Raw genomic sequence first — 56,671 nt, 5'->3', positions numbered from 1 at the left:
GCCTGCGGATCCGCCGGCACAACGAGACCGCGCTCGACCTGGCCGGCCGGCTCGCCGCCCATCCGGCGGTCGCCGCCGTGCACCACCCGGGCCTGCCCGGCCACCCCGACCACGAGCTGGCCCGCCGGCTGCTGCCGGACGGCCAGGGCGGGGTGTTCGCCGTCGACCTGGCCGGCGGGCGGGAGGCCGCCCGCACCTTCGTCGGCGCGGTCCGCCTCGCCTCGCTCGCGCCCTCGCTGGGCGGCGTGCACACCCTGGTCCTGCACCCGGCCAGCACCTCCCACCGCCAGTTGTCCGACGAGGAGTTGACCGCCGCCGGCATCGGCCCGGGCACCGTCCGGATCGCCGCGGGCATCGAGCACCCCGAGGACATCCGGGCCGACCTGGAGCAGGCCCTGGCCGGGCTCTGAGCCCCGGCGGACGGCGGCGGGCGACGAGGGTGACGGCGGGTCCGCGGCCGGTACCCCACCATCGGCGGTGCGGTCCGCCGGATCGCCGCCCGGTCGACACGGAGGACGGTGCGGACGCCATGGGGCACGGCGGAAACGTGATCGCGGAACCGACGGCCGACCACCGCGAGGTGGCGGAACTGTTGGACGAGCTGCGGGACCTGCCCCCGGGCGAGGACCGCCGCCGCAAGGTCGTGGACGAGTTCACGATCGAGCTGGTGCGCCACTCCGTCGCGGAGGAGCAGTACCTCTCCCCGGCCGTCCGTGCGCACGTGCCCGGCGGCGCGACGCCCCCCGACCGGGAGCCCGCCGACCACGCCGCGGTGGAGCGCCTGCTCAAGAGCGCACACGACCGGAGCGTCCGGTCCGAGCTGACCGGGGTGAAGGGTCGGCCGGCCCGGCTGCTCGAACTGACCGGCACCACCGCGCTCTGCACCGACGGTGGGGGCGGAGGGTCAGGCCCCCCTGACCGCTACGACCGGTGCCGTGGCCGGGCCGCCAGGACGGCGATGTCGTCCTCGGACGGGCAGCCGACGCCCGGGCCGACGCCGTGCAGGGCGGCGTCCAGCAGGTCGTCCAGCGCTCCGGCGGCGGGCAGGCGCAGGGCGGCGAGGCGGGCGAGCGAGGCGTCGATGTCCTCGCCGCGCCGCTCCACCAGGCCGTCCGTGTACAGCAGCAGGGTCTCGTCCGGCCGCAGCTCGCGGTCGCACTGCTGGTAGCCGCCGAGACCGGTGCCGAGCGGCGGCCCGGTCGGGACCCGCAGCAGCTCGGTGGGCCGGCCGGGTGCGATCAGCGCGGGCGGGAGGTGGCCCGCGCTGGAGAAGGTCCACCGGCCCCGGCCCGGGTCGGCGAGGGCGAGCAGACAGGTGGCGGGCCGGGCGGACTCGTTGGCCGCGATGACGGTGTCCAGCTGGCGCAGGATCCGGTGCGGCGGCAGGTCCGTCTCGGCGACGTCGCGCAGGGTCGCACGGTAGCTGCTCATGTCGACGGCCGCCTCGACGCCGTGGCCCATCACATCGCCCATCACCAGCAGCGTCCGCCCGAACGGCAGTCGGACGGTCTCGTACCAGTCGCCGCCGACCACCGAGCTGCTGCCGGACGGCAGGTAGCGGGAGGCGAGTTCGAGGTTCTGGTGCGGGTGGCCCGGCTCGCTGAGCAGGGCGCGCTGGAGGTCGAGCGCGATGCCCTGGGAACGGCTGTAGCGGCGCGCGTTGTCGATGCCGGTGGCGGCCCGTGCGGCGAGGTCGCCGACCAGCACCGCGTCGTCCGGGCCGAAGCCGGGGGAGGCAGCGGTGCGGGCCAGCGTCAGCAGTCCGATCATCCGACCGCGCGCGGTCAGCGGGACCACCAGCAGCGAGGTCACCCCGGCGGCCCGGTAGGCGACCGCCGACGCCGGGTCGGGCGCCGCCCCGGTCAGCTCCGCGGCGGTGCCCGGCGCGACCAGCACGGCGACCCCGGAGGCCAGCGCGCGGGCGGCGACCGAACCCTCCCGGTGGCGCACCGACTCGCCCGGGCGGGGCAGCCGGTCCACGGCCGCGCGCAGCCCGTCGGCGCAGACGAGCGCGGCCCGGTGGAAGCGCCGCCCCGGGGTGCGGCCGGTGCGGGCGTCGGCGTCCGGCGGCAGCACGTCGACGGTGGCCAGCTCGGCCAGCCGGGGGACGGCGAACGCGGCCAGCTCGGCGCAGGTGGTGTCGACGTCCAGCGTGGTGCCGATCCGCTCGGCGGCGGTCTCCAGGAGGGCGAGGCGCGTCCGGGCCTGGGCGAGTTCGCGCCGCAGCTCCTGGACGGGGTCGGGGTCGTCCAGCAGCACGACCACCACACCGGTGACCCGGCCCTCGGCGGTCAGCGGCCGGTAGCGCACCCGCAGGCCCGGCGGCACGGGTGCGCCCGGACCGTCCGGGCCGCCCGCGACCTGCTCCCGGTCCCGCCCGTCGTCCATGACCCGGCGCAGCGTGCCGACGGCGTCCGCGAACGCCGTCGTCCCGGTCGGCCGGCCCAGCAGGTCGGCCCGGCGCAGGCCGGTGACCGTGGTGAACGCCGCGTTCAGGTACACCCAGCGCAGTTCCGCGTCGAGCAGCGCAACCCCGGCCGGCAGCGCGCCGAGCAGCTCACCCGGCAGATCCGGGCCGTCGCTGTCGGTAGTCCCGTCGGCCCGCGCGGAGAGCGCGGCGGCCGCCGCCGCGAGCGCCGTGTCCTCCGCGCCCGCCGGGGTGCCGCCCTCTCCTCCTCCGCCCTGCCGGAACCGCATTGGTACATGATCACTCGCCCGGGCGCGGCACGCCCACGGGATATCGCGTGCTTGACCGGTCGGCGGGTTTCGGATAGCGGGCCGGAGGGAGAGTCCGCCGGCCCGCTCGAAGGGCTCAGGCGAGGGCGGCGTCCTGTCGTTCCAGCCAGCCCAGGATCATCCGGGTGGTCTCCTCGGGCTTCTCCTGCTGGATCCAGTGGCCGCAGTCCAGGCTGGCCACTTCCACAGCCGGAACGAAGTCCGCCAGTCTCTCGGACCTCTGGACGACGTCCCGGTCACCGTGGATCATGAGCGCGGGCTGCCGGACGATCGGATCCACGTCCGCCAGCAAGCGCCAGTTGCGGTCGAGGTTCCGGTACCAGTTGATACTGCCGGTGAATCCCGTCGACTCGAAGGCGGAGACGAGAACGGCCAGTTCGCCGTCGCTCATGACGGGCTCGCCGAGCGGTGTCTCCGCCCTGGCGAGATCGATCAGTGCCATGCCCGGCCCCGGCTGCTTGGGAGGCTCGTTCTTCCGGTACAGGTTGCGAAGGAACCGGAACGTGTTCTCCTCGAAGACGGCATCCGCGACGCCCGGTTGCCGATTGAAGTGGACGAAGTAGTAGTCGCCGCCGAGGACGTCCTCCATGAACTCGATCCAGGGCCTCTCCCCGCGCTCGGGGTAGGGCAGGCTCAGGTTTATCAGCCTGTTCACGCGCTTCGGGTGCAGCAGGGTCAGTCCCCAGACGACGAATGCGCCCCAGTCGTGGCCGACGAAGGTGGCGTCCTCGTATCCGTAGTGGTCGAGGAGCGCGACGAGATCACCCGCGAGGTGCTCGATGTCGTAGTCCGTCACTTCGGCCGGACGGGACGAGTTGCCGTAGCCGCGCTGGTTCGGGGCGATGACGTGGTAGCCCGCTGCGGCGAGGGCGGGAATCTGGTGGCGCCAGGAGAAGGCGTGCTCGGGCCACCCGTGACAGAGTACGACGGGCCTTCCGGCATTCTGCCGGCCCGCTTCGAAGACTTCGAGTTCCACACCGTTGACCGGAACCGTGGTGGGTTCGGGAAAGTCCGCTGGATCGAACATCGTGTTTCCGCTCCGTCCTTTCGTCGGCGCGCCCCCGGTGGGCCGAGGACCGGCACTGCCGTGCGCAGTGGGGCTCGCCGGTGAGGTGATGGCGCCATCGTGCCCGGCGAAACCGGTCACCCCATGACCGGTTTCGCGTGAAAGTCTTTCCGGCATGCGAACCGACCGGCTGGTGGCCGTCCTTCTCCTGCTGCAACGGCGCGAGCAGGTGACGGCGGCGGAGGTCGCCCGGGAGCTGGAGGTCTCCGAGCGCACCGCCCGCCGTGACCTCGACGCCCTGGCGATGGCGGGGGTGCCCGTGTACGCCACGCAGGGCCGGGGCGGTGGCTGGCGCCTGGTGGGCGGCGCCCGCACCGACCTGTCGGGGTTGACCGCCGACGAGGCCCGCGCCCTGTTCCTGGTCGCCGGCCCCGCCTCGGCTGCGGTGCCGGCCGTGAAGGCGGCGCTGCGCAAACTCGTCCGGGCCCTGCCGGAGCCCTTCCGCGTGCAGGCCGAGGCAGCGGCCTCGTCGTTGGTGACGGACCCGCAGCGATGGGGATCGGGATCGAGCCGGGCCGAGCACCGGCCGGCACCTCGTTTCCTGGACGAACTCCAGGACGCGGTGATCCGCGGCGTCCAGTTGCGGCTCGGCTACGTCGACCGCGACGGCGCCGGAACCGGGAGAACCGTCCACCCGCTGGGCATCGTCGCCAAGGGCCCGTGGTGGTACCTCGTCGCCGACACCGAGGTCGGCCGGCGGACCTTCCGGATCGACCGGGTGTCGTCCGCCGACCCGACAGGCGACCCGGTGCACCGGCCCGAGGGCTTCGACCTCGCCGAGAGCTGGCGCGAGATCGCCGACGAGGTCGACCGCAGACGGACGCCCCTGGAGATCCAGGCGGTGTGCGCGCCCGACGGCATGGGCCTGCTCCGCATGATGCTCGGCGCCCGGCTCGACGTGGGAGGTGCCGCGGATGACGGCCGCATCGAGGTCGTCATCCGCGGCTACAACGAGTACGCGCTCGCCGGCGAACTCGCCGGGCTGGTCGAATGGCTGGAGGTGACCGGCCCCCCGGGCGTGCGGGACCACCTGGCCTCGATCGGCACCGCCCTCGTCGAGCGCTACGGGCTCAGCCCCGACCGCCGGTGAGCACGACGAGTTGACGGGTCGCCCGGGTCATCGCGACGTAGCGGTCGACCGCGCCCGCGACGCCCTCGCCGAAGGACGCCGGGTCGACGAGCACGACCAGGTCGAACTCCAGCCCCTTCGCCAGCTCCGGCGTGAGCGCCCGGATCCGGGACGTCCCGCGGAACTCCGCGCGGCACGTCGCCTCGAACTCCGCCGCGAACGCCGCGTCGCCGACCACGCACGCCGTGCCCTCGGCGTGCGCGTCCAGCCAGGCGCCGAGCACGCCGTCCAGCTCCGCGACCGTCCCGCGGCCGACCGGCACCCCGCTGCGGCGCACCGACGTGGGCACGTTGGCGTCCGGCAGGGCGGCCCGGATGACCGGCTCGGCCTCCGCCATGACCTCCTCCGGCGTACGGTAGTTGACGCTCAGCGAGGCGACCTCGGTGCGGTCCAGGCCGATCCGTGCCAGGCGCTCCTGCCAGGACTCGGCGAAGCCGTCCCTGGCCTGGGCGCGGTCCCCGACGATGGTGAAGCTGCGGGACGGGCAGCGCTGCAGCAGCATCCGCCACTCGGCGTCGGTCAGCTCCTGCGCCTCGTCCACCACGATGTGGGCGAACGGGCCGGCCAGCCGGTCCGGGTCGTCGGCGGGCAGCGAGCTCCCGTCGACCAGGGTGTCCTTCAGGTCCTGGCCGCGCAGCATGGTGACCGCGCCCTCGCCGTCGTCGTCGGCCGCGAGGATGTCCGAGATGACGTCGGCCATCCGGTCGCGCTCGGCGGCGAGCGCGACCTCCTGGCGGCGCCTGCGGCGGGCGGCCTCCGGGTCGCCGAGCCGGTGCCGGGCGGCGTCCAGGACCGGCAGGTCGGACACCGTCCAGGCCTGCGCCTCGGTGCGTTGCAGCCGGCGCACCTCCTCCGGGGCCAGCCACGGGGCGCACAGCCGCAGGTAGGCGGGAACCGTCCAGAGGTCGCCGACCACGTCGGCGGCCTCCAGCAGCGGCCAGGCGCGGTGCAGGGCGGCGACCAGCTCCTCGTCCCGCCGCAGCGAGCGCAGGAAGGTCTCGACCGGGATGTCCTCGCCGCCGTCCAGCTTGGCCAGCAGCAGCTCGGCCAGCTCCGCCCAGACCTGCTCGCGCGCCTCGTTGTGCGGGGTGCCCGGATCGGGCGCCTCGAAGGCCTCGGCCCAGTCGTCGGCGCTCAGCCAGAGGTCCTCCCAGTCCGTCGCGACGGTCATCCCCCCGGTCGGCGGCTCCTCGTAGATCCGCACGGCCTTCTCCACCGCCCGCACCATCTCCGCGGAGGACTTCAGCCGCGCCACCTCCGGGTCGCTCTCGACGGCCGCGACCGCGCCCTCGGCGACCAGGTCGCGCACCGTGCAGGTCCGCACGCCCTCCTCGCCGAGGCTGGGCAGCACGTCGGACACGTAGTCCAGGTAGGGCTGGTGCGGGCCGACGAACAGCAGGCCGCCGCGGCGGTGGCCGAGCCGCGGGTCGGAGTAGAGCAGGTAGGCGGCGCGGTGCAGGGCGACCACCGTCTTGCCGGTGCCGGGACCGCCGTCGACGACCAGCGCGCCGCGCGAGCCCGCCCGGACGATGGCGTCCTGGTCCGCCTGGATGGTGGCCAGCACGTCCCGCATCCGCGCCGAACGGTTGCCGCCGAGCGTGGCGATGAACGCCGACTGGTCGTCGAGGGCGGCGTGCCCCTCCAGGCCCTCGGCGGCGAACACCTCGTCCCAGTAGTCGGTGATCCGGCCGTCCGTCCAGCGGTAGCGGCGGCGGCTGGCCAGGCCCATCGGGTCGGCGTGCGTCGCGGCGAAGAACGGCTCGGCGGCGGGCGAGCGCCAGTCGAGCAGCAGCCGGCGGCCCTCGCTGTCCGTCAGGCCGAGGCGGCCGACGTAGACCGGCCCGCCGCCGTCCGCCGGGACGATCCGCCCCAGGCACAGGTCCAGGCCGAAGCGGCGCAGCGCGCGCAGACGGCCCGTCAGGCGGTGGACCTCCAGGTCCCGGTCCATCGCGGCCCGGCCCGCACCGCCCGGCGCCCGCCGGGCGGCGTCGAGACGGTCGGAGACTTCGGCGATCGCCCGCTCCAGGCTCTGTGCGACGGCGGCGAAGTGCCGCTCGTCCTGGGCGACCAACGCCGGGTCGGCCTTGGCGGCGAGGCGGTCGGGGAGGTCGAACGCGCTGGTGGTGAGGGCGGTCATGGCAGCGGCTCCGATCCGGGTTTCCGACACATGCTGATGCACTGCGCAAAACTCCCAAGTGGGCTCGATCCGGCTTCAGGTCGACGATTGTGCGCCAGAACGGGGGCCTTGCGGCAAGACCCCCCGTGCGCTATACGTTGAGAGTGGCAAGGGGAGCCGCAGGTCAGGAGGGGTCCTCCCGGCAGGCTCGGGAGCGGGCCGACCGTTCAGCACTCCGCCCGCCCGTCGGCCGTGACCGTTCCGCCTGTCCGCCGTGTGGGGGACCCGTCCTTTTCGGGCCGGCAGGTCCAGGCGGGTCCGTTCCCGCTGCCGAGCCAGGTATGCGGTGAGCCCGCGGACATCGTGACGGACGGGCGATCGGTGGCGCGCGGCGACCGACTCACGGAATTGTTGGGCCATGCGGAAACTGATCTACGGCATGAATCTCACCCTGGACGGCTTCATCGCCGCGCCCGGCGACGACATCGGCTGGAGCGTGCCGAGCGACGAGCTGTTCCAGTTCTGGTCCGACCGGTTGCAGGCGACCGAGCTGACACTGTACGGGCGCAGGCTGTGGCAGACGATGAGCTCCTACTGGCCGACCGGCGACCAGCAGCCCGACGCCACCCCGGCGGAGATCGAGTACGCGCGCCGCTGGCGGGACATGGCGAAGGTGGTGTTCTCCTCGACGATCGACGAGGTCGACTGGAACTCCCGCCTGGTCACCGGCGACGCGGTCGCCGAGATCACCCGGCTCAAGGCCGAGGACGGCGGCCCGATGGACATCGGCGGCGCGACGCTCGCCGGGGCGGCCATGCGGGCCGGGCTGATCGACGAGTACGTGCTGGCCACCGCGCCGGTCCTGGTGGGCGGCGGCACGCCGTTCTTCACCGCGCTGGACAACTGGGTGAACCTGAACCTGGTGGAGACGCGGACGCTTCCCTGCGGCGTGATCCTGACCAGGTACGAGACGAGGCGCTGAGCACCTGTCACGCGGCGCGGCCGGCTGCCGGGCCCGCGCGGGCGTGAACGCCCGTCACCGGGTGCGGCTCGGCCAGGGACCGGGGGGCGACGGCGGTTGACGTCCCGGTGGTGGGCGGGGGCGGCGGGACACCATCTGGTGGAACTGGTGGAACGGTGGAACACCTCTCCGCTCCGATCATCGGATCGCGCGTGGGAACCCCCCGGTGAGCGTTGTGACGACCGGTCATACTGGCTGGTGCCCCGGGCCCGGGCACGTCGACCGGCGTGCCACGGGACCGCGCCCGGGGCCCGCCCGAGACCGTGCCCGAGACCGGAGGACCCGATGAGCCGCGACCTGCCGACCGCCGTTCCGCCGGGCCCCGCGCCGGCGCAGCCGTGGAACCGGCAGCGGTTGCGCAGCAACAACGAGTGGCTGCTGCTCGAACGGCTGCGCCTCGGCGGTCCGTCCTCCCGTGCCCAACTCGCCCGCGACACCGGCCTGTCCAAGCCCACCGTCTCCGCCGCCCTGGCCGCCCTCGAACACGCCGGCCTGGCCCGCGAGGCCGGGCGGTTCGTACCCGAGCGCGGGCGCGCCGCCGTCCTCTACGAGCCCGACCCGCTCGCCGGACACGTGCTCGGGGTCGACATCGGCCGGGCCCGGCTGCGGGTCGCCGTCGCCGACCTCGCCGGGGACATCGTGGCCCGCCGCGACATCCCCAACAAGGGGCGGACGGCGAACGCGGTCGCCGATGCGGTGGTGGCCGCCGCCCACGGGGCCACCGCCGAGGCAGGCCTGACGGCGGCGGACATCGTGCACGCGGTGGTCGGCACGCCCGGGGTCTGGGACGAGCAGCGGCGCGGCGTGCGGTACGCCACCAGCCTGCCCGGCTGGGGCAGACCCGGGCTGTTCGACCGGATAGCGGACGGACTGGCCACCACGATCACCGTCGGCAACGACGCGAACCTCGCCGCGCACGGCGAGTACACGCTCGGCGCCGGCCGGGGGAGCGGCAGCCGGATGTTCGCCTATGTTCTCGTCGGCACCGGCCTGGGCGTGGGGGTGGTCAAGGACGGCGAGCCGCTGGTCGGCGCCTACGGCGCGCTGGGCGAGGTGGGCCTCGTCCCGCTCCCGCCGCGCCCCGACGGCGCGCCGGGCGGCACCATCGAGCAGGCCGCGGCGGCCGACGCCGTCGTCCGCACCGCCCTCGACCTCGGCATGACCGGCCCGCTGACGGCCAAGGAGGTCTTCGACGCGGCCCGCTCCGGCGACCCGCTGGCCGCCACCGCCGTCCATCGTGCCGCCGGCCAACTCGCCTACGCCGTGGCCGTGCTGTCGGCCGTCCTCGACCCGGACCTGATCGTCCTCGGCGGCGGCATCGGCGCCAGCGCCGACCTGCTGCTCGACCCCCTGGGCCAGGCCCTGCACCACCTCAGCCCGATGCGCCCCGCGCTCGCCCCGAGCCGGCTCGGTGAGGAGGCCGTGCTCCTGGGCGCCGTTGCCACGGCCCTGGACCGGGCCCGCGTCGAGGTCTTCGAACGGCGTACGGCACTGGGGGCCGAGGTGTGACGCCAAGGCGATGCCATCGTGATGCCATTCGATGCCAAAATCACTTGCGATGGCGTCGGCATGGCGTCACTATGGCTCATGCGGGCGCTCCACGGGGGTGGCCGGCCGGGTGGCCGACCAGCCCGTGAGGGGCGCGTGTGGTGGGCGATGGTGCCATGTCTGGCGCCATTGGCGCCACATCGCGCCCCTGCCCTGCCCGCATCACGCCGCACGTCGCTCCCCTCTGGAGGACTCCATGCCGCACGACCCGTCGACATCGACCGCCTCGCCGGTGACGATCCCCACGCAGCGCGCCGCCGGCTGCCCCTTCGACCCGCCCGCCGGGCTGGCGGAACTGCGCGAGCGCGACCCACTGGCCCGGATGGCCTACCCGGACGGCCACGTCGGCTGGCTGGCCACCGGCCACTCCGCGGTCCGCGCGATCCTGGCGGACCCCCGGTTCAGCTCCCGGTACGAGCTGATGCACTATCCGTTCCCCGGCGGCCCCGAGGCTCCGTTGCCGCCCGCCCCCGTCGGCGACATGACCGGGATGGACGCCCCCGAGCACACCCGCTTCCGGCGGCTCCTGGCAGGCCGCTTCACCGTCCGCCGGATGCGCCTGCTGACCGAACGGGTCGAGGAGGTCACCGCGGAGCGCCTGGACGCGATGGAACGCGGCGGACCGGGCGCCGACCTGGTCGAGGTGTTCGCCCGGCCCGTCCCCGCACTGATGATCTGCGAACTGCTCGGCGTGCCCTATGCCGACCGCGAGCGCTTCCAGGACCACGCCGAAACCCTGATGACCGCGGACGCGTCGCCGGAGGAGCGCTACGCCGCGATGACCGGGCTGGAGGAGTACATGGCGGAACTGGTCGCGGCCAAGCGCGCGGAACCCGCCGACGACCTGCTCGGCGACCTCGCCCGCGACTCCGACCTCACCGACGAGGAACTCGTCGGCCTCGGCGGGTTCCTGCTCGCCGCCGGTCTCGACACCACCGCCAACATGATCGCCCACGGCACGTTCGCGCTGCTCCGCAACCCGGCCCAGGCCGAGGCGCTGCGCAGGGACCCGGCCCTGGCGCCGCAGGCCGTGGAGGAGCTGATGCGCTACCTGACGATCGCCCACACCAGCATCAGGACCGCGCTGGAGGACGTCGAGGTGGAGGGGCGGCTGATCAGGGCGGGCGAGAGCGTCACCCTCTCGCTGGAGGCGGCCAACCGCGACCCGGAGCGCTTCCCCGGCCCCGACTCCCTCGACCTGGGCCGCAAGGCCGTGGGGCACCTGGGATTCGGCCACGGCATGCACCAGTGCCTGGGCCAGCAACTCGCCCGCGTCGAACTGACGGTCGCCCTGCCCGCCCTGTTCGACCGCTTCCCGACGCTCAGGCTCGCCGTCCCGGCCGACGAGGTGCCGCTGCGCACCAACATGAACATCTACGGCGTACACCGCCTGCCCGTCACCTGGGACGGGAGCTGACCGACATGGAGGTGCACGCAGACCGCACCCGCTGCATCGGCGCCGGCATGTGCGCCCTGACCGTCCCGGAGGTGTTCGACCAGGACGAGGACGACGGCCTCGTCACCCTGCTGGACCCCCACCCGCCGCGGGCCACCCACCCGGCCGTCCGCCTCGCCATCGCCACCTGCCCGGCAGGCGCCCTCACCTCCGCCTGAGAGCTGTCCCGCAACGGACCGGCATCATCCGCGCAGCGCGACGACGAGTTCGTGGAATGTGAATCCGAGTCCCGCGCAGGCCGTGCCGAGACCGATGAGTGCTATCAGGGCCATCATGAACTGCATGTAGCGAGACAGCCGGGCGATGGCGCGGCTGGGGTTGCGCGGGTCGTAGCTGAGCTCCAACTGCTCTCCTCCGGCGGCTTCCCGGTAGTAGTGGAGGTCGCCGTTGAGGTCCGCGTACCGGTACACCTTGGTGTTGTGGGTGTAGTGGTCGAGTTCGGCCAGCACCGTGATGCCGTGCCTGGGCAGGCGTCGGCCGTTGTACAGGCCCCGTCCCATGACCGTCAGCACGAACACCCCGAAAGCCGCGAAGAGCTGGGCAGGTGGCAGTACGCCCGCGTTCCCCCACCCGTCGAGTACGCCCACGGTCACATCGATCGCTGCGCAGACGGCGATTGCGGCAGCCGTGGCGCGTACGGGCCGCGTGGTCGGCCGGCTTGTCCGTGCAGGAACGGTGATGACCAGGTCCTCACCGTCTGCTCGTGGCCGGTCGAGGGCCCGTGCGGGAAGGTGCGCCCGGACGGCGGCACTGAAGGCGGCCACGGCGGTGGCGCCGGCGTCCTGCAACGTGTACGTGGCAGCCGGACGGCCGGCCTGCGCGGTGGTCAGGATGACCTCGACGGTGCGGTCCAGGCCGCGGACTTCCTCGACGGCCTCCAGCGGGATCCGGACGCTACGTCCGTCCTGTTCCCACTGCACGTGGTCCGAGCCGTTCTCGAAGCGGGCCGTGGCATTGCGGCCGCGCAGTACGAGTGAGGGCAGTGAAGGCGTCGTTGTCACGCTCGTACGACAGCTGCGAGCAGCGAACGGTTGCACGTGGTCGCGAGCGACTCGGGTGGATGGCAGGGCGCCAGGTGCGAGCCGTCGAGCGAAGGTCGCTGCCGGACGTCCTTCCGGACACCGCGCACCACTTGCGTGTCCATCGGACCGTCACGGGGTGACGGCGGCTCACCGTCTCCAGAGGAAGACCTCGGTGCTGGGCAGGCGCTCGGCGAACAGGCCGGTGGGCGAGGTGTCGTGCAGGAGGCGCCGGAGGTCCGTCTCGAAGGCCGCGAGGTGTGGCCCGAACAGGTGCGGTGCGGAAGAGGAGAGGGAGAGGACGCCGGCGACGACCTCGTCGGTCGTCCGGGTGAGGGGGTGGCCGCCGGGGACGACGAGGCGTTGGGGGCCGGTGAATCCCGCTGCGGTGAGGACCGCCGCCTCGTTGCCGGGGGTGCCGTGGGGGAGGAAGCCCTGGCCGGCGCGGCGGATCGGGCCGAGGCGGGACCGCACCAGGTCGGCGATGGCGGATTGCGGGACCGGGGGGTGGGGGAGCCCTTCGGTGGGGCGGGGCTCCGACTTGAGGTCGGAGAGGTGGACGAGTGCTCCGCCCGGACGCAGCAGGGTGCGCATGACGGTTGCCACCAGCGGGCGGTCCATCCAGTGGAAGGACTGTCCGAAGACGGTGACGGTGAACGCGCCGAGGTCGTCCGGCAGCTGCTCGGCGCGTGCTCGGACCCACCGGGACCTACCGGTCGACTCCAGTTCGGTGGTGCGGCGCTCTGCCTCGGCGATCATCCCGGCATCCGGGTCGACGCCCACCACCTCCGCGAAGTGCTCCGCCAGTTCGAGGGCCAGTGTGCCGGGTCCGCAGCCGACGTCGAGGAGCCGGCCCCGGCCGTCGAGGTGCAGTGCCTCGGCGAGTGCGGTCACCAGGCCCGGGGCGTAGGGCAGTCGGCCCTGCCGGTAGTACGTGGCGGTGCCCTCGAACAGCGTTTCGTCCCATTGCCAGTCGGCGGTCAGGGCGGTTCACCACCTTTCGTCCGGTCAGCGCGGGGTGCGCGCTTCGATGCCGTCGAGGAGGAAGTCGAGGCCGGTCCGGAAGGCCTCGTCGGGGTCCGGGTGGGGGCCGTCGCGTACGACGGCGGCCAGTGCGGGGTACCGGCCGGTCGCGAAGGTGCGCATCAGGTAGGGACCGTAGGCGGCCTGCCACTGCTCCTTGTCCATCCCGGTGGTCCGCTCGGCGCGGCGCTCGGTGATCTCCCGGCGCACGGCGCCGACCACGTAGGCGTTGACGGCGGCGATCGCCGGCACGGCGAGGTCCAGGCCGACGCCGTCCAGCCCGGCTGCCACGGCCTCGCCGCCGGCGAGCGTGTGCGGTCCGAGGTGCGGCCGTCCACCGATCAGGTCGGCGAACCACTCGTGGCGGTGGGCGGCGCGGCGGGTGGCGTCGGCGAGGGAGCGCAGCACCTCCCGCCAGCCGTCGCCGGACGGCCGGATCTCGGCGTGGACCGCGTCGACCATCAGGTCGAGCAACTCCTCCTTGGTGGCGAGGTAGCCGTACAGCCGCATCGGCCCGACGCCCAGCACGGCCGCGACCTTGCGCAGCGACACCGCCTCCAGGCCGTCCTCGTCGGCCAGCCGGATCGCCGCTCCCACGATCCGGTCCCGGCTCAGCGGGGCCGGCGTCGGCCGGTCGGGCGGTTCCGGTCTCTCCCACACCAACATGCCGCCACGATACAGTGCTTGGGCGATACAGTGTATCGATCGATACAGCGAATCGTCCGGGGGGAAGCCATGACCATCGCCATCGTCGGAGCCGGTCTGGGCGGTCTGCTCCTGGCCCGCGTGCTCCACGTGAACGGCATCGAGGCCGTCGTCCACGAGCGCGAACCCGGGCGCGGGGCGCGCGGCCAGGGCGGCATGCTCGACGTGCACGCCGGGACCGGCCAGCGGGCGCTGCGCACGGCCGGACTGATCGACGGGTTCCACGCGATCGCCCGTGGCGCGGGCCAGGACCTGCGGCTGCTCGAACCGGACGGCACCCTGCTGCTCCAGGAGGACACGCCCGACGACGCCCCGCTCGAACGGCCGGAGGTCGACCGCGCGGATCTGCGCGACCTCCTGCTGGACTCGCTCCCCGCCGATGCGGTGTGCTGGGGGCACGAGTTCGAGTCCGCCGGCGACGGCCGGCTGCACTTCGCCGACGGAAGCAGTGCCGCGTACGACCTGCTGGTGGGCGCCGACGGCGCGAACTCCCGGGTCCGCGCCCTGCTCACCGACGCGCGCCCGGTGCACACCGGTCAGAGCGTCGTCGAGCTGGGGATTCCCGACGCCGACCGCACCCACCCCGGTCTCGCGGCGATGGTCGGGCGCGGCAACTACTGGGTTCTCGGCGACGGCCGGTCCCTGGCGGCGCAGCGGAACGGCGACGGCCGGGTCCGCGTCTACCTGGGCTTCTACGACACCGCCGAGGACTGGCTCGCCACCAGCGGGATCCCGTTCGACGATCCGGCGGCCGCCCGGGCGCGGCTGGCCGAGCTGTTCAGCGGCTGGCACCCGCGGTGCGCCGAGCTGATCGGGGCCTGCGACGACACGGTCCTGCCGCGGGCGATCACCACGCTCCCGGTCGGCCTGACCTGGCCGTCGAGGCCGGGCGTCACGCTGCTCGGCGATGCGGCGCACCTGATGCCGCCGGTCGGACAGGGCGCCAACATGGCCCTGCTCGACGGCGCCCTGCTCGGCCTCGCGCTGGCCGGAAGGCGGGACGACCCTTGCGCCGCCGTCGAGGAGTACGAACGCGAGATGTTCGAACGCACCGGCGCCGCGGGCCGGCAGTCCGCGCAGATCCAGGAGATGCTGGCCGCCCCGGACGCCGGCCGGAAGATGCTCGCCTTCTTCCAACCGGGCTGAATTTCACCGAACATGACGAGGCGCGGTGCCTGATGCGGCACCGGAGTTCTGGAGGTCATGTGTCCCCGCGTCCCGTGCTCACCGCGGCCACCGCCGCGGCGCTGCTGCTCGCCCCCGCCGCCGGTCCCGCGCTCGCGACGCCCACCGCTCGGACCGCGGACGTGGACGTGTCCACCGCCGCCCAACTGAAGGCCGCGCTGGCGGCGGCCGTGCCCGGACAGACGATCCGGCTCGCACCCGGCGAGTACCACGGCTCCTTCACCGCCCAGCGCGCCGGGACGGCCGCGCAGCCCGTCACGCTCACCGGCCCGCGCACCGCCGTGCTCGTCAACGACGGACCGTCCGGCTCCGCGCCGTCCTGCCCGGCGCCGACCTCCGGGTGGGACTCCGGGTACGGGCTCTGGCTCCACGACGCGCCCTACTGGAACCTCACCGGGTTCACCGTCAAGGACTCCAAGAAGGGCGTGGTGCTGGACGCTTCGCCCCACGCGGTGATCGACGGCCTGTACGTGCACCACGTGGAGGAGGAGGGCGTGCACTTCCGCCGGTCCTCCGCCGACGGGGTGCTGCGCAACTCGGTCGTGGAGTACACGGGCCGGGTCCAGCCGGGCTACGGGGAGGGGGTCTACCTCGGCTCGGCGAACTCCAACTGGGGCTGCCACGGCAACAGCGGCGGCGCCGACCGCTCGGACCGGGTGCTGGTCGAGAACAACCGGATCGGCCCGTACGTCACCGCCGAGGGGATCGACGTGAAGGAGGGCACCTCGGGCGGCGTGATCCGGGGCAACACCTTCGACGGCCGCGGCATCAGCGGCGAGAACTCCGCCGACTCCTGGGTGGACGTCAAGGGCAGCGGCTACCTGGTCGAGGACAACCGGGGCGCGTTCGCCGCACCCGGCACCTTCGCCAACGGCTACGAGACCCACCACCCGGCCACCACCCCGTCCTTCCCCAACGGCTGCGGGAACACCTGGCGCGGCAACTCCTCGGACCTCGGCGGCGTCGGCGCCTACGCGATCAGGATCACCTCGGTCTCGGCCTGCACGGGCCGGCCCAACGTGGTGCACGCCTCCAACACCGTCACCCGGGCGACGGCCGGCCTGACCAACGTCCCCGTCACGCCGTGAAGCGGCTCGACGATCCCGAGGAGCTGAGGGCCTGCTGCCGGGGCGACGCGCTGTGCGTCTGGGCGGCGCAGGGTCTGGACGGGCGCAGCCGGGCGTGGGCGAGTGACGACCGGCGCGCGGTGGTCGTCGCCGGGGTGAACCTGCTGGCGCGGGAGCGCGCGGTCGTGTGGGGCGCCCCCGACGCAGCCGTCCCCTTGCTGCGTCAGGTGGTGGCCGAGGTGGGTCCGGCCTACCGGGCGCTCGGTGGCCGGACGCTGATCGAGGCGGTCGTCCGGGAGGTCCCGGGGCTCACGGCGATCGGCGGCTTCGGCTGGATGGACCGGTGCGACGCACCGGGTGACGGCTCGCCGGGCGACGCCGCGCCGGTGGGCGGTGAGGCCGTGTGGCTTCCGGCGGGCGCGGGGGAGGAGGTCGGGCGATTCGTCGACATGAGCTTCCCGGACTCCTATGCCAAGCCGGGCGTACCCGGCGTCGAGCGGTGGGCGGGCGTACGGGACTCCGCCGGCCGGCTGGCGGCGGTCGGCGCGCACGCCTGGTGCGCGCCCACGGTCGGGTTCCTGTCCGGCGTCGCCGTGCACCCGGGCGCGCGCCGACGCGGACTCGGGCGGCAGGTCGGCGGTTTCCTCATCGCCGAGGCGCTGAGCACCCACGGGACGGTGGCGCTGATGGTGGACGACTGGAACCAGGCCGCCATCCGGCTCTACGAAGGGATGGGACTGCGGTACCGGCCCCTCGGCGCGGTCGCGGTCAAGGGGTAGCGGGAGCCTGGTCGAAGCCCGAAGCCGCTGGTCGGCTACGGTTGCGGCATGACCCACGGCCTGCCCGAGGACGTGGCCGCCGTGCTCGACCTCGTCCTGAGCGCGGACGAGCCCGTTCACGTCGCCCTCCGGCGGCAGGTGCCCCGGCTCGGCGTGCAGTCCCGCTGCAGGTGCGGGTGCGGCACCGCCTACTTCGCACTCGACACCGACCGGGTGGAGCCCGCGCCGACCGGTCCCGGCACCGTCGTGGCTGCCGACGTGCAGCTCCTCACCGAGACCGGCGAGTGTCCCGGCGAGGTCCTGGTGTTCGCGCAAGGCGGCTACCTCTCGTGGCTGGAGGTCTGCTCCTGGAGCAATGACGTCGAGGTGAATCTCGCCTCGGTGCGGCGCTGGCTTCAGCTGCCTCGTGATTTCGCCGACAGGGGCTGACGAACGGCTCGGGCGTGACCGGATTTGGCGGTAGGTGATCGAACTCGTCCGCTGATCGACGCTCCGTGATTGCCAGATCTCGATCTGCTTACAAGTGCTTGAACTATGGACAGATCGTGTGGCCGGTCTGGTTGACTCGCGAACCTCTTCCAAACGGAACGGAGCGTTCACGTTCATGCCTTCACGGATGCGCGGCGGTCGTCGCGGCCTGGCCGCCGTCGCCGGACTCGTCTTCACGGTCGCCCTCGCGCTGACCGGGTGTGACCCCACGACGGGTGACACCGCGACCACCGCGGCCTCCTCGCCCGCCGTCGTCGCTGCGGTGACCACGCCGCCGGCGCCGCCTGCCCCCACGCCGGAGGTGACCACCCCGCCGGTGGCGCCGCCCGTCGAGACGCCGCCCCCGGCGCCGGCACCGGAGCCGCCCGCCGCCGCGCCCGCGCCCGCCGTACCGCCCGCCGCCCCGTCGGCTGCGCCGCCGAAGGCGCAGCCCACCAAGACCGCGGCCCCCGCCAACACCCCCAAGCCGCAGCCGACGCCCACCAAGGCCGAGCCGCAGCCTAAGGTCACCACCGCCCAGCCGCCGAAGGACCCCGACCCGGCACCCGCCGAGACCAAGCCCGCGGCCGCCACCGGCGACTGCGAGATCAAGTCGAACGCCGGCAACTGCTACAAGGCCGGCCAGTTCTGCCGCAACGACGACCTCGGCAAGAGCACCCACGAGGCGAGCGGCCGGGTGATCACCTGCCGGATGGTCAGCGGCAAGCCGCACTGGCAGGCGTAGGGCCCGGGTTCCCGGCCGGCGCTGCTCAGGGCAGCTCGGCGAGCGTGCTCCAGAACAGCCGCTCGTAGGCCTGCAGCAGCCGGCCGTACTCACGGGCGGCGCCGAGGTCCGGACCGGCGGTGACCCCCGCCGGTCCGAGCGCCTCGGCCGCCGCCCGCTCCAGCGCCGTCGCGGGCTGCGCGAAGAAGTCGAAGAACGCGCACGCCTCGTCCCCGAACCCGTGGAACCGCCGCAACGCCCCGGCCAGCGTCGCGCAGTACCCGCCCCAGGCGGTGAAGTTGGCCACCAGCGCCGCCGCCACGGCGGGCGGCCGCCCGTTCAGCGCCAGCCAGGCCAGGTACGCCGGATAGGCCTGGCAGCCCGGCAGCGGCCCGCCGGAGGCGGCCGGCCCGCAGGCCGCCGCCAACGCGGGCAGCGTACGCAGCGCGGCACTCTCGCCCTCCGCCAGCCCCGCGAACCACGCGCCCAGCGGCCCGTCCGCGCACCGGGTGGCCAGTAGCAGCAGACTGCGCCGGTCGGAGGTGATGATCCGCTCCTGCTGCGCCGCCAGCTCGGCGAGCACCGCGAGCCGTCCCCGTCCCGCCGCGAACTCCGTGACCACGACGGGCTGCTCCTCGCCGGGCGGGGTCTCGGCAGCGGGCTGCGGCTGGTCGGTGGGCATGTGCGGCCTCCATGTCGTCGGTCCTGTCCCCGCCTCCATTCCTACCGCTCCGCCCCCGGTCCGTCCCGGGGCGCGCCGGAACCGGGACGGGTGTCCCCGGAGACGACTGCGCGGGGTGCCGTCAGCCGGGCCAGGGGTACCCCGAGTTCCTCGGCGCGCTCACGGCTCCCGCCGGACAGCCGGGCGTAGGACTTCGGGTCCTCCTCGGCCGGTGCGGCAGGTCCCCGGACGCGACCGGGTGCGGGTGGTCCGGCGCCTGCACGGCCTGGAGGCGGGCGGTCCGGTCGCCCGTGAGGCCCGGACCCGCGCCCAACGGGCTCGGCCGGTGGGCTCCACCCCGGCGAGCGGGTCGGCGAGTTCCTGCTCGGTGCGGTCGGGCCGGAGTGCCCGCCCGGGCCTGGTACGCCAGGCCGGTGTCACCGCGCGGGGTGCCCGCCATTGATCGACTTGTCCATGGCAGTCAATTGGTCAACCAACAGCTTTCCCCCTTGATCAGACATGCTGACAGGTCCGCCCGCTTGTGGAAATGTCTGGACCAATCCGCAGATCAGGCCGGTGACCGCCGGCCGGGCGTGCGGCCGCAGGAACCGACAGGGCAGTTCCCACAGCGAGTTCGCGGAGTCCCTCATGTCCCGTACACGGGCGCGCCGGTCCGGTGCGCGCAACACCTTCGCCCTCCTCCTGGCCGGAGCCTGTCTCACGGCCGTCTCGGCGCCGACGGCGGCCGGGGCCGTGGAGGCCACCGGCCGAACCGGCGGGCCCCCGGCCCGTGCGCAGGCCGTCACCTCCGCCCAGGTGCCGCCCGGCGTCACGGCCGGAGTCGCCGTCTACGACCGCCAGACCGGCACCTTCACCGAACAGCTCAATGCCACCGCGCAGTTCCGCTCCGCCTCGGTGGTCAAGCTGCTGATCGCCCTCGACTACCTGTGGAACCGGGGGCCCGGCTACGACATCCCGTCCGCCGACCGCGTCCGGCTGGACGCCATGCTGCGCAGCAGCGACGACGGGGCGGCCAGCCACTACTGGGCGAACAACGGCAGCGGCGCGATCGTCGACCGGATGGTCGCCCGGCTCGCGCTGACGAACACCGCCCGCCCGGCCGACGACGGCATGTGGGGCTACACGGCGGTCACGGCCGCCGACACCGTGCGGATCTACCGCTACCTCCTGGAGCAGGCCCCGGCGGCGGTGCGCGACTACGTGCTCGGGAACCTGCACGCCTCGACCCGCTGCGGCACGGACGGCTTCGACCAGCACTTCGGGATCGCCGGGTCGTTCGAGCAGCCGTGGGCGGTCAAGCAGGGCTGGGCGGGCTTCTCCTCGGGCGGGTGCTCGCCGCAGCCGCCCCACCCGCCGACGGCCGCAGCCGCCGCAACGCCGGACGGCGAGGGAGCCGCGGGCGCCGGCGGCACGCTCGCGGTCGACCTCACCCGGCCGGTCCTGCACAGCACGGGCACCGTCGGCACCGGCGACCGGAGTATCGTCGCCGTCTACACCTCGCACCCCGTGGGCACCGCCTACGGCAAGGCCTACACCGACCTCGGGCGCCTCACCCGCTCGCTGAACGTCCCCGGCGCCGTCCAGCCGGCCGGCAGCTGGTTCGGGACCTGGGGCGAGAACGTCAGGGTGCGTCCGCAGCCCGGCACCGGCCAGCCGGAGAAGACCCTGCTGCCCGGCGGCGTCGAAGTGCTGGTGAAGTGCCAGGAGCAGGGCGAGACGGTCTCCATCCCGCCCTACGTCAACGACTGGTGGGCGTACCTGCCGCAGTACGGCGGCTACGTGACGAACATCTACCTCCAGTCGCCCGGCAACCAGCTGCCCGGCGTCCCCACCTGCTGACCCGCCCGGCGCGGGAGCACGCGCCCCTCCCGCAGGGTCGCCGAGGGAGCCGTCGTGCGACGGCATCGGCCGATGCCCCCGTGCCCGGGCCCATGCGGACGGCCGCCACCCGCGGGTGGCGGCCTCCAGCGCTTCCTTCAGGCCCCGGCAGCCGGTCAGACGACGTCGTAGACGATGCCGGAGCATCGGTCGGGGGCGAGGGAGATGTCCACACAGACCTTCCATTCGAGCGACTTGCCCTCGCCGGTGGTGACGACGTAGTCGCGCCACGAGCCGTTGCCGTTGTAGTTGACGATGCGGCTCTGCTTGACGCCGCCGATCCAGTACTCGATGAAGACGCTGTTGCCGTCGGCCTTGCTGTCCTGCAGACCGAAGTTGTTGCGGCTCGGGTCGTAGTAGGCGTAGGCGCCGGTGACGGAGGTGGCCGACGCGGCGGCGGGGCCGGCGGCGGCGAGCAGCGCGGCCCCCGTCAGCACGGTGGCGAGGGCGAGCTTTCCGGTCCTGCGCATGATGGGTCTCCCGGTTCGTGAGGGATCTCTGTCGGCGGCCGTGGGGAACGTCCTGTCACCTCCCCTGCGGATGACTGGAGCGTTCGGCCGCCTCCGGACGAGCTTCGCGCGGCAGCGGTCGTGCCGTCTTGTAGGAATACGCACCGCCGCTTGCGTCAACCCGACTGCGGGAGAACGGCGCTGGTCACGAGGTTGGGTACCCGGTCGGCGGGCTCGGCGGCCGGTTCGGCGGATGCGCGGTGGCCGAAGAACTCGGCGGGGGAGCAGCCCGTCGTCGCCCGGAAGGTGTTGCTCAGGTGCGCCTGGTCGTAGAAGCCGCTGACGGCCGCGGTCTCCGCGAAGCCGCCGGCGCCGCTCTGGTGGTGGGACAGCGCCCGTTGGAGCCGGACGACCTGCGCGGCCTGCTTGGGCGCGAGTCCGACGGCTTCGCGGAACCTCGTCTCCAGTCGGCGCCGGCTCCATCCGGTGCCCTGGACGAGGTCGCGGACCGGAGCGGTGCCGCCGGTGCGGCGCAGCTCGGCGAAGGCCCAGGAGACCTCGGCGGGCCACCGCGGCCCCTGGTCGATGCGCACGGTCAGGAAGTCGCCGAGGAGACGGAACCGCCGGGCCCAGTCGGTCTGCTCGGCGAGCCGCTCGGCCAGCCGCCGCGCGGGGCGGCCGAGGAGGTCGGGCAGGTCCGCCCAGCTGTGCTCCGCCTCACCGAGGACCGGGCCGAAGAGCCGGTGCGCGTCAGCCGGGTGCAGCGAGACGGACACCCCCTCCAGCCGGCCCTGGTGCTCCGCGACGGTGGCCGTGCGCCGCAGCCCGCCGACCGGGGAGACGGCGCGGAGCACGGCCCGGTCGTCGATCGCATCGGTGAGCCGCAGCGGCTCGGAGAGCCCGATGACCACGGTCACCACGTCCGTCGGCACCTCCAGGCGCCGCCGTCCCCCACGCAGGTGCAGCCGGTACCCGCGGCACCGGCCGGCCTGCGCCGTCTGCCACGATCCGCCGTCGGGCAGGGTTCCGCGGGCAACTGTCAGAGGGCCGTCCAAGAGGGTCATGGCCTCCATCGCACCCTGAACTCGCCGACACCACAACCCCCGGCCGCCGCAGCCGGACTCCGAGGTGCGAGCGGCTGATCCCGCGGCACCCCGCCCGTCGCTCGGCTCCGGTCGGCCTCGGGAGGGGAACGGCCTCGGGAGGGAGCGGCCTAGATCCTTCTTCCGAGGCCGGGTAGGACCGAGGACCGATCCGGAAGGGGGCCCCCACGACTAGCGTGGCGATCATGACCGACGCCGGGCGGACAGCCGCCTCGCCGCCGACGCCCCCGTTCCCGGTCCCGTTCCCGACACCCCCACCCCGGACCGAGGCCGAGGCAAACCCCGCGTAGCGAAAGAGAGTTCCACCCATGCCCAGCCGCGCCGCCCTGGTCGAAGGCCTCATGGACCGCTTCCCGGACCTGCCCCGGGAAGCGGTGATCAAGGAGGACCTGCTGCGCGGCGGCATCGCCTTCGACCCCGCCGCACTGAGCGACAACCACGACGGGGACGTCAAACCGAAGTCGTACTTCATCTTCTCCTTCGACCACGGCACCCTGCCCGAGCTGGGCCAGGCCGCACTGCGCCGCCCGCCGGAGGAACTCGTGCTGACCGGTGGGCCCTACGAACTGCGCCGCACGGTGGTGTCGGTGCGGGTGAACCCCGCCTCGCCCTACCGGGTGGCCCCCGACCCCGAGGGGAGGCTGGGCCTGTACCTGGACGGGGAGCGGATCGCCGATGTCGGCCTGCCGCCGATGCCGGACTACTACCGGCACACCCTGGCCGGCGGGAAGTCGGTGATGGAGGTCGCCCCGACCATCCAGTGGGGCTATCTGATCTATCTGACGGTGTTCCGGGTCTGCCAGTACTTCGGCGCCAAGCAGGAGTGCCAGTACTGCGACATCAACCACAACTGGCACCAGCACAAGGCCGCGGGCCGTCCCTACACTGGTGTCAAGCCCGTCGAGGAGGTGCTGGAGGCGCTGGAGATCATCGACCGGTACGACACCGCCGGCACGTCGACCGCCTACACGCTGACCGGCGGCGCGATCACCTCACGGGTCGGGGGACTGGACGAAGCCGACTTCTACGGGCAGTACGCCGAGGCGATCGAGGAGCGGTTCCCCGGCCGCTGGATCGGCAAGGTCGTGGCCCAGGCGCTGCCCGTGGACGCCGTGCGGCGCTTCCACCGCCACGGGATACGGATCTACCACCCCAACTACGAGGTGTGGGACCGGCGTCTGTTCGAGCTGTACTGCCCCGGCAAGGAACGGCACGTCGGCCGCGACGAATGGCACCGGCGAATCCTGGACTCCGCCGAGGTCTTCGGGCCGCGCAACGTGATCCCGAACTTCGTCGCGGGGGTCGAGATGGCCGAGCCCTTCGGCTTCACCGGTGTCGGCGAGGCCGTCGACTCCACCGTCGAGGGCCTGCGGTTCTTCATGTCGCACGGCATCACCCCGCGCTTCACCACCTGGTGCCCGGAGCCCACCACCCCCCTGGGCAAGGCCAACCCGCACGGGGCGCCGCTGGAGTACCACGTCCGGCTCCTCGAAGCCTACCGGGCGACGATGCAGGAGTTCGGACTGAGCTCGCCGCCCGGATACGGCCCGGCCGGTCCCGGGAACGCCGTCTTCTCCGTCAGCTCCTTCATGGACACCCTGCCCGCACAGCCGCAGGAGGCGGGGAAGTGAACTTCGGTACACCGATCCCGGCACTGTTCCCCGGCGCCTCCGGCCGTATCGTCACAGCGCTGACCGCCCACCGGGCGGCGCACGCCGGGGCACCGCTGTCGCCCGCGGACCTGGCCCGTGCCGCGTCCGTGGCCGCCACCCAGCTGGAGGCCACGCTCTTCCGCCTCGGCCTCCTGGGCCTGATCGAGCCGCGCGGGCGCGGGGAGGACGTGCGGCCGGTCGCGGGGCACGTCGTGTGGAAGGCCCTGGACGGCTTGGCCGACCTGCGCCCGCACGTGGTGGAGGAGGTCCGCGAACGCGCCGCCGCGGACCTCACCCCCGCCCCCGCCCGGCTCGCCGTCGCCGGTCCCGTCGTGGACGGCACCGCCACCCACCCGGCCGACGTGCTGGAACTGGTCGTCGTCCCGCCCTCCGCGGCCCCCGACGACTGGAGCGAGCAGGCGCAGCGCATGGCCGCGCGGCTCTCCCGGCACCTGGGCAACGTCGTCACCCTGCGCGTAGCGGCGACCGAGGCCGAAGCCGCCCGCTCGGCCGGACCCGGGGCGGTCCTCGTCGTCCCGCCGGACAGCGCGCGGTAGACCACCGGCAATCGCCCTCCCGGTCACGTCGTGGACCTCATGACCTCATCGGCGGGGACGGGCCGGTGGAGGCTCCAACGGCCCGGCGCGGTGGGGCCGGAGGCAGTGCCACCCGCGGCCGGAGCCGGAACGCGACCTCCGGCACCGCTCTCCGAACCGCCGCCTCCTCCGGGGAGGGCGAGCGCGTCGTCGGCTCCGTCCTCGGGGACGTCACGCCGGAGGAACGGCCGCTGGGCGGGGCCCGTTCGGGTACATCACGTCCGTCGGGGTACGGCGGGAGGCCCGGGGACGGGGCCCGGCCCGCGCCGGGGTCCTCACCCGGCGGGGGCGGTGGCCGACGGCTCCCGCACGTCGTCCACGAGCTCCCGTAGCAGCGCCGCGACCTGCGCCGTCTCGATGAGGAACCCGTCGTGGCCGTACGGCGAGGAGATCACCCGGACCCGGTCGGCGGAGGGGATGCCGGCGGCGAGCTCCTCCTGCTGGGCGAGCGGGTAGAGGCGGTCGGTGTCGACCCCCGCCACCAGGGTCCGGGCGGTCACCCGCGCCAGGGCGGCGCGCGTGCCGCCGCGGCCCCGGCCCGTGTCGTGGGCGTTCATCGACTCGGCCAGCACTGCGTAGCTGGCCGCGTCGAAGCGCCGGACCAGCTTGGCGGCGTGGTGGTCCAGGTAGGACTCGACCTGGTGGCGGCCGCCCGCCCGGGGGTCCTCACCGTCCTGGGCGCGGTTGCCGAAGCGGACGTCGAGCTCCTCGGCACCGCGGTAGGTGATGTGGGCGATGCGCCGGGCGACGCCGAGACCGGCGTGCGGGCCCTGCCCGGCTGCGGCGTCGTGGTAGTCGCCGCCGTGCCAGTGCGGGTCGGCGCGGATCGCGTGGAGCTGGGCGCTCGTCCAGGCGATCTGGTCCGCGCTCGCCACCGCCGTGGAGGCGAGCAGGAACAGCGAGGCGACCCGCTCCGGCCGGGAGACGGCCCACTCCAGCGCGCGCATCCCGCCCATCGAGCCGCCGACCACCAGTGCCCAGCGCTCGATGCCCAGCGCGTCGGCGAGCCCGGCCTCGGCCAGCACCTGGTCGCGCGGGGTCAGGCGCGGGAAGGACCCGCCCCAGTGCCGCCCGTCGGGGCGCAGCGACGCCGGGCCGGTGCTGCCCTGGCAGCCGCCCAGGACGTTGGGTGCCACCACGAACCAGCGGTCGGTGTCGAGGGCGCGGCCCGGCCCGACCAGCGCGTCCCACCAGCCGGCGGTCGGGTGACCGGGCCCGGCCGGCCCGGCGACGTGGCTGTCGCCGGTGAGCGCGTGCAGGACGAGGACCGCGTTGGAGCGGTCGGGCGCGAGCCGCCCCCAGGTCTCGTACGCCAGCCGCACGCCGGGGAGTTGACCGCCCGCCTCCAGCGGCAGGGGCTCGGCGCGGTCGTACCAGTGGCGGCGCCCGGGCGGGTCCCCCTCCCGCCACGCACCGGTGGCGGGAGGGGGTGCCGCCTGGGGGGCGGCCCCGTCGGCGGTGTTCAGGACGCTTCCTTCGCGGCGCGGAAACCCGCTTCGAGGTCCGCCTTGAGGTCCTCCAGGTTCTCGATGCCGACCGACAGCCGCACCAGGCCCGGGGAGGTGCCGGTGAGGGCGAGCTGCTCCTCGTCGAGCTGGCTGTGCGTGGTGGAGGCCGGGTGGATGATGAGGCTGCGCACGTCGCCGATGTTGGCGAGGTGGCTGAAGAGCTCGACGGCGTCCACGAACCGCTTGCCCGCCTCGACGCCGCCGCGCAGCTCGAAGCAGAACACGGCCCCGGCGCCGCGCGGCAGGTAGCGGCTCCCGGCCTCGTACCAGCGGTTGGAGGGCAGCCCGGCGTAGTGGACGGCGGAGACCTCGTCGCGCTGCTCCAGCCACTCGGCGAGCGCCTGCGCGTTGGACGAGTGGCGCTCCATGCGCAGGCTCAGCGTCTCCACGCCCTGCAGCAGCAGGAAGGCGGAGTGCGGCGCGATGGCCGGCCCGAGGTCGCGCAGCAGCTGGACGCGCAGCTTGACGGCGTACGCGCCGGGTCCGAGGGCGGGCCAGTAGCGCAGGCCGTGGTAGCTGGGGTCCGGCTCGTTGAAGTCGGGGAAGCGCTCGGCGTGGGCGCCGAAGTCGAAGGTCCCGGCGTCGACGACGACACCTCCGAGGGTGGTGCCGTGGCCGCCGAGGAACTTGGTCGCCGAGTGGACGACGACGTCGGCCCCGTGCTCGATGGGGCGCAGCAGGTAGGGGGTGGGGATGGTGTTGTCGACGATCAGCGGGATCCCGGCCTCGTGGGCGACGTCGGCGACGGCGCGGATGTCGAGGACGTTGCCACGCGGGTTGCCGAGGCTCTCCGCGAACAGGGCCTTCGTCCCGGGCCGGATGGCGGCCCGCCAGGCGTCGAGGTCGTCCGGGTCCTCGACGAAGGACACCTCGATCCCGAACTTCGGCAGGGTGTGGCGGAAGAGGTTGTACGTGCCGCCGTAGAGGGAGGCGCTGGAGACGATGTGGTCGCCGGCGCTCGCGACGTTGAGGATGGCGAGGGTCTCGGCGGCCTGGCCGGAGGCGACCGCCACGGCGGCGACCCCTCCTTCCAGGGCGGCGATCCGCTGCTCGAAGACGTCCTGGGTGGGGTTGTGGATGCGGGTGTAGATGTTCCCGGCCTCGGCGAGCGAGAAGAGGTCGGCCGCGTGCTGGGTGTCACGGAAGACGAACGCGGTGGTCTGGTAGATCGGGACGGCCCGGGCCCCGGTCGTGGGGTCGGGCACGGCGCCGGCGTGCAGCTGCTGGGTCTCGAAGGACCAGGCCGGGGCGGTGGATCCGGCGGGTCCGCCGTCGGGCGTGCGGTCGGCGGTGACGGCGTCGGTCGGCTGGCTCATGCTTCTCCTCGTACACGTGTGGAGCCCGGCGGGCCGGGCTGGCGCCGATGTGTGCGGCGGGTGCGGGGGAACGGGCGTACGGGTGCTCCGGGTGGAGCGGGTACGCGGATCGCGCTACGGCGCGGGGATCATCACGACGCCGCGTCAGCGGGCGGTGGGACAACTCATGGTCGTGACACGCGTGTAGTCCACGTGGCGGCGGGTCACGAGCATGATCATGGGCCCAGGCAACCACACTTGAGCGGCGAACACCACCGTGTTTCGCAATCCGGACAAAGTACGTCCGAGACCACTGCGGTCGGTCTGCTCGGTCCGCCGGCGGAGGATCCCCGGCCGACGGCGCGCCCGCTCCGCGGGAACGGGGGTCCCACCAGGTCCGTTCTCAGGCCCGCAGGCCTGCCTCCTTCATGAGGGGCAGGATCCGCTCGCCGAAGTACCCGAGCTCCTCGACGTAGTCGAGGAAGCCGATCATCATGCCGTCGACACCGGCCTCCGACAGGCCGACCAGCCGCTCGACCACCTGCTCCGGCGTGCCGATCAACGGGTAGCCTCCGTAGCCGAGGATGAACCGTTCCTGCATGGCATTGATGCTGTCGAAGGAGCCGCTCTCGGAGCTGAGGCCGCCCGAGACCATCCGCGCCACCTCCCAGTCGCCCTTGGCGAGGATGTGGTCGAGGACCTGCTTGGTCTCCTTCTCGGTGTCGCGGGAGATGACGTTGCCGTAACCGAGGATGCCGAGGTCCCGCTGGTGCGTGCGGGCGATGGAACGGACCCGGGCCGCCGTCTGCGCGGCCTCCGCCGGATCGGCGAAGGCGATGAAGTTGAAGTCGCACTCGCGGGCGCAGAACTCCAGCCCGGCCGGCGAGTTGCCCGCGTTCACCAGCACCGGGTACGGCTTCTGGATCGGCTTGGGGTCGGACCGGGCGTCCTTGACCTCGAAGAACTCGCCGGCGAAGGTGAAACCCTCGTTCTCCGTCCACATCCGCTTGGCGATGGTGATCCACTCGGTGCCGTAGCGGTAGCGGGCGTCGTGCTCGCGCTGTGTGCCGCCGAACATCTCCATCTCGGCCTTGTGCCAGCCCATGGTCATGTTGAGACCGAAGCGGCCGTCGGAGATGTGGTCGACGGTGACCGACTCCTTCGCCGCGACGATGGGGTGCTTCGTCGGGACGTGGGTGGTGGAGAACACCATGATGTTCTCCGTCGCCTGGGCCAGCCCGGCGGCCCAGGTGTGGGTCTCGAAGTTCTCACCGTTGAAGTTGGTCCCGCCGCCCATGCCGCGATACCTGGCGACCGGGAGCATCGCCTCGAAGCCGAGCCGGTCGGCGAGTCGGGCGATCTGCCGGGTGTGCTTCCAGCTCAGCTCGTAGGACGTCTCGGCGTGCGTCGCCATCAGCCCGTGGCTGCAGTTCGCGCCGAAGACCCCCAGCTTCATCCTGTTGTCGTTGAACATGGCGACACCGCTGGCACGACGGGCCTCGACGAGTTCCTCGTGGGAAGGCCCGGGGTCGGCATTGCTGGTCATGTCGGCTCCTCATCGACTGGCTGTGACACCCCGTGGAGAAAGTGACGAGCGGGTGACGACAAGGTAGGCAGTCGGCAGGACCGGCAGCAAGACGCAGGACGCGGGCAGTGCGGGCCGACAAGCGGAGGCCCGCGGCCCGCTCAGCCGTCGAGGGTGACGCCGGGCACCGGGTTGCCGGTGGCGTCGAACAGGGGAGTGCCGCAGTCGCAGTGTTCGTCGGCGAGGGTCTCGGCGGGCGGGAGTTCCCAGACCAGCATCCGGGAGCAGCCGGGGCAGGTGAGGCTGACCAGGGTCGACTCCGGTTCCGAGCCCCAGGCGCGCACCGGGAGGTCCTCGTGGGTCAGTTCGCTGGGATCGAGCTCGGCGGTCCGGGCGACCAGGATCTCGTAGCTGTCGGTGCCGGTGTCCCACAGCGCGAGGGTGCAGCCGAGGCCGGCCAGGACGCCGGAGAGGTGGTCGAGTTGGCGGGCCGGGAGGTCGCCCCGGCGCAGCGTCGGGTCGGCCTCGGCGGCGTGCCGGACGGCGGTGGTGTCGACGTCCGCCGGCTCGATGCCGAAGGCCCGGACGCGGCCGGCCACGAACTCGGCCAGTTGGCCGGGGCGGTCCTCGCCGCTCCAGTCCATCGTGAACACCACACGGTCGACCCCGACCCCCCGGGCGCGCTCGTCGGGCGTCAGGACCAGCTCTTCCAACTCTGTCATGGCGATCACGCTACCAACGGGGTGTGACAACCCCTCGGTGTGCTCCGCCCGCCGCTGCCGACCGGGCCGGATGCGCAGGCGGGGATCGCGCGTTCGCGGTCGGTGATGCCGGTGACGCACCCGCCGCCGATCGGCACGAGGCCGGCCCCGTCGGTGGTTCACCCCGTTGGCGGGTATCCGGTGACGCGGTTCCTGACGCTTCCTTCAGTAGCGTGCGGGTCGGTCCTCCTGACCCGTCCCCGCACCCCTCGGAACGAGGCCCCATGGCTCACCCCCGGCCGTCCCGCCGTACGCTCCTGCGCTCCGGTGCCGCGCTCGCCGCACTGGCCCTGACCGAGGGCTGCTCCTCCGCCGGTGGCGACGACGGGTCCCCCGGTACGACCGGTCCGACCGGTCCGACCGGTACGGCCCCGGCCACCGACCCGTCGGGCGCCACGGCCGCAGCCCGCCGCACGATGCCCGCGGAATCCCGCCCGCACACCCGCACCTTCATGGCCTGGCCGGCCCTGGAGGAGGTGTGGGGCGACCAGTTGCCCGGGGTCCGCCAGGACATCGCGGGCCTGGCACGAGCCGTCGCCGGCTTCGAGCCGGTCGTCCTGCTGGCCCGCCCCGACCAGGCCGACCAGGCGCGCCAGGCCTGCGGCTCCTCGGTCGAGGTGATCGAGCTGATGGTCGACGACCTGTGGGCCCGGGACACCGGCCCGACCTTCGTCACCGGCCCGCAGGGGCTCGCCGGGATCGACTTCAACTTCAACGGCTGGGGCGGCAAGCAGACCCACGCCGCCGACAGCCAGGTCGCCCGCAACCTGCTCGCCCACTACGGCATCACCCGGATCCAGGCGCCGGTCACCGGTGAGGGCGGCGGCATCGAGGTGGACGGCGAGGGCACGCTGATGGCCACCGAGAGCTCCTGGGTCAACGACAACCGCAACCCAGGGGTGCCGCGCGAACGGATCGAGGAGGCCTTCAGGGATCTGCTCGGCGTCGAGAAGGTGATCTGGTTCAAGGGCGTCGCCGGGCAGGACATCACCGACTGCCACATCGACGCCCTCGCCCGCTTCGCCGAGCCGGGCACCGTCGTCGTGCACCGTCCCGCGCCCGGCACCCCGCCGGACGTCTGGACCACGGCCACCGGGCAGGCCCTCCAGGTCCTCGCGTCCGCGACCGACGCCAGGGGGCGCGCACTGAAGGTGGTCGACCTCCCCGAGCCCGACCTCGATCTGATCGAGGGCGCGGGCAAGGACTTCCTCGGCACGTACATCAACTACTACGTCTGCAACGGCGGTGTCATCGTCCCGCGCTTCGGGGACCCGGCGGCCGACGAGGACGCGGCCGGCATCATCGGCGGGCTCCACCCCGGCCGCAGGGTCGTCCAGGTCGACATCAACCACATCGCCTCGGGCGGCGGGGGCATCCACTGCGCCACCCAGCAGCAGCCGGCCACCGGGACGTGACCGGCCCGCCGAGGTGGGGACGGGAGCGCGCGGCGGGCGGAGGAGGGTGACGTGCGGAACGGCCCCTCGCCCGCACGTCACCCGCCCGCCCGTGGCGCCGTCAGCCGAGGGCGGGGATGTCGTGGGTGGCGCAGTGGATGCCGCCGCCACCGCCCGCGATCGCGTCGATCCTGACGGGGACGACCTCCCGGTCCGGGAAGTACTGCTTCATGACCTGCTGCGCCCGGTCGTCGGCCCTGGCGTCCCCGAACTTCGGAAGGTAGACGCCCTTGCTGCCGATGTAGAAGTTCAGGTAGGAGGAGACGAAGGCGTCGCCGTGTCCGGTGATCCGGTCCGGGTCCGGCTGCTGGAGCTCGACGACCTGCAGCTTCCGGCCCGTCGCGTCGGTGGCGCCCGCCAGTACGGCGCGGGCCTGGTCGGCCGAGCGGGACCAGACGTCCGGCGGCGTGCCGGGGAAGGCCTGGTCGAGCAGGACGACGCCCGGGGCGGCGAACCGGGCCAGGCAGTCGACGTGCGCGTCGGTGATGTCCTCGCCCTTGACGCCCGCCAGCCAGATCACCTTGCTCACGCCGAGGGCCGCCCTCAGCTCGGCCTCGACCTGGTCCCGGTTCATGCCCGGGTTGCGGTTGTCGTTGACGACGGAGCTCTCGGTGACGAGGAGCGTTCCCTGGCCGTCGCTCTCGAAGGAACCGCCCTCGGCGACCAGCCGGGTCGGGATCCGCTCGACGCCGTACATGGCCAGCACCGCCCGTGAGACCCCGGCGTCGTTGCCGTGCTGCTGCTTGCCGCCCCAGCCGTTGAAGTTGAAGTCGACGCCCTTGACCCTGCCGCCCTCCTCGACGAACACCGGCACGGTGTCCCGGGCCCACAGGTCGTCGACGGCTATCGGGACCACTTCGACGGCCGCGCCGCAGGCCTTCCGGGCGGCGTCCTGGTGCTCGGGGCGGGCCATCAGTACGACCGGCTCGCGCGCGGCGACGGCCCGGGCCAGGCCGGCCACGTCCCGGCGGACGGCGGGAAGGTCCTCGCCCCAGACCGACGCGGACGCGGGCCAGGACATCACCGTGCGCACGTGCTTCTCCCACTCGGCGCCGAACCGGCGCGCGCCCGGGACTCCGGTCGGGGCTGCGCTCGGGCTGCCGGTCGGTGCGCCGTCGGGGGTCGCGCCGGGCTGCGGGGGCGGCGGCACGGTGGTGTCGGTGTCCCCGGTGCCGGTCGGGGCGCAGGCGGTGAGGCCGAAGTGCAGGGCGCCGACAGCGGCGCCGGCACCGGCGAGGGAGCGGATCAGGGTACGGCGGGGCAGGGCGTTGGTCATCGGGGTGCTCCGGCTGAGGGTGGGTGGTGCGGGTCGGGTCGGTGGCGGCTACGGCAGCGGCTCGTGCATGGTCGAGCAGTGGATGCCGCCGCCCCCGGCCATCAGGCGGTCGACATCGATCTGCACCACCTCGCGGCCGGGGAAGGCCGCGGCGAGCGCCTCCCGGGCGGCGGCGTCCTTGTGGGCGTCGCCGAACTGGGTGGTGATGACGCCGCCGTTGACGAGGTGGAAGTTGAGGTAGGAGTCGACGAACTTCGAGCTGCGGGAGCGCACGCTGTCCGGGCCGTGCACGGGGATGACCTGAAGACGGCGGCCCCGGGCGTCGGTGGCGGCGGACAGCAGTGCGAACTGCTCACGGGCGTCCCGGGCCCAGACGTCGTTGCGGTCGGCCGGCGGCAGCTGGACCATCACCACGCCGGGGCGCACGAAGCGGGAGGTGACGTCGACGTGGTCGTCGGTGATGTCCTGGCCCTTGATGCCGGGCAGCCAGATCATGGTGTCCGCGCCGTAGGCCTCCAGGACGGCGTCCTCGATCTCGTCCCGGCTCATGCCGCGGTTGCGGTTCTTGTTCACCAGACTGCTCTCGGTGGCCATCACGGTGCCGTCGCCGTCGGTCTCGATCGCGCCGCCCTCGCCGACGAAGTCCGCGAAGGAGTGCCGCAGCCCCCGGTGGGCGGCGAGCCGCTCGGCGACCCGGGCGTCGTCGTGGTGCACCTGCTTGTCGCCCCAGCCGTTGAAGTTGAGGACGACGGCCTCCAGGCCGCCGTAGCCGTCCCGGCGGAACACCGGGGCGATGTCGCGCATCCACAGGTCGTCGGTGGGGATCGCGGTGGTCACCTCGACGCCGGAACCGCACTGCGCCCTGACCTTGCCCGCCGTCCAGTTGTCGGGGGCGCACATCACCACCGGCTCGAACTCGGCGATCGTCCGGGCGATCAGCGCGATGTCCCGCTGGACCCCGCCCAGTCGCAGCCCCCACACGCCGATGCGGGAGGGCCAGGACATCCAGGTCCGCGCGTGCGGGACGTCGTCCGCGGGCACCCGGGGGAAGGGCTCGGTGGGTCGGTCGTCGCGGTAGCGGCTCATGGGGGTCTCCAGACGTGCGGCGGTGCGGGGCAGAGGGGCGGGGAAGGCGCCCCGTTGCTCCTCCAGGCTCACACTGACTGAAAAATCAGTCAAATAACAGCATGTTCTGTACTCCTTGTTAGTGAACGACTTCTCAGTGTGACGAAATGCGGCGGTTCTCGTGAGCCCCGGCGGTTTCCCGGGGGTCAGGCCCCGAGCCGGGCGACCTCGGCGTCGATGGCCTCGGTCATCAGCGTCCGGGCGTGCGCCAGGGGCAGGCTGCCGCTGAGCCAGCGCGTGCTGAGCCCCTCCAGCAAGGCGGTCAGCCGCTCCGCGGCCCCGGCCAGCGCCACCGCCGGGGACATCGGCCGGACGCCGCCCAGCAGCTCGGCGACCTCCTGCACCCAGACCCGGGTGGCCCGCGCCAGGTCCTCGCGCAGCGTCTCGTCGAACACCGCGCTCGCCCGCAGCTCGCCCCAGGCGGTGCTGTTCTCCCGCACCACGGCGGTGTCCTGGAGCTCCAGCAGCAGCGTCTGCTCCAGCTCCTCGCGCGGCGTGGCCGGCGGCGCGCCGGCGTCGCGGTCGGTGGTGTAGCGCTCGGCCCGGTCGCTGATGAACTCCAGCGTCTGCCGGAGGACCCCGGTGCGGTCCTTGAAGTGGTAGTAGATCAGCGCGGTGGACACGCCCGCCTCGCTCGCGAGCTCCTCCACCCGCAGCCCGCGCACCCCGCGCCGCGCGATCACCCGCGCGGCTGCTTCCAAGATCGACGTTTTACGGCTGGCCACGAGGCACCACCCTACCCGGGGCCCGGGCGGTGGTGGCCAGGGGGCTGAAAATCCCATCAGGCGACGCTCCGGTCGGCGGTTCGGGCCCGGCCCGCCGCCGCCGGATTCCCGCGGTGTGCACTCCCGGGGCACCGCCCGTGCGCCGACGGGCACAACCGCCCGCCCGGACCGTCCTACGGTCCGTCCCGAACCCCCCGACCCCCACCCGCAACGGACCCGTATGAGCACCTCGACCACCCCCGCCCGGCGCCCGGCGGACGACTCGGCGTGGGCCCCGCTCGCGTCCCGGGTCTTCCGCGCCCTGTGGATCGCCCAACTCGTCTCCAACGTCGGCAGCTGGATGCAGACCGTCGGCGCCCAGTGGCTGCTGGTCGGCCACGACGCCGCCCTGCTGGCCCTGGTGCAGACCGCCGCGAGCCTGCCGATGGTCCTGCTGGCGCTGCCCTCCGGTGTGCTGGCCGACCGCCGCGACCGGCGCTCGGTGCTCGTCGCCGCGCAGGTCGCGATGCTCGCCGTCACCGCCGTCCTCGCGGTGCTCGCCTTCGCCGGCGCGCTGACCCCCGGACCGCTGCTCGGCCTCACCTTCCTGCTCGGCTGCGGCACCGCCGTCATGGGCCCGGCCTGGCAGGCCGTCCAGCCGGAGCTGGTCGAGCGCGGGCAACTGGGCCAGGCGGCGGCGCTCGGCGCCGTCAACATGAACCTGGCACGGGCGGTCGGCCCGGCGGTCGGCGGCGCGGTGGTCGCGGCGGCCGGCGCGGGCTGGGTGTTCGCCTTCAACGCCGCCTCCTACCTCGGCGTCCTGGTGGTGCTGCTGCGCTGGCACCGGCCCGCGTCGCAGGACGCGCCGACCGGCGGGGACGAAGGGCTGCTGGCGGCCGTGCAGGCGGGTCGCCGCTACGTCCGGCACGCGCCGGGGGTGCGACGGGTGCTGCTGCGCACCGCGCTGTTCGTGCCCGGCGCGGGCGCGCTCTGGGCGCTGCTGCCGCTGGTCGCGCGCCGGTCGCTGGGCCTGGGCCCGGGCGGCTACGGCGTGCTGCTCGGGGCGGTCGGCGTCGGCGCGGTGGGCGGGGCGTTCGCGCTGCCGCTGCTGCGGCGCCGGCTCGGCGCCAACGGCACCCTGGTGGCGGGGACGGTGGCGCTCGCCGGGGTGCTGGCGGTGCTGGCGACCGTCCGTCAGCCCTGGCTGGTCGGCCTCGCCCTGCTGCCGGCCGGGGTGGCCTGGATCGGGGTGCTCTCCACCCTCAACGCGGCGGTCCAGACCCGGCTGCCCGGCTGGGTGCGGGCCCGTGGCCTGGCCGTGCAACTGCTGGTCTTCCAGGGCGGCCAGGCACTGGCGGCCCCGCTGTGGGGCGTGCTGGCCGAGCGTCACGGACCGGGCGCCGCGCTGCTGACCGCCGGCGCGGTGCTGCTCGCGGGGGCGCTGGGTGCCCGCCGACTGCCGCTGTACGACGGCGACGGGGTCGACCCGACGCCGTCCGGCCACTGGCCGCAGCCCCCGCTGGCGGTCGAGCCGGGTCGCGCGGACGGGCCCGTACTGGTCACCGTCGAGTACCGGGTGCAGCCGGAGCACCGCGCCGGCTTCACCGGGCGGATGCGCCGGGTCGCCGCCTCGCGCCGCCGCACCGGTGCCCTCAGCTGGGGCCTCTACCAGGACGGCGGCGAACCGGGGCGGTTCGTCGAGACCTACCTGGTCTCCTCCTGGGCGGAGCACCTGGCCCAGCACGGCGGCCGGCTGACCGCCGCCGACCGCCGGGACGAGGAGGCGGCCCGGGCACTGCTGAGCCCCGGGACGGCGCCGGTGGTGACGCACGCCTTCGACGTCTCGGCGGGGCCGTTGCCGCCGGTGAGCGGATCCGGGTAGCCGAGGACCGCCCCGGTCGCCCGAGGTCAGTCGTCCCGCCCGGAAGGCAGGGCGACAGCCCGCTCGACGCCACGCCCGGACCCGGCGCCCGGCCCGCGCCGCAGCCGCCACAGCCGGCGCAGCGCGCCGACCGCGACGACCAGCCAGACCGCCGCCGCCACCCAGAGCAGGGCCCGGCCGAGCGGTTCCAGCCAGTCCACCCGGGCGGCGGTGGCCGTCGACAGCGAGGCCACCGCCGTCATGCCCAGCGGGAAGACCGTCGACCAGCGCCGCAGGTCGTAGCGGAGCCGGGGCCGCAGCAGCTCGGCGACGGCCAGCACCGCGTACCAGGCCAGCGCGACGCCGAGCAGCACCAGCGTCACCACCCGCAGCGCGGTGTGCGCGCCGCCGCTCCACACCCCGGAGGCGAGCAGCTTGGAAGCGGCCAGCGCGGAGATCGCCATCGCGCCGCCGGCCACCCAGTGGTCGCCCGGCCCCGCCGTCACCTGGCCCGGGTCGAAGCGGCGCAGCGCGTCCCCGTACAGCAGCAGGCCGAGGACGAACACCGGCAGCGCCGCCAGGGCGAGCCAGTCGGCGGTGTGCGGGGCGAGGGAGGCGGCGAGCACGGCCAGGCCCTGGGTGGCGACGCAGATCAGGAAGGCCGCGCCCGGCATCCGCCGGCCGAGGTGGCGCAGCACCGAGACCAGCAGCACCGGCCAGGCGACGGCCGCCACGGCGAGCAGCGCCTCGGCGACCACCGTCCACCCGAGCTGGTCGAGCCGGACGCCGAGCACCGTGGTGGCGGCGACGGCCGTGAGCGCGGGCGGGGTGTGCGACCGGGCCGTCCAGCCGCTCCGGTCGGCGAGCAGCAGGGCGACGAAGGCGAGGGCCAGCAGCAGCCACAGCACCCCGGCGATCCAGAGGTCGGCGACCGACAGGGCGTCGAACCCGGCGAGGTGGAAGCCGACCGAGATGATGCCGGTCGCCATCACGGCCGCGCCGGTCGCGGGCGGGACCGCGTCCCAGCGCAGGCGGCTCCGTGCGTTCATGGCTCCATGGCAGCGCCTGGGCCCGGACCCGGCCACCGGGCGCCGCCGGACCGGGGCACCCGCCGGCCTCCGGTCACCCGGCGGGCCCCCTCCCGGGTGCACCGCCGGGCCCGCGCGGTTTCGATGGGCTCACGGTCCGGTCCGGAGACGGAGGGTGTCAAGGTGCGCGAGCCGACGAGCGAGCCCGGTGCCGCGTTCCTCAGGGCGGGCCGGTTCCTGCGCCCCGGGACGCCCGCGCCCGACCTGCACAGCGTCCGGCTCACCGGTGGACGCGGGGCCGACGCCTTCTACCGGGACCGCTGGAGCCACGACAAGGTGGTGTACTCCACCCACGGCGTCAACTGCACCGGCTCCTGCCGCTGGAAGGTCTTCGTCAAGGACGGCGTGATCACCTGGGAGACCCAGGCCACCGACTACCCGTCCGTCGGCCCCGACCGCCCCGAGTACGAGCCGCGCGGCTGCCCGCGCGGCGCCGCCTTCTCCTGGTACACCTACTCGCCGACCCGGGTGCGCCACCCGTACGTGCGCGGCGTGCTGCTGGAGCTCTACCGGGAGGCGCGGGCCCGGCTGGGGGACCCGGTGGCGGCCTGGGCGGAGCTCACCGGCGACCCGGAGCGGCGCCGCGCCTACCAGCGGGCGCGCGGCAAGGGCGGCCTGGTGCGGGCGAGCTGGGACGAGGCGGTGGAGATCGTCGCCGCCGCGCACGTGCACACCGTGAAGGCCTACGGCCCGGACCGGATCGCCGGGTTCTCGCCGATCCCGGCGATGTCGATGGTCTCGCACGCCGCCGGCGCCCGCTTCCACTCGCTCATCGGCGCCGCCATGCTCTCCTTCTACGACTGGTACGCGGACCTGCCGGTGGCTTCCCCGCAGGTGTTCGGCGACCAGACGGACGTGCCCGAGTCGGGGGACTGGTGGGACGCCGCCTACCTGGTGATGTGGGGCTCCAACGTGCCCGTCACCCGCACGCCGGACGCGCACTGGATGGCCGAGGCCCGCTACCGGGGCCAGAAGGTGGTGGCGGTCTCCCCGGACTACGCGGACAACACCAAGTTCGCCGACGAGTGGATGCACCCCCACCCGGGCACCGACGGCGCCCTCGCCCTCGCGATGGGCCACGTCGTCCTGCGGGAGTTCTTCGTCGAGCGCACCACCCCGTTCTTCGACGACTACGTCCGCCGCTTCACCGACCTGCCGTTCCTGGTCACCCTGACCGAACGGGACGGCGCCTTCACCCCCGCCAAGTTCCTGCGCGCGAGCGACCTCGGCGACACCGGGGAGGGCGCGCAATGGAAGCTCGCCGTCCTGGACGAGGCGACCGGCCGCCCCGTGGTCCCCAACGGCTCGCTGGGCTTCCGCTGGACCGCCTCCGGAGAGGGCCGCTGGAACCTCGACCTCCAGGGCCTGCGCCCGCGCCTGACCCTGTACGGCGAGGGCGCCGCGACCCCGGTCGAGGTGCTGCTGCCACGCTTCGACACCGACGGCGGCGAGCACGGCCAGGGCCGCGGCGACACCGTCCGCCGGGGCGTGCCGGCGCTGCGCCTGGACGGCGGCGCGCTGGTCACCACCGTCTACGACCTGCTGCTCGCCCAGTACGGCGTCGGCCGCGACGGGCTGCCCGGCCGCTGGCCCGCCTCCTACGACGACCCGGAAACCCCCGGCACCCCCGGCTGGCAGGAGCGGCACACCTCGGTGCCCGCCGCCCAGGCCGTCCGGGTGGCAAGGGAGTTCGCGCGCACCGCCGAGGAGTCCCGGGGCCGCTGCATGATCCTGATGGGCGCCGGCACCAACCACTGGTTCCACTCCGAGACCATCTACCGGGCCTTCCTCGCCCTGCTCGCCCTGACCGGCTGCCAGGGCCGCAACGGCGGCGGCTGGGCGCACTACGTCGGCCAGGAGAAGTGCCGTCCGATCACCGGCTGGGCCACCCTCGCCGGTGCCTCCGACTGGTCCCGCCCGCCCCGGCAGGCGATCGGCACCGGCTGGTTCTTCCTGCACACCGACCAGTGGCGCTACGACACCTACCCCGCCGACGTCCTCGCCTCCCCGCTGGGCACCGGCCGCTTCCGGGGCCTGGCCACCGTCGACCTGCTGGCCCGCTCCGCCCGGCTCGGCTGGATGCCCTCCTACCCGACCTTCGACCGCAACCCGCTGGACCTGGCCGACGAGGCCCGCGCCCTCGGCCGCGACCCCGAGGACCACGTGGTCGCCGAACTGCGCGCCGGGCGGCTGAAGTTCGCCTGCGAGGACCCGGACGACCCGGCCAACTGGCCCCGGGTGCTCACCCTGTGGCGGGCCAACCTGCTGGGCTCCTCCGCCAAGGGCGCCGAGTACTTCACCCGGCACCTGCTGGGCACCCACTCCTCGCTGCGCGCCCAGGAGGCCGGCGAGGACGTGCGCCCGCGCGACGTGCGCTGGCACGCCGAGGCCCCCGAGGGCAAGCTGGACCTGCTGCTCTCGCTGGACTTCCGGATGACCTCCTCCACCCTGCTGTCCGACGTCGTGCTGCCCGCCGCCACCTGGTACGAGAAGCACGACCTGTCCTCCACCGACATGCACCCCTATGTGCACTCCTTCGCCCCCGCCGTCGACCCGCCCTGGCAGGCCCGCACCGACTTCGACGCCTTCCACGCGATCGCCGAGCGGTTCAGCGAACTGGCCCGCGGGCACCTGGACACCCGCCGCGACCTGGTCGCCACCCCGCTCCAGCACGACACCCCCGGCGAGACCGCCCAGCCCGGCGGCACCGACCTCGACTGGCGCGACGGCGCCTGCGAGCCCGTCCCCGGCGCCACCATGCCGAACCTCGCCGTCGTCGAACGCGACTACACGGCGGTGGCCGCCAAGATGGCCGCGCTCGGCCCGCTGGCCGAGCGGCTCGGCCTGCCCGCCAAGGGCGTGGTGCTGCACCCGGAGGAGGAGGTCGAGCAGCTCAAGGCCCGCAACGGCGTGGTCCGCGGCGGCCCGGCCGACGGCCGCCCGGCCCTGGACACCGCCGTCAAGGCCTGCGACACCGTGCTCGCCCTTTCCGGCACCACCAACGGCCGGCTCGCCACCCAGGGCTTCCACACCCTGGAACGCCGTACCGGACGGGAGTTGGCGCACCTGGCCGCCGAGCACGAGGGCCGCCGGATCTCCTACGCCGACACCCAGGCCGCCCCCGCCCCGGTCATCACCTCGCCCGAGTGGTCGGGCAGCGAAGCCGGCGGCCGCCGCTACAGCCCGTTCACCCTCAACACCGAGCACCTCAAGCCCTGGCACACCCTCAGCGGGCGCCAGCACTTCTTCGTCGACCACGACTGGATGCACGAGCTCGGCGAGGCCCTGCCGGTCTACCGGCCGCCGCTCGACATCCGCCGACTGTTCGGTGAACCGGCCCTCGGCCCCGACGGGCAGGCGGAGGTGACGGTCCGCTACCTCACTCCGCACAACAAGTGGTCCATCCACTCCGAGTACCAGGACAACCTGTTCATGCTCGCCCTCTCCCGCGGCGGGCAGGTGATCTGGATGTCGGCCGAGGACGCCGCCGCCATCGGCGTCGCCGACAACGACTGGATCGAGGCCGTCAACCGCAACGGCGTCGTCGTCGCCCGCGCCGTGGTCTCGCACCGCATGCCGCCCGGCACCGTCTACATGCACCACGCGCAGGAGCGCACCGTCAACGTGCCCCGCGCCGAGACCGGCGGCCGGCGCGGCGGCATCCACAACTCGCTGACCAGGGTGCTGCTCAAGCCCACCCACCTGATCGGCGGCTACGCCCAGCTCTCCTGGGCGTTCAACTACCTCGGCCCGACCGGGAACCAGCGCGACGAGGTGACGGTCGTGCGCCGGCGCCGCCAGGAGGTGGAGTACTGATGCGGGTGATGGCCCAGCTCGCCATGGTGATGAACCTCGACAAGTGCATCGGCTGCCACACCTGTTCGGTCACCTGCAAACAGACCTGGACCAACCGCCGGGGCACCGAGTACGTCTGGTTCAACAACGTCGAGACCCGCCCCGGCCTCGGCTACCCGCGCCGCTACGAGGACCAGGACGAGTGGCGCGGCGGCTGGCGGCTCGACCGGCGCGGACGGCTCAAGCTGCGCCAGGGCGGCCGTCTGTACAAGCTCGCCTCGATCTTCGCCAACCCCGTCATGCCCACCCTCCAGGACTACTACGAACCCTGGACGTACGACTACCGCGCCCTCACCGACGCCCCGCTCGGCGAGGACTACCCCGTCGCCCGGCCGCACTCGCTGATCACCGGCCGCCCGATGTCCGTCGAATGGTCGCCCAACTGGGACGACGACCTCGGCGGCGCCCCCGAGCACGCCGCCGCCGACCCCAACGTCGAGCGGATGCGCAAGGAGGTCGGCGAGCGGATCCGCTTCCAGTACGAGCAGAGCTTCATGTTCTACCTGCCCCGGATCTGCGAGCACTGCCTCAACCCGGCCTGCGCCGCCGCCTGCCCCTCCGGCGCCATCTACAAGCGGGCCGAGGACGGCATCGTCCTGGTCGACCAGGACGGCTGCCGGGGCTGGCGCCAGTGCGTCACCGGCTGCCCGTACAAGAAGATCTACTTCAACCACCGCACCGGCAAGGCCGAGAAGTGCACCTTCTGCTACCCGCGCACCGAGGTCGGCCTGCCCACCGTCTGCTCCGAGACCTGCGTCGGACGGCTGCGCTACCTCGGCGTGCTGCTCTACGACGCCGACAAGGTCACCGCCGCCGCCTCGGTCGAGGACGAACACGACCTGTACGAGGCCCAGCTGGGCGTCTTCCTGGACCCGGAGGACCCGGCGGTGCGGCGCGCCGCCGAGCGCGACGGGGTGGCGCACGACTGGATCGAGGCAGCGCGCCGCTCACCGGTGCGCGCGCTGATCAGCACCTACCGGGTCGCGCTGCCGCTGCACCCCGAGTACCGCACCCTGCCGATGGTCTGGTACATCCCGCCGCTCTCCCCGGTCGTCGAGGAGGTCGCCGCCGCCGGGCACGACGGAGAGGACGCCGGCAACCTCTTCGGCGCCATCGACGCGCTGCGCATCCCCGTCGAGTACCTCGCCGGACTCTTCACCGCCGGCGACCCCGGCCCGGTGCGCGCCGCCCTCGACCGGCTCGCCGCGATGCGCGCCCACATGCGCGCCGTCAACCTCGGCCGCGACCCCGGCCGCGACGCCGCCGAGGCCGTCGGACTCGACGCCGCCTCCGTCGAGGACCTCTTCCGGCTGCTCGCCATCGCCAAGTACGAGGACCGCTACGTCATCCCGACCGCCGCCCGCGCCGACGCCGAACGGCTGGAGGAGTCCGCGCTGCCCGCCGGCTGCGGACTCGACCACGCCGACGGGGTGCCCGACGGCACCGACGGCCCGTTCGGCGCCGGATCGGGACGGCGCTCGCTGCCCCTGATCACCGTCGAGAACTTCCACGGGCTGAGCAGGCGCCAGCGCGCCGACCGCCCGGCACCGCCCGAGGACGCGGCCGCCACGCGCGAGGAGCCCTCGCCGTGACGGCCGACCCGCGTGCGCTGGTGCGCCGGGCCGCCGCCGACTGCCTCTGCTACCCGGACGCCCCGCTGCTTCCGCTGGCCGGCGTTCTCCGGCCGGTCCGCCACGCCGCCGCCGCGCCGCTGCGCGCCTTCCTCGACTGGGCGGGGGCCCGCCCCGCCGGTGAACTGGCCCGCCACTACGTCGAGGTCTTCGACTTCACCCAGCGGCACAGCCTGCACCTCAGCTGGTGGACCGACGGCGACACCCGCCGGCGCGGCGAGGCCCTGCTGCGCTTCAAGGCCGCCTACCGGGCGCACGGCCTGGAGTGCACCGGCGAGGACCTGCCCGACTTCCTGCCCGCCGTCCTGGAGTTCACCGCCGCCACCGGCGACGAGGCGCTGCTGCGCGAGCACCGGCCCGCCCTGGAACTCCTGCGGCTCGCCCTCACCGGGCACGGCACACCGTACGCGGACGTGCTCGCCGCCGTCTGCGCCACCCTGCCCGGGCCCTCGCCCCGGGACCGCGCCGCCGCGCTGGCGCTCGCCCGCAGCGGGCCGCCGCGCGAACAGGTCGGCCTGGACACACCGCCGTACGGGCACCTCGGCCTGCTGCCCGTCCTGCCCACCTGAGCGGAGAACTGCTGCGAATGGACACCTTCCTCTGGGGCGCACTGCCGTACGTCGCGGCGGCGCTGCTGGTCTCCGGACTCGTCTGGCGCTACCGCTACGACAAGTTCGGCTGGACCACCCGCTCCTCCGAGATCTACGAGTCCCGCCTGCTGAACATCGCCTCCCCGGTGTTCCACTACGGCATCCTGTTCGTGCTGGCCGGCCACCTGATGGGCCTGTTCGTGCCCGCCTCCTGGACGGACGCCGTCGGCCTGGACGAGCACGCCTACCACCTGCTGTCGCTGTTCGCCGGCTGCGCGGCGGGCTTCCTGGCGGTCGCCGGCATCCTGGTGCTGCTCTACCGGCGGCGCCGCAACCCCGCCGTGCTGCGCGCCACCACCCGCAACGACAAGCTGATGTACGTGGTGCTGCTCGCGGCGATCGTGCTCGGCCTGGTCGCCAAGCTGATGCACTCCTCGCTGGACTCCGGCTACGACTACCGCTCCACCATCGCCCCGTGGGCCCGCAGCCTGTTCACGCTGAGCCCGGACGTGAGCCGGATGGCGGACGTACCGGTCGCGTTCAAGGTGCACGCCGTGGTCGGCCTGCTGCTGTTCGCGCTGCTGCCGTTCACCCGCCTGGTGCACATGTTCAGCGCCCCCGTGCAGTACCTGTTCCGCCCGTACGTCGTCTACCGCAGCCGCGACCCCCGGCAGCCCGCCGGGGCGCCGGTGCGGCGCGGCTGGGAGCAGCCCGACGACTGACTGTCGGCGGCGTCTGACACGATCCGTTCCGACACGCACCGCGTACGGAACGGAAGCCGACCGTGAACACCACCACCTCCCCGACCGACCAGGCCGTCGAACTGCCCTGGGAGCGGTTCTGGCAGCTGATCGACCTGATCGGCGGCGAGCCCGCCGTCGCCTTCTGCGCCACCTTCGACGACGGCTGCGAGCGCCTGGCCGAGGCCCTCGCGGCCGGACCCGTCGAGGAGATCGTCGGCTTCGGCGAACGCCTCGCCGAGGCCCTCCACCGCCTCGACCGGAGGGAGTACGGGACCCAGCAGGCCGCGAACCCCGACGATCCGGACGACGCGCCCGCGCCGCTGAGCACCGACGGCTTCCTCTACGCCCGCGCCGCCGTGGTCGCCTCCGGCCGCGCCGCGTACGAGCGGGTGCTCGCCGACCCGGCTGCTTTCGCGCGGTACTCCTTCCGCAGCGGCGAGCGCCTGCTCCACCCGCACGAGGAGGCCTATGAGTCGGCGACGGGGGAGGAATGGGACCGCCTCACCCGGTACGACTACGAGTCCTGCTCCAACCAGGAGGGATGGCGGAAGAACTGACGCACCATCAGGATTCGGGCGGGATGTGACGGGGAACTTGGGAGATAGGGGTCTTTTCCGGCGATCGGCGCGCATTCCGGGGCGGCGCGCGGTGGGAGGGGGAGGGCGTGGAAGGGGACGGACGGCCGGAGGAAGCGGGGGACGGGCGGGCGGCCGAGCCGGCCGAAGCCCCGCGAGGCAGGCGGAGCCGGCGGGAGCTGGTCCTCTCGCTGCCCGCACTGATCGTCACGACCGCGTTGGCGGGGGTCGTCTCCTGGGGCGTGACCCGCCTCACCGACGGGGCGGACTCGCTGGCGCGGAGCACACCGCCGCCCGCCACGGTCTCCGTCGAGACGAATCCGAAGAAGGTGGGCGCGTTCGGGGAACTCGCGATCCAGGGCGTGCTGCCCGCGGGCGCGGCGCCCACCACGGGCCCGGGGACCGGCTGCACCGGCTTCCACGACTGGCTGATGAAGAACGCCGGGACCGACGCCGGCGAGAGCAGGCTCCAGGTGACGGTCCAGGGCAACGCCGAGCGGCAGGTGCAGATCGCCAACGTCCGGGTGGTCGTGGCCTCCCGCGAGGCGCCGCCGCCCTCGGTCGGCGTCACGTGCCCGACGGCCGGCCAGGCCAATCTCCGCTTCCTGGCCATCGACCTGGACAGCCCGCAGCCCCGGGCCACCTACACCTCCGACGACGGCGCGCCGTTCGGCTTCACGGTCGAGTCCGGCGAGATCGAGACGTTCCTGATCTCGGCGACGACCGAACAGGCGCTCTACCAGTGGTACCTGGAGTTCGACCTGGTCTCGGGGAGCAAGCACACGACGGTGCGGGTCGACAACGGCGGGAAGAACTTCCGGACCGCGCCCGTACCGAAGACACCCGGCTGGTCCTGGGACTTCACGAGCACCTGGAAGAACTTCGACTCCGACCAGACCCGTGCCGTCGGTGACCGCCTCGATGCGCCGGCACCGGGCGGGAGGCCCACGCCATGAGCAAGCTCCGGGCGCGCACGCTCACCCTGCTGCTCGTCTGCCTGGCCGCCATCGCCGTCGGCATCGGAGTGGCCCGGTGGCAGTCGGACGCCCCGCCGGCCACCGGGCCGGACGGGGGCGGGCCGGACGATGCCCGGTACACGCTCGCCGCGGTGTCGCTACCGGAGGACGACGGGGGGTGGATCACCGCGAGTGCCGCACTCCGCGAGGACCTCGTCCTGGTGGGCTCCTCGAACGAGCGCGTCTACTACGTCGACCCCGCCCGTGGTGGCGTGGCCAAGCCGATGACCGCCACGATCGGCCCCGTGCGGAGCATCCGGGTGTCGGCGGACGGCGGGACGGCCGCGGTGCTCAGCCAGGAGGGAGCGCTGCGGATCATGGACCTGTCCCGCGAGGACCCGACCGACCTCGCCATCGACCCCCTCGAAGGGCCGGGCGCCCTGTCGCCGGGCGGCGACCTCTTCGTCTTCGGGAGCTTCGAGCTCACCGTGGTGGACGTGGCCGACGGCAGGACCAGCACCCTGCCCCAGAAGCCGGTCCCCGACGGGGGCCGCACGGCCTACGAGGACTGGGCCGTGACCGGGGACGGGCTGGTCCGCGCGGCGAGCCTGGAGGGCGTCGACACCTGGGACCCCGCCGACCCGGACCGCGCCGGGGAGACGATCGGCTGCGCGTGCGAGGCCCGGAGCGTGCGGTTCAACGGGGACGGCAGCCTCGCCGCCTTCGGCACCGCCGACGGCCACTCGGTCGTGGTCGACCTCACGACCGGCCGGGTGCTCGCCGACAAGACGGTCTTCGTCGGCGACTTCACCATCATCTGGACCGCCACCGTCCTCGGTGACGGCCGGCGCGCGGCGGCCGGGACGCCCTCGGGCGCGGTGGTCTGGGACGTCGGGGCCCGCCGCATCCTCTGGGAGCACGTCTTCCCCGGGTACCGGGTGGAACAGGTCGGCGCCGTCCCGAACAGCGACGCGCTCCTCATCAGGACCGTGGAGAGCAAGGAGCCGGACGGCGGCGCGGCCGACAGCAAGGTGTGGATCGCCACCCCGGCCCCCTGACGGAAACCCGTTGGTGGCGGTCGCGCCGCCCACCGTAGACTCCGGTGCTCGTGACCGACACCAGCACCCCGCCCGACGCCCGCTCCGCCGCGCTCCGCCAGGACACGCTCCGCCAGGACTCCCAGCTGGTCGCGGCCGCCGTCGGCGCCGCCGGGCGCGGCATGGTCGACCGTGAGACGGTCGCCGAGGTGGTCGCGCTCTGCGCCGTCGCCGGGGAGCACCTGCTGGTCGTCGGCCCGCCCGGCACCGCCAAGTCGCAGGCCGTGCGCCAGGTGGCCGACCGGCTCGGCGGCCGCTACTTCGAGTACCTGCTCGGCCGGTTCACCGAGCCCAACGAGCTGTTCGGCCCCGTCGACCTGCGCGGCCTGCGCGAGGGCCGGGTCGAGTTCGAGACGGCGGGCATGCTGCCCGAGGCCGAGATCGCCTTCCTCGACGAGGTCTTCCTCGGCTCCACCGCCGTCCTCAACACCCTGCTCGGCCTGCTCAACGAACGGGTCTTCCGGCGCGGCGGCACCGTCCTCGCCAGCCCGCTGCGGGTCTGCGTCGGCGCGGCCAACCACCTGCCGGAGGACCCGGCACTCGCCGCCTTCGCCGACCGCTTCCTCGCCCGGGTCTTCGTCGAACCGGTCGCCGACGCCCGGCTGGAGGACCTCCTGGAGGCCGGCCGGCGGCCCGCCGCCCCCGTTCCCCCCACCGGCGGCGGGGACCGGCTCGGCGCACTCGACCGGCTCGGCGCACTCGACCGGCTCACCGCCGCCGCCCGCGACTGCGACCTCGACGGCGTCACCCCGCTGCTCGCCACCGCGCTGCGCAGGCTGCGCGCCGCCGGCGTCCCCGTCGGCGACCGTCGGGCCGTCCGCTCGCAGCGGCTGGTCGCGGCCGCCGCCGTCCTGGACGGACGGGACGCCGCCACCTCCCGCGACCTGTGGGTCCTGCCGCTGATCGCCCCCACCTCCGACACCCAGGCGCTGGCCCGCGACACCCTCGCCGACCTGATCGAGAAGGCCGCCAACACCTCGCTCACGCACGCCGCCGAGGAACTCTCGCGCAGCACGGCCGCCCGCGCCGAACGCCTCGCCCGCACCGGCGCCGCCCTGCTCGCCGAGCACCGCCACCTGCCCGAGGGCCGCGACTCCCGGCTCCGCCTGGAGGCCGCGCTGCGCGAGATCGACGCGGGCTTCGCCCCGGCCGACCTGCCCGCCGCGCTCGCCGGCATACGCGCCGACCTCGTCGCGGCGGTCGCGCCCTCGTGACGTACCCGCCCCCGCCCGCCGTGGCGCTCACCTGGGAGCGCCGTGAGCCGCCGCTCACCGCCGCCGCCGTCCTCGCCGTCGGCGACGCCGTCCCGGCCCTGGCCGCCGCCACCCGCGCCCGCCTCACCGACGGCGCCCGGCTCGGCGTGCTCGCCGACGACACCGTGCTGCTCGTCCTCGGCGCGGAAGCCGACCTCCCGTGGTCGGACGGCGCCCGCTACCTGGGCCGCGACGGCGACCTGCTCGTCCCGACCACCGCCCGCCCCCGGCCCGCCCCCGCCCTGTGGCGCGCCGCGCTCGGCGCCGGACCCGGCGACCTCTGCGTGCTCACCCCCGGCCACGCCCTCGTCGCCGCCCCGCCGGCCCCCGCCACCGACCCCGAGGCGCTCACGCCCTACACCCGGCGGGCCGAGCGATGACCGCCACCCGGCTGCCGGCCGGGCTCGCCCCCTGGGCCGGGGCGCTGTCCGCTCTCACCCCCGAACTGGCCACCGCCCTGGGCCCGTTGCTGCGCCGACTCGATGCGCTCATCGGCGAACGCGAGCCGGTCGCCGACGGGCCGGGGGAGCCCGACGGGGTGGGCGGGCTCGGCCGGTCGGGCCGCCCAGACCAGCTGCTGCCCGCCGAGTGGCTGCTCGCCGAGGAACACCCCGACGAGTTCCTGCGCCGCTATGTCGATCGCGAACTCCTCTACCTCGCGCCCGAGTTCCGGGCCGCCAAGCCGCGCGGGCGGACCGTCGCGATGGTGGACGCCGGACCCTCGCAGGCCGGTGCCGGGCGCCTCGTCCAGCTGGCCGCGCTGCTCGTGCTGCACCGCCGCGCCACCGCCCGCGGCGGCGAGCTGCTGGTGGGCGTGCTCGGCGACGAGCCCGTGCACTGGTTCGGCGGCGAGCCCGCCGACCTGCTGCCCGCCTGGCTCGCGGCCCGCCGCCCCGCCGAGCCGACGCCCGAGGACGTGGAGTTCGCCGCCGCCACCCTGGATGCCGCCGACCGCGCCTGGCTGCTCACCTCGCCCCGGCTCGCCGACCGGCTCCCCGGCCGGCCCAGGGTCCTGGCGAGCGAGCCGGCCCGCTGGAGCCCGGCGGGTGCCACCCACGTCACCGTCCGCCTCGACCGCGCCGAGTTCCAACTGCCGCTGCCCGCCGCCGGCATCGCCGTCCGGGCGCTGCGCGGTGCGGAGTTCCGGCGCACCGGCCCGGCCGCAGCACCGCCGACCGAGGCCCCGGCAGCCGGCCCGCGCGGGCGGTGGCTGCCCGCGTTCACCACCGAGGCGCCGTTCCTGCTCGCCCGCGGCCGGCACACCGGAACGCTCTTCGCCATGGACGTGCGCGACGTCGAGCAGCGGCACCCGGGCACCGGGCAGTCCAAGCTGCACCGGCTGAACGGCCGGGTGATCGCCGCCGGGCGGACCGGCCGACGGCTGATCACCCTGAACCTCCACCGCGGCCGCGTGGTCCGCCACGTCATCGGACGCCCGCTCGCCGGGCCCGCGGAACTCTCCGTCGACCCGGCCGAACTCGGCCTCGACGAGGGTCTGGCGGCGCGGCTGGCGACCCGCCCCGTGCTGCCGCTGCTGCGCGCCGGGGACGACCTGCTGGCCCCCGTCGCCGGGCGCTGGCGGCGGATCACCCCCGACGGCAGGGTCGCCGACGACGGACCTGTCGGCCCCGGCACGGAACGCGAGCGCGGCTTCGACCGGTTCCGCGAACCGCGCCTGTTCGACCGCACCCTGCCCCCGGAGGCCTTCCGGGCGCGGCACCTGCTGCACGCGGACCGCGCGGCGGCCTGGTCGGAGGACGGCAAGCGGTGGACCGCGCGGACCCCGCGCGGCGACGAGCGGCGGCTGTCCTTCCGGGAGAAGGCCGAGGTGATCGGCCTGGTCCTGGACGGCCTCGAACCCGCGCTGATCACCTGGTCGTCCGAGGGCGGGGTGGTCCGCGCGATCCGCGCCGACGGCGTCCGCACCCTGAGCCGGTTCTCCGGCGGCGCCACCGCGCCCGCCGTGCACCCCGCCCTGCCGGTGATCGCGGCCGAGCTGCCGTCCGGGCCGCTCGTGATCGGCAACGCCAACACCGGCCGGATCCACGATGTGATCAGGAGTGGTGAGTGAACGCCGCGGGCTTCGTCCTCGACGTGCCGCTGATCGGTGCGGCCGAGGCCGCCGACCGCGTCCTGGCGCTGTGGCGCGACGGTGCGCGGCTGCGTGAACTACCGGACGGCCGGTGGCTGTTGACGCTTCCCGAGCCGGTCGCGACGCGCGCCGGCCGGGCTCCCGGGCTGCCGCTGGAGCGCACCGGGCGGGGCGCGCTGGCCGGCCCCGGGGCCTCGGCCGGTGCCGCCGCCCCGGGTCGGCTCTCCCTTGTGCAGGCAGGTCTGACGATCACTCATGTGGTCGCCGAGCTGCCCGAGGTGGACCCGTCCGGCTGGCTGCTGCCGACCGGCCTCACCGTGCACCGCCCGCGTCCGCTCGGGGTCGCCCCGACGCCCGAGGCGGCGCCCGTCGAGGAGTCCCTGCCGGTGCCGCCCCGGCCCGATCTCAGAGCGGCCGCCCGCATCCGGCCGACCTCCGAGCGGGCCCGGCGGCTGACCTCCGACGAGCCGCCCGCCACCCGAACACGGTCGAGGCGGCGTCGGCGCGGCCCGGAGATCGCCGTCGACCGGCGCACCGCCACGGTCATCGTCGTCCTGATGATCGTGCTGCCGCTGTCGCTCGTGGTGCTCTACGGCTTCGGACTGATCGACGACAACGGCATCGACCCGGGCGGGGTGGTGTTCGCGGCGGCCGTCGCGGCCATCGCCTACGCGGTGCTCTTCGGCAGGACCGCGGCCGGCGGCGGAGGCGGCGGTTCGGCGTCCGACGGCTCCGCCGAAGCCGCCGAATCCGCCCGCGCCGCCGCCTCGCGCCGGCCCGGCCCTCCCTGGCTCGGCGACCTGCTCGCCAGGCTCACCCTGCGCACCCCCGCCGCCCGCCTCCTCCACGGGCGGCACGCCCGCTACCTGCGCGACCTCACCCGCGCCTTCGAGCAGCACCGCTGGGACGACGCCCTGCGCGACGCCCTCCCGCTCGCCGCCGAGCACCGGGGCGGCGCGACCGCGCGGGTCTGGCTCTCCCTCGCCCTGCCCGAACGCTTCACGGGCACGCTGCGCCCCACCCCGAACGAGGGCGCCCCGGCCTCGGTCAACCCGTTCAGCGGCCCCACCGTCTACCAGCACCTCCGCGCGCTCTACCGGGACGCCGCCGAGCGGCTGGAGCGGCAGGGGCGGACCGACGAGGCCGCCTTCGTCCTCGCCGACCTGCTCGACGCGCCCGCCGAGGCCGTCGCCCTGCTCGACCGGCACGACCGCTGCGCCCAGGCCGCCGAACTCGCCGAAGGCCGCAACCTGCCCGCCGACCAGGTGGTCCGCCTCTGGTGGCGGGCCGGCGAGCGCGAGCGCGCCGTCCGCACCGCCCACCGCCGGGCCCCGGCCGCCGCCGCCCCGCACTCCCGCCACGCGTCCCGTCCCACATGTCCACGACCTCCTCCTCCTGCGCCCGACACCTGTCGCACCGGCCCCACGAGCCCCTTGGCTCCCGGCGACCGCGACCCTACACACGGTCACTGACAATCGACCCGCAGCGACCGCCGCCGAGGGTCCGCAGGCCGGGCGGGGCGGGCGGGGATCCCCGTTCCGGACCTCGTTGTCGGTGGCGCCCGTTATGGTCGGGGACCATGCGACTGCTGCATACCTCCGACTGGCACCTCGGGCGAACCTTCCACCGGGAGAGCCTGCACGACGCCCAGCGCGCCTTCCTGGACCACCTGGTGGCGGTGGTCCGGGACCGAGGCGTGGACGCCGTGCTGGTCGCCGGCGACGTGTACGACCGCGCGCTGCCCGGACTGGAGGCGGTCGCGCTGTTCGACGACGTGCTGCACCGGCTGGCCGGCCTCGGCGTGCCGACGGTGTTCATCAGCGGCAACCACGACTCCGCCCGCCGCCTGGGCGTGGGCGCGGGGCTGATCGGCCGGGCCGGCGTCCACCTGCGGACCGACCCGGGCGAGTGCGCCGAGCCGGTGGTGCTGGCCGACGCGCACGGGCCGGTCTCCGTCTACGGGCTGCCGTACCTGGAGCCGACGCTGGTCCGGGACCGTTTCGGCCTGGCGCGCGGCGGCCACGCGGCGGTGCTCGGCGCGGCGATGGACCAGGTCAGGGCCGACCTCGCGGCCCGCCCGGCCGGCACCCGCGCGGTGGTGCTGGCGCACGCCTTCGTCACCGGCGGCGAGCCCAGCGACAGCGAGCGCGACATCGCGGTGGGCGGGGTCGCGGCCGTCCCCGCCGGCGTCTTCGACGGCGTGCACTACGCCGCGCTCGGCCACCTGCACGGCTGCCAGACGCTCGCCCCGCACCTGCGCTACAGCGGCTCCCCGCTCGCCTACTCCTTCTCCGAGCACGAGCACCGCAAGAGCATGTGGCTGGTCGACCTCGCGGCGGACGGCACGGTCGCCGCCGAGCGGGTGCACTGCCCGGTGCCCCGCCCGCTGGCCCGGCTGCGCGGTCGGCTCGACGCACTGCTCACCGACGAGCGGTACACCGCCCACGAGCAGTCCTGGGTGCAGGCCACCCTCACCGACCCGAGCCGCCCGAGCGAGCCGATGGAGCGGCTGCGCCGCCGCTTCCCGCACACCCTCCAGCTGCTCTTCGAGCCGGAGGAGACGACCACCGACGCCTCCGCCTCCTACGCCGCCCGGGTCGGCGGACGGACCGACCTGGAGATCGCCGAGGGCTTCCTGCGGCACGTCCGCCCCGGCGCCGAGCCGGACGCGGAGGAACTGGGCTGGCTGCGCGAGGGCTTCGAGCACGTCCGGCAGTCCGGCGACCGGAAGGCGGAGCTGCCCCGATGAGACTCCACCGGCTGACCGTGACCGCGTTCGGCCCGTTCGCGGGCTCCGAGGCGGTCGACTTCGACGCGCTGGCCGCCGGCGGCCTCTTCCTGCTGCGCGGCGCCACCGGCGCGGGCAAGAGCAGTGTGCTGGACGCGGTCTGCTACGCCCTCTACGGCGAGGTGCCCGGCACCCGCCGGACCAACCGGCTGCGCAGCGACCACGCCGCGCCGGACCGGCTGACCACCGTCCGGCTGGAGCTGACGCTGGGCGGGCGGCGGCTGGAGATCACCCGTGTCCCGGAGCAGCCGCGGCCGAAGAAGGTCGGCCGCGGCATGACCGTCGAGCGGGCCCAGACGCTGCTGCGCGAGTGGTCGGCCGACGGCGCGGGAACCGGTGACGGCACGCCGGGCTGGCGGGCGGTCAGCAAGTCGCACCAGGAGGCCGGGGAGGAGATCCACCGGCTGATCGGCATGAGCCGGGACCAGTTCTGCCAGGTGGTGCTGCTGCCGCAGGGCGACTTCGCGCGGTTCCTGCGGGCGGACTCGGAGGAGCGCGGCAAGCTGCTGCGCCGGCTGTTCGACACCGAGCGGTTCCAGTCCGTCGAGGCCTGGCTGGCCGAGCAGCGCCGGACGCACGAGGCCGCCGTCCAGGCGGGGCGCCGCCGGCTGCGGGACCTGGCGAGCAAGGCCGAGCAGGCGGCCGGTCCGGGCGCCGAGCCGGGCGCGGGCGCGGTGCCCGGCGAGGACGCGTCCGGCCCGGACACCGATCTCACCGCGGACGTGCTCGGCTGGGCGGCGGTGCTGCGCGGCGGCGCGGCCGAACAGCTGACCGTCGCCGGGGCCGCGCTGGCCGGCGCGGAGGAGGCCCATCTGGCGGCGCAGCGGGCGCGGGGCACCGCCGAGCAGCTGGCCGACCGCCAGGAGCGGCACCGGCAGGCGGTGGGCGAGGCTGCCCGGCTGGCCGAGGACGAGCCCGCCCGGGCGGCGGACCGGCGACGGCTGGCGGCGGCGCAGGCGGCGGTCGGCGTCGAGTCGGTGCTGCACCTGCGCGAACGCGCGGCCGAGACGTACCAGCGGGCCCGGGAGGAGGAGCGCCGGCACCGCGCGGTGCTGGCCTCGGTCGCCGACGGCCCGGCGGGACGGGCCTGGACGGCGGACGGCGGCTCCGGGCCCGACGGCGCGGCGCCCGACGGGGCCGGGCAGGACGGCGCAGGGCGCGGCGGCACCGGGCACGGCCGTGCGGGCGGCGCAGTCCCGGCGGGCGGGGGCCGGGCGCTGGCGCAGGCCGAGGCCGGGGAGCTGGCCGAGGCCGAGCAGCGGCTGCGCGCGGAGGTCGTCCGGCTGGAGGCGGCCCGGGAGGACGAGCGGCAGTGCGCCGAGCTGGACGGTGCGCGGGCGGCGCTGGCCGCCGATCTGCGGCGGGCCGAGGACCTCGCCGAGGAGGCGGGCGACTGGCTGGCGGACTTCGAGACCCGGCTCGCCGGGCTCCGGGCGGAGGAGTCCGGCGCGCGGGACGCCGCCGGACACGTCGAGCGGCTGGACGCCCGGCGCGCTGAGCTGGCCGCGCGGCTGGCCGCCGCCCGCGAACGGGACGGGCTGGAGCTGGAGATCGACCACGCCCGGCCGCGCGTCCTGGCGCTGCGCGCGGAGGCGCTGGACGCCCGGCAGTACGGCCTGGACCTCCGTGAGCGCCGGCTGGCCGGGATGGCCGCCGAGCTGGCCGCGCAGCTGAGCGCCGGGGAGCCCTGCCGGGTCTGCGGCTCGGCGGAGCACCCGGACCCGGCCCGCCAGGCCGGCGAGCCGGTCCGGGCCGAGGACGAGGAGCGCGCCCGGCGGGCCCAGACCGCCGCCGAGCAGGCCGCCGACGCGGCGGAGCGGGCACTGTCCGGTCTTCAGGTGCGCCGGGCGGCGGCGGCCGGTGCGGCCGGTGCGGAGCCCGCCGAGGCCCTCGCGGCGACGCTCGCGAGCCTGGAGCGCGAGCACCGGGAGGCGCTGCGGGCCGCGGAGGGGCTCGGCCCGGCGGGCCGGGCGATCGAGCGGCTCACCGCCGAGCAGGCCGTCCGGCGGACGGCGCTGGCCGAGGCCCGCGAGGAGGGCGCCCGGCTGGCCACCCAGGTACGGAGCCTGCACGCCGAGCAGGAGAAGCTGGGCGCCCGGGTGGCGGCGGCCCGGGGCGACGCCCCGTCGGTGGCGGCGCGGGCGGCCGCCCTGGAGCGGCTCGCCTCGGCCGTGGCGGCGCTGGCGGGCGCGGCCCGGGCCACTGCCGAGGCGGCGCACCAGCTCAAGCTGGCCGACGAGGAGCTGGCCGGCGCCGCGGTGGCGGCCGGGTTCGCGAGCGCGCAGGACGCCGCCGCCGTCCTGCTGCCCCGGCCGGAGCGCGAGCGGCTGGAGCGGCGGCTGGAGCGGCACCGGGCGGAGCTGGCGGCGGCCGAGCGGCGGCTCGCCGAGCCGGACCTGGCGGCGGCCGCCGCCCTGCCGCCCGCCGACCTGCCGGGCACCCGCGCCGCTCTCGGCGCCGCCACCGACCGGCTGCGGGCCGCGCACGCCGCCCGGGACGCGGCCCGGGTGCGGTGCGAGGCGCTCGCCGCGATCGGGCGGCAGCTGGCCGAGCTGGCCCGCTCGCTCGCCCCGGAGCTGGACCGGTTCGCGCGGATCAGCCGGCTGGCCGCGCTGGCGGCCGGCACCTCGGCCGACAACCGGCTCAGGATGCGCCTGGAGTCGTACGTCCTGGCGGCGCGGCTGGAGCAGGTCGCGGCGGCGGCCAGCGACCGGCTGGTCCGGATGTCCGGCGGCCGCTACACCCTCGTCCACAGCGACGACCGGGGCGCGGGCAACAAGCGCTCGGGGCTGGCGCTGCGCGTGGTGGACGCCTGGACCGGCACCGAGCGCGACACCGCGACGCTCTCCGGCGGCGAGAGCTTCTTCGCCTCGCTGGCCCTGGCGCTCGGCCTGGCCGACGTGGTCACCGACGAGGCCGGGGGCATGCCGCTGGACACCCTGTTCATCGACGAGGGCTTCGGCAGCCTCGACGAGCACACCCTGGAGGAGGTGATGGACGTCCTCGACGGTCTGCGCGAGCGGGACCGCGCGGTCGGCATCGTCAGCCATGTCGCCGATCTGCGCAGCCGGATCCCGGCCCAGCTGCTGGTCCGCAAGGGCCGGCACGGCTCCACCCTGGCCCTGGCGGGGCGGGAGGACGCCTGACGCCGCACGCCTGACACCGCACGCCTGACGGCCCCCGGCCGCACCTGACGCCCGGCGCTTCCCTCGGTCAGCCGGAGCAGGCGATCCGCTGCGCCTGCTGCCAGGTGCAGACGGGGCAGAGCGTGCTGCCCGGGTGGTCGGCGGGCAGCTCGGTGGGCTCGCCGCACAGCACGCAGTCCGCGCGCGGTCCGCTGAGGTGCGGGTCGGGCAGCAGGCCCGCCACGGCTTCGCCGTCGCCCGGGGCGAGGACGCAGACCCGGTCGGCCGCGGTGGTGCCGTCGTCGTTCACGCCTGTTCCACTCATGCCGCCCTCTCTACTCCTCGGCCGGGCCCCGCGCAAGGCGCTCCAGGCCGGGCGCTACGGTGGCCGTATGCCCGACTCACCCGTACCCGCCCTGGAGCGGCGGCTGCTGGCCGCCCGGGGCGCCGCACCCAGCTACCCCGAGGTGGGCGCCACCCGGGGCGCCCGGCTGCCGGAGGGCTACACGCACCTGCGGCGGCGGGTCCACCTCGGGCACGGCCCCGAGGTGCTGGCGCGCGCCGGCGGGTTCGTCCTCGGCTGGGGCTGCCAGCTGGGCACCGGCTTCGCGGTGTACCCGCACGCGCCCGCCGAGCCGGGCGCGACGGTGCTGCTGCGGATCGCCCTGCCCGGCACCCGCCGGCCCCGGCTGGTGGTCCCGTGCCGGGTGGTGTGGACGGTGGACGAGCCGGACCGGATCGGCTTCGCCTACGGGACGCTGCCGGGGCACCCGGAGCGGGGCGAGGAGGCGTTCGTGGTGTCCATGGACGCGGCGGGCGAGGTGTGGTTCGAGGTGAGCGCCTTCGCCCGGCTCGCCTCCTGGTACGCGCGGCTCGGCCGTCCGGTCTCCGTGCTCTGCCAGTACCTGGCGATCGAGCGGTACCTCGGCGCCGTCGTCGAGGCGGTCGGCCCCGGGAGAGCCGGCCC

The 56,671-nt window shown here is 74.7% G+C and carries 48 protein-coding genes and 1 pseudogene (1 of these 49 cut by a window edge); 31 read left to right on the top strand and 18 right to left on the bottom strand.

Annotation, left to right across the window (positions count from 1 at the left end; translation table 11 throughout):
• Positions 1–410 carry the 3' end of a trans-sulfuration enzyme family protein gene (locus ACFU74_RS01215; protein WP_380749802.1) on the top strand. Its footprint begins 784 nt before the window's first position, so only the last 410 of its 1,194 coding nucleotides appear in the window; the start codon falls outside the window, past its left edge; its stop codon occupies positions 408–410.
• Positions 411–529: 119 nt separating this feature from the next.
• Positions 530–802 (top strand): annotated as a pseudogene (locus ACFU74_RS01210) (hemerythrin domain-containing protein); the annotation flags it as partial.
• A gap of 119 nt (positions 803–921) precedes the next feature.
• On the opposite strand, the gene ACFU74_RS01205 reads toward ACFU74_RS01210, so the two are convergent.
• Both ACFU74_RS01205 and ACFU74_RS01200 read right to left on the bottom strand, forming a co-directional pair.
• The gene (locus ACFU74_RS01205) at positions 922–2,697 is read right to left on the bottom strand and encodes a SpoIIE family protein phosphatase (RefSeq protein WP_380749800.1); all 1,776 of its coding nucleotides are present in this window, start codon (positions 2,695–2,697) and stop codon (positions 922–924) included.
• A 115-nt stretch (positions 2,698–2,812) separates the two neighbouring features.
• Positions 2,813–3,763: an alpha/beta fold hydrolase gene (locus ACFU74_RS01200; protein WP_380749797.1), complete on the bottom strand. Its 951-nt coding sequence runs from the start codon at positions 3,761–3,763 to the stop codon at positions 2,813–2,815.
• Between the two features lie 154 nt (positions 3,764–3,917).
• Between ACFU74_RS01200 and ACFU74_RS01195 the strand changes: the two genes are divergently transcribed.
• Positions 3,918–4,892 (top strand): helix-turn-helix transcriptional regulator, encoded by a 975-nt coding sequence (locus ACFU74_RS01195; RefSeq protein ID WP_380749795.1) that lies wholly within the window; start codon positions 3,918–3,920, stop codon positions 4,890–4,892.
• On the opposite strand, the gene helR is transcribed toward ACFU74_RS01195, so the two are convergent.
• Positions 4,873–7,068 (bottom strand): RNA polymerase recycling motor ATPase HelR, encoded by a 2,196-nt coding sequence (gene helR, locus ACFU74_RS01190; protein WP_380749793.1) that lies wholly within the window; start codon positions 7,066–7,068, stop codon positions 4,873–4,875. The two genes, ACFU74_RS01195 and helR, sit on opposite strands and share 20 nt — an antisense overlap.
• A 397-nt stretch (positions 7,069–7,465) precedes the next feature.
• Between helR and ACFU74_RS01185 the strand changes: the two genes are divergently transcribed.
• The 4 genes from ACFU74_RS01185 (at position 7,466) to ACFU74_RS01170 (ending at position 11,230) form a co-directional block, all read left to right on the top strand.
• Positions 7,466–8,029, top strand: coding sequence for a dihydrofolate reductase family protein (locus tag ACFU74_RS01185; protein WP_380749790.1), 564 nt, complete (start codon positions 7,466–7,468; stop codon positions 8,027–8,029).
• Positions 8,030–8,353: 324 nt separating this feature from the next.
• A complete protein-coding gene (locus ACFU74_RS01180) occupies positions 8,354–9,577 on the top strand; it encodes an ROK family transcriptional regulator (protein WP_380749787.1) in 1,224 nt (407 codons plus the stop codon).
• Between the two features lie 235 nt (positions 9,578–9,812).
• Complete coding sequence (locus ACFU74_RS01175) at positions 9,813–11,033, top strand: cytochrome P450 (RefSeq protein WP_380749784.1); 1,221 nt, start codon at positions 9,813–9,815, stop codon at positions 11,031–11,033.
• Between the two features lie 5 nt (positions 11,034–11,038).
• Positions 11,039–11,230, top strand: a complete 192-nt coding sequence (locus ACFU74_RS01170) for a ferredoxin (RefSeq protein ID WP_380749782.1) — start codon at positions 11,039–11,041, stop codon at positions 11,228–11,230.
• A gap of 24 nt (positions 11,231–11,254) precedes the next feature.
• On the opposite strand, the gene ACFU74_RS01165 is transcribed toward ACFU74_RS01170, so the two are convergent.
• From ACFU74_RS01165 to ACFU74_RS01155, 3 genes are all read right to left on the bottom strand, one after another.
• A complete protein-coding gene (locus ACFU74_RS01165; protein ID WP_380749779.1) occupies positions 11,255–12,073 on the bottom strand; it encodes a hypothetical protein in 819 nt (272 codons plus the stop codon).
• Between the two features lie 168 nt (positions 12,074–12,241).
• Entirely contained in the window at positions 12,242–13,075 is an 834-nt protein-coding gene (locus tag ACFU74_RS01160) for a class I SAM-dependent methyltransferase (protein ID WP_380749960.1), read from the bottom strand.
• 24 nt (positions 13,076–13,099) lie between these two features.
• A complete protein-coding gene (locus ACFU74_RS01155) occupies positions 13,100–13,780 on the bottom strand; it encodes a TetR/AcrR family transcriptional regulator (protein WP_380749776.1) in 681 nt (226 codons plus the stop codon).
• Between the two features lie 69 nt (positions 13,781–13,849).
• Between ACFU74_RS01155 and ACFU74_RS01150 the strand changes: the two genes are divergently transcribed.
• The 5 genes from ACFU74_RS01150 to ACFU74_RS01130 all read left to right on the top strand — a co-directional run bounded on the left by ACFU74_RS01150 (position 13,850) and on the right by ACFU74_RS01130 (position 18,063).
• On the top strand, positions 13,850–14,965 hold the full coding sequence (locus ACFU74_RS01150) for an FAD-dependent oxidoreductase (RefSeq protein ID WP_380749773.1): 1,116 nt from the start codon (positions 13,850–13,852) through the stop codon (positions 14,963–14,965).
• Between the two features lie 32 nt (positions 14,966–14,997).
• Positions 14,998–16,092, top strand: coding sequence for a right-handed parallel beta-helix repeat-containing protein (locus ACFU74_RS01145; protein WP_380749770.1), 1,095 nt, complete (start codon positions 14,998–15,000; stop codon positions 16,090–16,092).
• On the top strand, positions 16,089–16,850 hold the full coding sequence (locus tag ACFU74_RS01140) for a GNAT family N-acetyltransferase (protein ID WP_380749767.1): 762 nt from the start codon (positions 16,089–16,091) through the stop codon (positions 16,848–16,850). The genes ACFU74_RS01145 and ACFU74_RS01140 overlap by 4 nt, the downstream gene beginning before the upstream one ends.
• A gap of 48 nt (positions 16,851–16,898) precedes the next feature.
• Positions 16,899–17,279 carry a hypothetical protein gene (locus tag ACFU74_RS01135; protein WP_380749764.1) on the top strand — a complete coding sequence of 127 codons (381 nt, stop codon included), beginning with the start codon at positions 16,899–16,901 and terminating at the stop codon, positions 17,277–17,279.
• A 175-nt stretch (positions 17,280–17,454) separates the two neighbouring features.
• Entirely contained in the window at positions 17,455–18,063 is a 609-nt protein-coding gene (locus ACFU74_RS01130; protein WP_380749761.1) for a hypothetical protein, read from the top strand.
• Between the two features lie 25 nt (positions 18,064–18,088).
• Here ACFU74_RS01130 and ACFU74_RS01125 read toward each other — a convergent pair whose 3' ends face one another.
• Positions 18,089–18,724, bottom strand: a complete 636-nt coding sequence (locus ACFU74_RS01125; RefSeq protein ID WP_380749758.1) for a transcriptional regulator — start codon at positions 18,722–18,724, stop codon at positions 18,089–18,091.
• Between the two features lie 627 nt (positions 18,725–19,351).
• On the opposite strand from ACFU74_RS01125, the gene ACFU74_RS01120 reads away from it, so the two are divergent.
• A complete protein-coding gene (locus ACFU74_RS01120) occupies positions 19,352–20,563 on the top strand; it encodes a hypothetical protein (protein ID WP_380749755.1) in 1,212 nt (403 codons plus the stop codon).
• A 155-nt stretch (positions 20,564–20,718) separates the two neighbouring features.
• Here the strand turns inward: ACFU74_RS01120 and ACFU74_RS01115 are convergent, their stop codons facing one another.
• Both ACFU74_RS01115 and ACFU74_RS01110 read right to left on the bottom strand, forming a co-directional pair.
• Positions 20,719–21,072, bottom strand: a complete 354-nt coding sequence (locus tag ACFU74_RS01115; RefSeq protein ID WP_380749752.1) for a hypothetical protein — start codon at positions 21,070–21,072, stop codon at positions 20,719–20,721.
• Between the two features lie 155 nt (positions 21,073–21,227).
• Entirely contained in the window at positions 21,228–22,115 is an 888-nt protein-coding gene (locus ACFU74_RS01110; protein ID WP_380749750.1) for a helix-turn-helix domain-containing protein, read from the bottom strand.
• A 347-nt stretch (positions 22,116–22,462) separates the two neighbouring features.
• Between ACFU74_RS01110 and ACFU74_RS01105 the strand changes: the two genes are divergently transcribed.
• Complete coding sequence (locus ACFU74_RS01105) at positions 22,463–23,785, top strand: radical SAM protein (protein ID WP_380749748.1); 1,323 nt, start codon at positions 22,463–22,465, stop codon at positions 23,783–23,785.
• On the top strand, positions 23,782–24,363 hold the full coding sequence (locus ACFU74_RS01100; RefSeq protein ID WP_380749746.1) for a hypothetical protein: 582 nt from the start codon (positions 23,782–23,784) through the stop codon (positions 24,361–24,363). Before ACFU74_RS01105 ends, ACFU74_RS01100 begins: the two co-directional genes overlap by 4 nt.
• Before the next feature lie 314 nt (positions 24,364–24,677).
• Here the strand turns inward: ACFU74_RS01100 and ACFU74_RS01095 are convergent, their stop codons facing one another.
• The 4 genes from ACFU74_RS01095 to ACFU74_RS01080 all read right to left on the bottom strand — a co-directional run bounded on the left by ACFU74_RS01095 (position 24,678) and on the right by ACFU74_RS01080 (position 29,452).
• Complete coding sequence (locus ACFU74_RS01095; RefSeq protein WP_380749957.1) at positions 24,678–25,868, bottom strand: homoserine O-acetyltransferase; 1,191 nt, start codon at positions 25,866–25,868, stop codon at positions 24,678–24,680.
• The gene (locus ACFU74_RS01090; protein WP_380749743.1) at positions 25,865–27,226 is read right to left on the bottom strand and encodes a bifunctional o-acetylhomoserine/o-acetylserine sulfhydrylase; all 1,362 of its coding nucleotides are present in this window, start codon (positions 27,224–27,226) and stop codon (positions 25,865–25,867) included. The genes ACFU74_RS01095 and ACFU74_RS01090 overlap by 4 nt, the downstream gene beginning before the upstream one ends.
• A 382-nt stretch (positions 27,227–27,608) precedes the next feature.
• Positions 27,609–28,751: an LLM class flavin-dependent oxidoreductase gene (locus ACFU74_RS01085; RefSeq protein WP_380749740.1), complete on the bottom strand. Its 1,143-nt coding sequence runs from the start codon at positions 28,749–28,751 to the stop codon at positions 27,609–27,611.
• 140 nt (positions 28,752–28,891) lie between these two features.
• Positions 28,892–29,452 (bottom strand): hypothetical protein, encoded by a 561-nt coding sequence (locus tag ACFU74_RS01080; protein WP_380749738.1) that lies wholly within the window; start codon positions 29,450–29,452, stop codon positions 28,892–28,894.
• A 263-nt stretch (positions 29,453–29,715) separates the two neighbouring features.
• On the opposite strand from ACFU74_RS01080, the gene ACFU74_RS01075 reads away from it, so the two are divergent.
• Positions 29,716–30,906 (top strand): agmatine deiminase family protein, encoded by a 1,191-nt coding sequence (locus ACFU74_RS01075; RefSeq protein ID WP_380749736.1) that lies wholly within the window; start codon positions 29,716–29,718, stop codon positions 30,904–30,906.
• Positions 30,907–31,006: 100 nt separating this feature from the next.
• On the opposite strand, the gene ACFU74_RS01070 is transcribed toward ACFU74_RS01075, so the two are convergent.
• The 3 genes from ACFU74_RS01070 to ACFU74_RS01060 all read right to left on the bottom strand — a co-directional run bounded on the left by ACFU74_RS01070 (position 31,007) and on the right by ACFU74_RS01060 (position 34,071).
• Entirely contained in the window at positions 31,007–32,221 is a 1,215-nt protein-coding gene (locus ACFU74_RS01070) for an agmatine deiminase family protein (protein WP_380749733.1), read from the bottom strand.
• A gap of 48 nt (positions 32,222–32,269) precedes the next feature.
• Complete coding sequence (locus ACFU74_RS01065; RefSeq protein ID WP_380749730.1) at positions 32,270–33,307, bottom strand: agmatine/peptidylarginine deiminase; 1,038 nt, start codon at positions 33,305–33,307, stop codon at positions 32,270–32,272.
• A 185-nt stretch (positions 33,308–33,492) separates the two neighbouring features.
• Entirely contained in the window at positions 33,493–34,071 is a 579-nt protein-coding gene (locus tag ACFU74_RS01060; protein ID WP_380749728.1) for a TetR/AcrR family transcriptional regulator, read from the bottom strand.
• Positions 34,072–34,291: 220 nt separating this feature from the next.
• Between ACFU74_RS01060 and ACFU74_RS01055 the strand changes: the two genes are divergently transcribed.
• Positions 34,292–35,932 (top strand): MFS transporter, encoded by a 1,641-nt coding sequence (locus tag ACFU74_RS01055; protein WP_380749726.1) that lies wholly within the window; start codon positions 34,292–34,294, stop codon positions 35,930–35,932.
• Between the two features lie 26 nt (positions 35,933–35,958).
• On the opposite strand, the gene ACFU74_RS01050 is transcribed toward ACFU74_RS01055, so the two are convergent.
• Positions 35,959–36,960 carry a tellurite resistance/C4-dicarboxylate transporter family protein gene (locus ACFU74_RS01050; protein WP_380749723.1) on the bottom strand — a complete coding sequence of 334 codons (1,002 nt, stop codon included), beginning with the start codon at positions 36,958–36,960 and terminating at the stop codon, positions 35,959–35,961.
• Positions 36,961–37,083: 123 nt separating this feature from the next.
• Between ACFU74_RS01050 and ACFU74_RS01045 the strand changes: the two genes are divergently transcribed.
• From ACFU74_RS01045 to ACFU74_RS00985, 13 genes are all read left to right on the top strand, one after another.
• Positions 37,084–40,815: a nitrate reductase subunit alpha gene (locus ACFU74_RS01045; protein ID WP_380749720.1), complete on the top strand. Its 3,732-nt coding sequence runs from the start codon at positions 37,084–37,086 to the stop codon at positions 40,813–40,815.
• Positions 40,815–42,446, top strand: a complete 1,632-nt coding sequence (narH, locus tag ACFU74_RS01040; RefSeq protein ID WP_380749717.1) for a nitrate reductase subunit beta — start codon at positions 40,815–40,817, stop codon at positions 42,444–42,446. The genes ACFU74_RS01045 and narH overlap by 1 nt, the downstream gene beginning before the upstream one ends.
• Positions 42,443–43,054: a nitrate reductase molybdenum cofactor assembly chaperone gene (gene narJ, locus ACFU74_RS01035; protein ID WP_380749714.1), complete on the top strand. Its 612-nt coding sequence runs from the start codon at positions 42,443–42,445 to the stop codon at positions 43,052–43,054. Before narH ends, narJ begins: the two co-directional genes overlap by 4 nt.
• Before the next feature lie 17 nt (positions 43,055–43,071).
• Positions 43,072–43,797 carry a respiratory nitrate reductase subunit gamma gene (gene narI / locus ACFU74_RS01030; RefSeq protein WP_380749711.1) on the top strand — a complete coding sequence of 242 codons (726 nt, stop codon included), beginning with the start codon at positions 43,072–43,074 and terminating at the stop codon, positions 43,795–43,797.
• Positions 43,798–43,859: 62 nt separating this feature from the next.
• Entirely contained in the window at positions 43,860–44,375 is a 516-nt protein-coding gene (locus ACFU74_RS01025; RefSeq protein ID WP_380749708.1) for a DUF4240 domain-containing protein, read from the top strand.
• A 107-nt stretch (positions 44,376–44,482) separates the two neighbouring features.
• The gene (locus ACFU74_RS01020; RefSeq protein WP_380749705.1) at positions 44,483–45,349 is read left to right on the top strand and encodes a hypothetical protein; all 867 of its coding nucleotides are present in this window, start codon (positions 44,483–44,485) and stop codon (positions 45,347–45,349) included.
• The gene (locus tag ACFU74_RS01015) at positions 45,346–46,407 is read left to right on the top strand and encodes a WD40 repeat domain-containing protein (protein WP_380749702.1); all 1,062 of its coding nucleotides are present in this window, start codon (positions 45,346–45,348) and stop codon (positions 46,405–46,407) included. Before ACFU74_RS01020 ends, ACFU74_RS01015 begins: the two co-directional genes overlap by 4 nt.
• A gap of 50 nt (positions 46,408–46,457) precedes the next feature.
• Positions 46,458–47,660: an AAA family ATPase gene (locus tag ACFU74_RS01010; protein ID WP_380749699.1), complete on the top strand. Its 1,203-nt coding sequence runs from the start codon at positions 46,458–46,460 to the stop codon at positions 47,658–47,660.
• Positions 47,657–48,079 (top strand): hypothetical protein, encoded by a 423-nt coding sequence (locus ACFU74_RS01005; RefSeq protein ID WP_380749696.1) that lies wholly within the window; start codon positions 47,657–47,659, stop codon positions 48,077–48,079. Before ACFU74_RS01010 ends, ACFU74_RS01005 begins: the two co-directional genes overlap by 4 nt.
• Positions 48,076–49,770 (top strand): hypothetical protein, encoded by a 1,695-nt coding sequence (locus ACFU74_RS01000; RefSeq protein WP_380749694.1) that lies wholly within the window; start codon positions 48,076–48,078, stop codon positions 49,768–49,770. Before ACFU74_RS01005 ends, ACFU74_RS01000 begins: the two co-directional genes overlap by 4 nt.
• The gene (locus ACFU74_RS00995) at positions 49,767–51,263 is read left to right on the top strand and encodes a bpX6 domain-containing protein (protein WP_380749691.1); all 1,497 of its coding nucleotides are present in this window, start codon (positions 49,767–49,769) and stop codon (positions 51,261–51,263) included. The genes ACFU74_RS01000 and ACFU74_RS00995 overlap by 4 nt, the downstream gene beginning before the upstream one ends.
• A gap of 107 nt (positions 51,264–51,370) precedes the next feature.
• Positions 51,371–52,540, top strand: coding sequence for an exonuclease SbcCD subunit D (locus ACFU74_RS00990; RefSeq protein WP_380749688.1), 1,170 nt, complete (start codon positions 51,371–51,373; stop codon positions 52,538–52,540).
• Positions 52,537–55,725, top strand: coding sequence for an AAA family ATPase (locus ACFU74_RS00985; protein ID WP_380749685.1), 3,189 nt, complete (start codon positions 52,537–52,539; stop codon positions 55,723–55,725). The genes ACFU74_RS00990 and ACFU74_RS00985 overlap by 4 nt, the downstream gene beginning before the upstream one ends.
• Before the next feature lie 67 nt (positions 55,726–55,792).
• Here the strand turns inward: ACFU74_RS00985 and ACFU74_RS00980 are convergent, their stop codons facing one another.
• The gene (locus ACFU74_RS00980; protein WP_380749975.1) at positions 55,793–56,029 is read right to left on the bottom strand and encodes a hypothetical protein; all 237 of its coding nucleotides are present in this window, start codon (positions 56,027–56,029) and stop codon (positions 55,793–55,795) included.
• 67 nt (positions 56,030–56,096) lie between these two features.
• Here ACFU74_RS00980 and ACFU74_RS00975 point away from each other — a divergent pair.
• Positions 56,097–56,671 (top strand): DUF1990 family protein (locus tag ACFU74_RS00975; RefSeq protein WP_380749682.1); only part of this gene is annotated, 575 nt, incomplete at its 3' end.

Source organism: Kitasatospora sp. NPDC057500 (assembly GCF_042802195.1).
GTDB lineage: Bacteria > Actinomycetota > Actinomycetes > Streptomycetales > Streptomycetaceae > Kitasatospora.
This window is presented reverse-complemented; position numbering and strand designations above follow the sequence as displayed.

Excerpts from the sequence above, each read along its gene's own strand:
- ACFU74_RS01045 (WP_380749720.1), top strand. The coding sequence starts at position 37,084 with ATGGGCTCACGGTCCGGTCCGGAGACGGAGGGTGTCAAGGTGCGCGAG.
- ACFU74_RS01090 (WP_380749743.1), bottom strand. The coding sequence starts at position 27,226 with ATGAGCCAGCCGACCGACGCCGTCACCGCCGACCGCACGCCCGACGGC.
- ACFU74_RS01150 (WP_380749773.1), top strand. The coding sequence starts at position 13,850 with ATGACCATCGCCATCGTCGGAGCCGGTCTGGGCGGTCTGCTCCTGGCC.
- ACFU74_RS01125 (WP_380749758.1), bottom strand. The coding sequence starts at position 18,724 with ATGCCCACCGACCAGCCGCAGCCCGCTGCCGAGACCCCGCCCGGCGAG.
- ACFU74_RS01085 (WP_380749740.1), bottom strand. The coding sequence starts at position 28,751 with ATGACCAGCAATGCCGACCCCGGGCCTTCCCACGAGGAACTCGTCGAG.
- narH (WP_380749717.1), top strand. The coding sequence starts at position 40,815 with ATGCGGGTGATGGCCCAGCTCGCCATGGTGATGAACCTCGACAAGTGC.
- ACFU74_RS01075 (WP_380749736.1), top strand. The coding sequence starts at position 29,716 with ATGGCTCACCCCCGGCCGTCCCGCCGTACGCTCCTGCGCTCCGGTGCC.
- ACFU74_RS01055 (WP_380749726.1), top strand. The coding sequence starts at position 34,292 with ATGAGCACCTCGACCACCCCCGCCCGGCGCCCGGCGGACGACTCGGCG.
- helR (WP_380749793.1), bottom strand. The coding sequence starts at position 7,068 with ATGACCGCCCTCACCACCAGCGCGTTCGACCTCCCCGACCGCCTCGCC.
- ACFU74_RS01180 (WP_380749787.1), top strand. The coding sequence starts at position 8,354 with ATGAGCCGCGACCTGCCGACCGCCGTTCCGCCGGGCCCCGCGCCGGCG.
- ACFU74_RS01115 (WP_380749752.1), bottom strand. The coding sequence starts at position 21,072 with ATGCGCAGGACCGGAAAGCTCGCCCTCGCCACCGTGCTGACGGGGGCC.
- ACFU74_RS01185 (WP_380749790.1), top strand. The coding sequence starts at position 7,466 with ATGCGGAAACTGATCTACGGCATGAATCTCACCCTGGACGGCTTCATC.
- ACFU74_RS01195 (WP_380749795.1), top strand. The coding sequence starts at position 3,918 with ATGCGAACCGACCGGCTGGTGGCCGTCCTTCTCCTGCTGCAACGGCGC.
- ACFU74_RS01175 (WP_380749784.1), top strand. The coding sequence starts at position 9,813 with ATGCCGCACGACCCGTCGACATCGACCGCCTCGCCGGTGACGATCCCC.
- ACFU74_RS01110 (WP_380749750.1), bottom strand. The coding sequence starts at position 22,115 with ATGACCCTCTTGGACGGCCCTCTGACAGTTGCCCGCGGAACCCTGCCC.
- ACFU74_RS01145 (WP_380749770.1), top strand. The coding sequence starts at position 14,998 with ATGCGGCACCGGAGTTCTGGAGGTCATGTGTCCCCGCGTCCCGTGCTC.
- ACFU74_RS00985 (WP_380749685.1), top strand. The coding sequence starts at position 52,537 with ATGAGACTCCACCGGCTGACCGTGACCGCGTTCGGCCCGTTCGCGGGC.
- narI (WP_380749711.1), top strand. The coding sequence starts at position 43,072 with ATGGACACCTTCCTCTGGGGCGCACTGCCGTACGTCGCGGCGGCGCTG.
- ACFU74_RS01015 (WP_380749702.1), top strand. The coding sequence starts at position 45,346 with ATGAGCAAGCTCCGGGCGCGCACGCTCACCCTGCTGCTCGTCTGCCTG.
- ACFU74_RS01050 (WP_380749723.1), bottom strand. The coding sequence starts at position 36,960 with ATGAACGCACGGAGCCGCCTGCGCTGGGACGCGGTCCCGCCCGCGACC.
- ACFU74_RS01205 (WP_380749800.1), bottom strand. The coding sequence starts at position 2,697 with ATGCGGTTCCGGCAGGGCGGAGGAGGAGAGGGCGGCACCCCGGCGGGC.
- ACFU74_RS01070 (WP_380749733.1), bottom strand. The coding sequence starts at position 32,221 with ATGACCAACGCCCTGCCCCGCCGTACCCTGATCCGCTCCCTCGCCGGT.
- ACFU74_RS01105 (WP_380749748.1), top strand. The coding sequence starts at position 22,463 with ATGCCCAGCCGCGCCGCCCTGGTCGAAGGCCTCATGGACCGCTTCCCG.
- ACFU74_RS01170 (WP_380749782.1), top strand. The coding sequence starts at position 11,039 with ATGGAGGTGCACGCAGACCGCACCCGCTGCATCGGCGCCGGCATGTGC.
- ACFU74_RS01155 (WP_380749776.1), bottom strand. The coding sequence starts at position 13,780 with ATGTTGGTGTGGGAGAGACCGGAACCGCCCGACCGGCCGACGCCGGCC.
- ACFU74_RS01065 (WP_380749730.1), bottom strand. The coding sequence starts at position 33,307 with ATGAGCCGCTACCGCGACGACCGACCCACCGAGCCCTTCCCCCGGGTG.
- ACFU74_RS01130 (WP_380749761.1), top strand. The coding sequence starts at position 17,455 with ATGCCTTCACGGATGCGCGGCGGTCGTCGCGGCCTGGCCGCCGTCGCC.
- ACFU74_RS01080 (WP_380749738.1), bottom strand. The coding sequence starts at position 29,452 with ATGACAGAGTTGGAAGAGCTGGTCCTGACGCCCGACGAGCGCGCCCGG.
- ACFU74_RS00980 (WP_380749975.1), bottom strand. The coding sequence starts at position 56,029 with ATGAGTGGAACAGGCGTGAACGACGACGGCACCACCGCGGCCGACCGG.
- ACFU74_RS01135 (WP_380749764.1), top strand. The coding sequence starts at position 16,899 with ATGACCCACGGCCTGCCCGAGGACGTGGCCGCCGTGCTCGACCTCGTC.
- ACFU74_RS01000 (WP_380749694.1), top strand. The coding sequence starts at position 48,076 with ATGACCGCCACCCGGCTGCCGGCCGGGCTCGCCCCCTGGGCCGGGGCG.
- ACFU74_RS00990 (WP_380749688.1), top strand. The coding sequence starts at position 51,371 with ATGCGACTGCTGCATACCTCCGACTGGCACCTCGGGCGAACCTTCCAC.
- ACFU74_RS01120 (WP_380749755.1), top strand. The coding sequence starts at position 19,352 with ATGTCCCGTACACGGGCGCGCCGGTCCGGTGCGCGCAACACCTTCGCC.
- ACFU74_RS01200 (WP_380749797.1), bottom strand. The coding sequence starts at position 3,763 with ATGTTCGATCCAGCGGACTTTCCCGAACCCACCACGGTTCCGGTCAAC.